At 71.7% G+C, this 57,671-nt stretch carries 47 protein-coding genes (2 of these 47 cut by a window edge); 25 read left to right on the forward strand and 22 right to left on the reverse strand.

What is annotated here, in order from left to right; all coding sequences use genetic code 11:
- The 4 genes from WH85_RS17375 to fxsT all read left to right on the forward strand — a co-directional run.
- Nucleotides 1-801, forward strand: partial view of an FxsB family cyclophane-forming radical SAM/SPASM peptide maturase gene (locus WH85_RS17375; protein WP_045742923.1) — the 3' portion only. Its footprint begins 1,410 nt before the window's first position; 801 of the gene's 2,211 nt are visible here — the last part of the coding sequence; the start codon falls outside the window, past its left edge; the stop codon is at nucleotides 799-801.
- Nucleotides 802-958: 157 nt separating this feature from the next.
- Nucleotides 959-1,627, forward strand: a complete 669-nt coding sequence (locus WH85_RS17380) for a hypothetical protein (RefSeq protein ID WP_045742924.1) — start codon at nucleotides 959-961, stop codon at nucleotides 1,625-1,627.
- Nucleotides 1,624-2,751 carry a TIR-like protein FxsC gene (locus WH85_RS17385; protein WP_045742925.1) on the forward strand — a complete coding sequence of 376 codons (1,128 nt, stop codon included), beginning with the start codon at nucleotides 1,624-1,626 and terminating at the stop codon, nucleotides 2,749-2,751. Before WH85_RS17380 ends, WH85_RS17385 begins: the two co-directional genes overlap by 4 nt.
- Nucleotides 2,744-6,622 (forward strand): FxSxx-COOH system tetratricopeptide repeat protein, encoded by a 3,879-nt coding sequence (gene fxsT / locus WH85_RS17390; RefSeq protein ID WP_045742926.1) that lies wholly within the window; start codon nucleotides 2,744-2,746, stop codon nucleotides 6,620-6,622. The genes WH85_RS17385 and fxsT overlap by 8 nt, the downstream gene beginning before the upstream one ends.
- Nucleotides 6,623-7,507: 885 nt before the next feature.
- Here fxsT and WH85_RS47035 read toward each other — a convergent pair.
- The 5 genes from WH85_RS47035 to WH85_RS47040 all read right to left on the reverse strand — a co-directional run bounded on the left by WH85_RS47035 (nucleotide 7,508) and on the right by WH85_RS47040 (nucleotide 14,869).
- Nucleotides 7,508-8,482: a peptidase associated/transthyretin-like domain-containing protein gene (locus WH85_RS47035; RefSeq protein ID WP_052720512.1), complete on the reverse strand. Its 975-nt coding sequence runs from the start codon at nucleotides 8,480-8,482 to the stop codon at nucleotides 7,508-7,510.
- Nucleotides 8,483-8,942: 460 nt separating this feature from the next.
- Nucleotides 8,943-9,698, reverse strand: coding sequence for an ABC transporter permease (locus WH85_RS17400; protein WP_045742985.1), 756 nt, complete (start codon nucleotides 9,696-9,698; stop codon nucleotides 8,943-8,945).
- A 95-nt stretch (nucleotides 9,699-9,793) separates the two neighbouring features.
- Complete coding sequence (locus WH85_RS17405; protein WP_045742927.1) at nucleotides 9,794-10,759, reverse strand: daunorubicin resistance protein DrrA family ABC transporter ATP-binding protein; 966 nt, start codon at nucleotides 10,757-10,759, stop codon at nucleotides 9,794-9,796.
- A gap of 162 nt (nucleotides 10,760-10,921) precedes the next feature.
- Nucleotides 10,922-14,212 carry an AfsR/SARP family transcriptional regulator gene (locus WH85_RS17410; protein WP_063775518.1) on the reverse strand — a complete coding sequence of 1,097 codons (3,291 nt, stop codon included), beginning with the start codon at nucleotides 14,210-14,212 and terminating at the stop codon, nucleotides 10,922-10,924.
- Nucleotides 14,213-14,245: 33 nt separating this feature from the next.
- Nucleotides 14,246-14,869 (reverse strand): TetR/AcrR family transcriptional regulator, encoded by a 624-nt coding sequence (locus tag WH85_RS47040; RefSeq protein ID WP_052720513.1) that lies wholly within the window; start codon nucleotides 14,867-14,869, stop codon nucleotides 14,246-14,248.
- A 203-nt stretch (nucleotides 14,870-15,072) separates the two neighbouring features.
- Here WH85_RS47040 and WH85_RS17420 point away from each other — a divergent pair, with 203 nt between their 5' ends.
- Entirely contained in the window at nucleotides 15,073-16,512 is a 1,440-nt protein-coding gene (locus tag WH85_RS17420) for an MFS transporter (RefSeq protein WP_045742928.1), read from the forward strand.
- Nucleotides 16,513-16,759: 247 nt separating this feature from the next.
- The gene (locus WH85_RS17425; protein ID WP_045742988.1) at nucleotides 16,760-17,662 is read left to right on the forward strand and encodes an alpha/beta fold hydrolase; all 903 of its coding nucleotides are present in this window, start codon (nucleotides 16,760-16,762) and stop codon (nucleotides 17,660-17,662) included.
- A 229-nt stretch (nucleotides 17,663-17,891) separates the two neighbouring features.
- On the opposite strand, the gene WH85_RS17430 is transcribed toward WH85_RS17425, so the two are convergent.
- On the reverse strand, nucleotides 17,892-18,533 hold the full coding sequence (locus WH85_RS17430) for a response regulator (RefSeq protein ID WP_083449060.1): 642 nt from the start codon (nucleotides 18,531-18,533) through the stop codon (nucleotides 17,892-17,894).
- Entirely contained in the window at nucleotides 18,530-19,777 is a 1,248-nt protein-coding gene (locus WH85_RS17435) for a sensor histidine kinase (protein ID WP_045742929.1), read from the reverse strand. Before WH85_RS17435 ends, WH85_RS17430 begins: the two co-directional genes overlap by 4 nt.
- A 274-nt stretch (nucleotides 19,778-20,051) precedes the next feature.
- On the opposite strand from WH85_RS17435, the gene WH85_RS53730 reads away from it, so the two are divergent.
- Together WH85_RS53730 and WH85_RS17440 are read left to right on the forward strand one after the other, a co-directional pair.
- Nucleotides 20,052-20,177 carry a hypothetical protein gene (locus WH85_RS53730; RefSeq protein WP_281179066.1) on the forward strand — a complete coding sequence of 42 codons (126 nt, stop codon included), beginning with the start codon at nucleotides 20,052-20,054 and terminating at the stop codon, nucleotides 20,175-20,177.
- 169 nt (nucleotides 20,178-20,346) lie between these two features.
- Nucleotides 20,347-20,745, forward strand: coding sequence for a hypothetical protein (locus tag WH85_RS17440; RefSeq protein WP_157411063.1), 399 nt, complete (start codon nucleotides 20,347-20,349; stop codon nucleotides 20,743-20,745).
- Between the two features lie 70 nt (nucleotides 20,746-20,815).
- Here WH85_RS17440 and WH85_RS17445 read toward each other — a convergent pair whose 3' ends face one another.
- The gene (locus WH85_RS17445; RefSeq protein ID WP_245673978.1) at nucleotides 20,816-22,036 is read right to left on the reverse strand and encodes an EAL and HDOD domain-containing protein; all 1,221 of its coding nucleotides are present in this window, start codon (nucleotides 22,034-22,036) and stop codon (nucleotides 20,816-20,818) included.
- 173 nt (nucleotides 22,037-22,209) lie between these two features.
- Between WH85_RS17445 and WH85_RS17450 the strand changes: the two genes are divergently transcribed.
- The 8 genes from WH85_RS17450 to WH85_RS17490 all read left to right on the forward strand — a co-directional run bounded on the left by WH85_RS17450 (nucleotide 22,210) and on the right by WH85_RS17490 (nucleotide 33,948).
- Nucleotides 22,210-23,730, forward strand: a complete 1,521-nt coding sequence (locus tag WH85_RS17450; protein ID WP_045742932.1) for a long-chain-fatty-acid--CoA ligase — start codon at nucleotides 22,210-22,212, stop codon at nucleotides 23,728-23,730.
- Between the two features lie 171 nt (nucleotides 23,731-23,901).
- Entirely contained in the window at nucleotides 23,902-25,209 is a 1,308-nt protein-coding gene (locus WH85_RS17455) for an MCP four helix bundle domain-containing protein (protein ID WP_045742933.1), read from the forward strand.
- Nucleotides 25,206-26,144: a glutamate ABC transporter substrate-binding protein gene (locus tag WH85_RS17460; RefSeq protein WP_045742934.1), complete on the forward strand. Its 939-nt coding sequence runs from the start codon at nucleotides 25,206-25,208 to the stop codon at nucleotides 26,142-26,144. Before WH85_RS17455 ends, WH85_RS17460 begins: the two co-directional genes overlap by 4 nt.
- Nucleotides 26,141-27,322, forward strand: a complete 1,182-nt coding sequence (locus tag WH85_RS17465; protein ID WP_045742935.1) for a hypothetical protein — start codon at nucleotides 26,141-26,143, stop codon at nucleotides 27,320-27,322. The genes WH85_RS17460 and WH85_RS17465 overlap by 4 nt, the downstream gene beginning before the upstream one ends.
- Nucleotides 27,319-29,850 (forward strand): serine/threonine-protein kinase, encoded by a 2,532-nt coding sequence (locus WH85_RS17470; RefSeq protein WP_045742936.1) that lies wholly within the window; start codon nucleotides 27,319-27,321, stop codon nucleotides 29,848-29,850. Before WH85_RS17465 ends, WH85_RS17470 begins: the two co-directional genes overlap by 4 nt.
- Before the next feature lie 19 nt (nucleotides 29,851-29,869).
- Entirely contained in the window at nucleotides 29,870-31,987 is a 2,118-nt protein-coding gene (locus tag WH85_RS52960) for a PP2C family protein-serine/threonine phosphatase (protein WP_052720514.1), read from the forward strand.
- A gap of 9 nt (nucleotides 31,988-31,996) precedes the next feature.
- Complete coding sequence (locus WH85_RS17485) at nucleotides 31,997-33,262, forward strand: vWA domain-containing protein (protein WP_045742937.1); 1,266 nt, start codon at nucleotides 31,997-31,999, stop codon at nucleotides 33,260-33,262.
- On the forward strand, nucleotides 33,259-33,948 hold the full coding sequence (locus tag WH85_RS17490; protein WP_045742938.1) for an FHA domain-containing protein: 690 nt from the start codon (nucleotides 33,259-33,261) through the stop codon (nucleotides 33,946-33,948). Before WH85_RS17485 ends, WH85_RS17490 begins: the two co-directional genes overlap by 4 nt.
- 45 nt (nucleotides 33,949-33,993) lie before the next feature.
- On the opposite strand, the gene WH85_RS17495 is transcribed toward WH85_RS17490, so the two are convergent.
- Both WH85_RS17495 and WH85_RS17500 read right to left on the reverse strand, forming a co-directional pair.
- Nucleotides 33,994-34,533: a snapalysin family zinc-dependent metalloprotease gene (locus tag WH85_RS17495; protein WP_045742939.1), complete on the reverse strand. Its 540-nt coding sequence runs from the start codon at nucleotides 34,531-34,533 to the stop codon at nucleotides 33,994-33,996.
- 69 nt (nucleotides 34,534-34,602) lie between these two features.
- Nucleotides 34,603-35,148 (reverse strand): phospholipase, encoded by a 546-nt coding sequence (locus WH85_RS17500; RefSeq protein ID WP_045742940.1) that lies wholly within the window; start codon nucleotides 35,146-35,148, stop codon nucleotides 34,603-34,605.
- A gap of 260 nt (nucleotides 35,149-35,408) precedes the next feature.
- Between WH85_RS17500 and WH85_RS17505 the strand changes: the two genes are divergently transcribed.
- Complete coding sequence (locus WH85_RS17505; protein WP_245673979.1) at nucleotides 35,409-37,661, forward strand: ATP-binding protein; 2,253 nt, start codon at nucleotides 35,409-35,411, stop codon at nucleotides 37,659-37,661.
- Between the two features lie 99 nt (nucleotides 37,662-37,760).
- Nucleotides 37,761-38,594, forward strand: a complete 834-nt coding sequence (locus WH85_RS17510; RefSeq protein ID WP_045742941.1) for an alpha/beta fold hydrolase — start codon at nucleotides 37,761-37,763, stop codon at nucleotides 38,592-38,594.
- A gap of 52 nt (nucleotides 38,595-38,646) precedes the next feature.
- Here WH85_RS17510 and WH85_RS17515 read toward each other — a convergent pair whose 3' ends face one another.
- Together WH85_RS17515 and WH85_RS17520 are read right to left on the reverse strand one after the other, a co-directional pair.
- Nucleotides 38,647-39,906: a DUF3500 domain-containing protein gene (locus WH85_RS17515; RefSeq protein WP_245673980.1), complete on the reverse strand. Its 1,260-nt coding sequence runs from the start codon at nucleotides 39,904-39,906 to the stop codon at nucleotides 38,647-38,649.
- Between the two features lie 18 nt (nucleotides 39,907-39,924).
- Nucleotides 39,925-40,728 carry an inositol monophosphatase family protein gene (locus tag WH85_RS17520; RefSeq protein WP_245673981.1) on the reverse strand — a complete coding sequence of 268 codons (804 nt, stop codon included), beginning with the start codon at nucleotides 40,726-40,728 and terminating at the stop codon, nucleotides 39,925-39,927.
- An 88-nt stretch (nucleotides 40,729-40,816) separates the two neighbouring features.
- Between WH85_RS17520 and WH85_RS17525 the strand changes: the two genes are divergently transcribed.
- Genes WH85_RS17525 through WH85_RS17540 form a run of 4 tightly spaced genes read left to right on the forward strand, consistent with a single transcriptional unit; the run spans nucleotide 40,817 to nucleotide 44,261 of the window.
- Nucleotides 40,817-41,485 (forward strand): TetR/AcrR family transcriptional regulator, encoded by a 669-nt coding sequence (locus tag WH85_RS17525; protein WP_045742944.1) that lies wholly within the window; start codon nucleotides 40,817-40,819, stop codon nucleotides 41,483-41,485.
- Between the two features lie 2 nt (nucleotides 41,486-41,487).
- Entirely contained in the window at nucleotides 41,488-43,212 is a 1,725-nt protein-coding gene (locus WH85_RS17530) for an AMP-dependent synthetase/ligase (protein WP_045742945.1), read from the forward strand.
- 4 nt (nucleotides 43,213-43,216) lie between these two features.
- Nucleotides 43,217-43,597, forward strand: a complete 381-nt coding sequence (locus tag WH85_RS17535) for a VOC family protein (protein WP_045742946.1) — start codon at nucleotides 43,217-43,219, stop codon at nucleotides 43,595-43,597.
- A gap of 10 nt (nucleotides 43,598-43,607) precedes the next feature.
- Complete coding sequence (locus WH85_RS17540) at nucleotides 43,608-44,261, forward strand: hypothetical protein (protein WP_157411064.1); 654 nt, start codon at nucleotides 43,608-43,610, stop codon at nucleotides 44,259-44,261.
- Here the strand turns inward: WH85_RS17540 and WH85_RS17545 are convergent.
- From WH85_RS17545 to WH85_RS17560, 4 genes are all read right to left on the reverse strand, one after another.
- Nucleotides 44,233-46,176: an alpha amylase C-terminal domain-containing protein gene (locus tag WH85_RS17545; RefSeq protein WP_045742948.1), complete on the reverse strand. Its 1,944-nt coding sequence runs from the start codon at nucleotides 46,174-46,176 to the stop codon at nucleotides 44,233-44,235. The two genes, WH85_RS17540 and WH85_RS17545, sit on opposite strands and share 29 nt — an antisense overlap.
- A gap of 36 nt (nucleotides 46,177-46,212) precedes the next feature.
- The gene (locus tag WH85_RS17550; protein WP_045742949.1) at nucleotides 46,213-46,557 is read right to left on the reverse strand and encodes an STAS domain-containing protein; all 345 of its coding nucleotides are present in this window, start codon (nucleotides 46,555-46,557) and stop codon (nucleotides 46,213-46,215) included.
- Between the two features lie 64 nt (nucleotides 46,558-46,621).
- Nucleotides 46,622-47,452 (reverse strand): ATP-binding protein, encoded by an 831-nt coding sequence (locus WH85_RS17555; protein WP_045742950.1) that lies wholly within the window; start codon nucleotides 47,450-47,452, stop codon nucleotides 46,622-46,624.
- A 315-nt stretch (nucleotides 47,453-47,767) separates the two neighbouring features.
- Entirely contained in the window at nucleotides 47,768-50,530 is a 2,763-nt protein-coding gene (locus WH85_RS17560) for a DEAD/DEAH box helicase (protein WP_045742951.1), read from the reverse strand.
- Nucleotides 50,531-50,609: 79 nt separating this feature from the next.
- Here WH85_RS17560 and WH85_RS17565 point away from each other — a divergent pair, with 79 nt between their 5' ends.
- Nucleotides 50,610-51,359 carry an HAD family hydrolase gene (locus WH85_RS17565; RefSeq protein ID WP_045742993.1) on the forward strand — a complete coding sequence of 250 codons (750 nt, stop codon included), beginning with the start codon at nucleotides 50,610-50,612 and terminating at the stop codon, nucleotides 51,357-51,359.
- 435 nt (nucleotides 51,360-51,794) lie between these two features.
- On the opposite strand, the gene WH85_RS17570 is transcribed toward WH85_RS17565, so the two are convergent.
- The 6 genes from WH85_RS17570 to WH85_RS17595 form a co-directional block, all read right to left on the reverse strand.
- On the reverse strand, nucleotides 51,795-52,001 hold the full coding sequence (locus WH85_RS17570) for a hypothetical protein (RefSeq protein WP_045742952.1): 207 nt from the start codon (nucleotides 51,999-52,001) through the stop codon (nucleotides 51,795-51,797).
- Between the two features lie 165 nt (nucleotides 52,002-52,166).
- Nucleotides 52,167-53,135 carry a twin-arginine translocase subunit TatC gene (gene tatC / locus WH85_RS17575; RefSeq protein ID WP_045742953.1) on the reverse strand — a complete coding sequence of 323 codons (969 nt, stop codon included), beginning with the start codon at nucleotides 53,133-53,135 and terminating at the stop codon, nucleotides 52,167-52,169.
- A gap of 9 nt (nucleotides 53,136-53,144) precedes the next feature.
- Entirely contained in the window at nucleotides 53,145-53,528 is a 384-nt protein-coding gene (gene tatA, locus WH85_RS17580) for a Sec-independent protein translocase subunit TatA (RefSeq protein WP_045742954.1), read from the reverse strand.
- 135 nt (nucleotides 53,529-53,663) lie between these two features.
- The gene (locus WH85_RS17585) at nucleotides 53,664-53,906 is read right to left on the reverse strand and encodes a hypothetical protein (protein WP_045742994.1); all 243 of its coding nucleotides are present in this window, start codon (nucleotides 53,904-53,906) and stop codon (nucleotides 53,664-53,666) included.
- A gap of 68 nt (nucleotides 53,907-53,974) precedes the next feature.
- On the reverse strand, nucleotides 53,975-54,946 hold the full coding sequence (locus WH85_RS17590; protein ID WP_045742955.1) for a helix-turn-helix transcriptional regulator: 972 nt from the start codon (nucleotides 54,944-54,946) through the stop codon (nucleotides 53,975-53,977).
- Complete coding sequence (locus WH85_RS17595; protein WP_045742956.1) at nucleotides 54,943-55,932, reverse strand: helix-turn-helix transcriptional regulator; 990 nt, start codon at nucleotides 55,930-55,932, stop codon at nucleotides 54,943-54,945. Before WH85_RS17595 ends, WH85_RS17590 begins: the two co-directional genes overlap by 4 nt.
- 59 nt (nucleotides 55,933-55,991) lie before the next feature.
- Here WH85_RS17595 and WH85_RS17600 point away from each other — a divergent pair, with 59 nt between their 5' ends.
- Entirely contained in the window at nucleotides 55,992-56,981 is a 990-nt protein-coding gene (locus WH85_RS17600) for a cation diffusion facilitator family transporter (protein ID WP_045742995.1), read from the forward strand.
- Nucleotides 56,982-57,000: 19 nt separating this feature from the next.
- On the forward strand, nucleotides 57,001-57,671 hold the 5' portion of the coding sequence (locus WH85_RS17605) for a DUF3866 family protein (protein WP_045742957.1). The gene runs 409 nt beyond the window's last position; 671 of the gene's 1,080 nt are visible here — the first part of the coding sequence; it begins with the start codon at nucleotides 57,001-57,003; its stop codon lies off the right edge, out of view.

Here is a 57,671-nt window from a genome sequence, read left to right on the forward strand (position 1 = left end):
GAGGTGGTGGTGACGCCCCGGGACGGCCGGGTGCACCTGCCGGCGCTCGGGACGGTGACGTTGCCGGGTGCCCCGGACCGGGCGGTGATATCCGGTGCCGGGACGGTCCGGTGGGACGGCGGGACCGCCCGCCTCGAGGACGGCGATCCGCGGTGGCGGCCGGCGCCGGTGGTCGACCTCGGTGACCTCGTGGTCCGGCTCGAGGACGCCGACCCGTACCGGGACTGTCACGACTGGCCGGCCGCGCCCCCGCTGAGCGCCGAGGACGTCAGGTCGTGGACGCGGGCGCTGACCGGCGCCTGGCAGGTGATCAAACGCGACGCCCCCGGGCAGGTCGAGGGCCTGGTCCGCGGGTTGCGGGCGATCGTCCCGCTGGTCCCCGCCGCGGACGCGACACTACGCAGCGCAACGTCGCGGCACGCGTTCGGCGCGGTGGGGATCGCGGCCACCGACGACCCGGAGGCACTCGCCGTGTTGCTGGTGCACGAGTTCCAGCACAGCAAACTGGCCGCCGTGCTGGACGAGCACGACCTTCTCGACCCCAGGATCGAAGCGACGGTACGCGTCGCGTGGCGCTCCGATCCGCGGCCGCCCGAGGGGGTGCTGCAGGGGATCTACGCGCACCTGGCGGTGGCGGACATGTGGCGCCACCGGCCGGGAGCAGCAGCCGCGGAGATTTATGCCAGTTATCGAAATCGGACAACGGCAGCGATCGACGCGCTCCGCGGGACGGGCGCGCTGGCCCCGCTCGGACAGTCCTTCGTCGACGGTATAGCCGCCGAGATCGCCTCCTGGCGCTGATCCGCCCGGCCGGGCGGAGAGCCGGGTCGAAAGGGTGGACACGAAGCGTTACCATGGCTTCACCGCGGAGGCAGAGCCCCTCGACATTCGCCCCTGACGCACCGTGATCATCGGGCGATCCACTGTGTCTTGCGGCTGACACGGAGAGGAGCGCGAGGTGGCCGCAGCGATCGCCGACGACCCGAGCGCCCCCGTCTTCGCCGTCAGCTACGGCCGGCCCGCACACCCGCAGCCGGTCGCCGCGCCCCGCGAGCCGGCCACCCACGTGATGCGGTTCTTCGACGACCTCACCGCCAACGTCAGCGAGCTGATCGGCTCCCCGGTCGGCCAGCACCCGGGCTTCCTGGACATCCACCACGGCGGCGGCGAGCTGTGGGAGCCGACGGTCCTGCGGGCCGTGGGGACCTGCCAGGTCCTGATCTCCCTGCTCTCCCAGCGCTATCTCTTCCAGAGCGCCTGGTGCGCCCGCGAGTTCGACCTCTTCACCCGGCGCCGGGTGGTGCCGCGGGCCGGCAGCGGGCCGGTGATGGAGAGCGCCGTCGTCCCGGTGCTGTGGACGCCGTTCCGGGACCAGCTGCCCCCGCTGATCGCCAAGGTGAACGTCTTCTCCCCGACCGGGCTGCCCGACCCGGACTACGGCGAGAGATACCGCACCGACGGCCTGTTCGGGCTGATCGAAACCAGGCAGTCCGATGTCTACAAGATGATCGTCTGGAGATTGGCCCTCCACATTCAACGCCTGCACAGTCTTTACTGGGTGGAGCCGGCCGTCCCGGGCGGTGTCGAGGGACTGCGCACCAGTTTCGCCGAGGAGGCCACGTCATGACACGGGCCGTCTCCTTCTTCCTGAGCTACGCGCATTCCGTGCCGCTCAGCGACAGACGGGGCACCGATGACACCGACATCTGGGTGCGGCGCTGCTTCGACGACCTGAAACGTGAGGTCACCGCCCTGACCGGGGCGCCCTCCGCGGACACCGGGTTCGTCGACTACCAGGCCGGGCCGGGCGCCGACTGGAAGGCGATGCTCGACGAGCAGCTGGGCCGCGCCGACGTCTTCGTCCCGCTCTACTCCCCCGGCTACTTCAACAAGTCCTGGCCCCAGCAGGAACGCGCCGCGTTCCTGGACCGGGTCGAGCGGGCGTTCCCCGGCGAGCCGGAGCGGGGGCAGGAACACATCGTCCCGGTGCTGTGGATCCCCCTGCTCGGCCCGGGTGCGACACCGGTCCCCCGCGATCTGGCCCGGGCCGTCTCCCTGGGCACCGCCATTCCGGAGTACGCGGAGAACGGCCTCCGGGCGCTGCTGATGCTCACCTCCTACGCCACGCAGTACCACCGGATCCTGGTCCGGCTGGCGCGGCGGATCGTCGAGGTCGCCGAGGCCTCCGTCCTGCCGCCGGGGCACAGTGTCTCGATCGGTGACATCCCGCGGCTGGAACCGGCACCGGGCACCACACCGTTCGTCGTCGGCGTCCTGGGACCGGCCGGCCCGTGGAAGCCGTTCGGCAAGGCCCTCGACCTGCCGATCGCGGAGTACGCGGCGAACGTCGCCGAGCGCCTCGGCCTGCCCGCCCAGATCGCCGAGCGACCGGCCGACCTCAAGGCGATGGACACCGCCCCGGCGGTCCTGCTGGTCGACCACCGGGTCAGCCAGGGACGGCTCGCCACCCTCCGCGGGCGCATCCACCCCTGGGTCCGGCCGGTCGTGGTGGGTGATCGGGCCGACCGGGCGGGTCCGGTTGTCCACCTGCTGAAGGAACTCGGCGCGACGCGGGTCAAGTCCGCACACGACGTGACACAGTTCGCCCAGATGATGCCCTCGGTCGTCAGCGAGGCGCGCCGGCAGTACCTGCGACAGGCTTCCGTCCAGGCCCTGGACGGGTACCCCCGGCCCCGCCTGGACGGCGACGGATCCGCACCACCCGCATCGGAGAGAAGCAGCGATGGCTGAGCACCGTAACGGCAAAGTGGTCACGTTCTACTCGTTCAAGGGCGGAACCGGTCGCACCATGGCCCTGGCGAACGTCGCCTGGATCCTCGCCGCCAACGGCAAACGGGTGCTCGCCGTCGACTGGGACCTGGAGTCGCCCGGCCTGCACCGGTTCTTCGAGCCGTTCCTGGACGCCGGGGCGATCGAGACCAGCGGCGGGGTCATCGACATGATCCGGGCGTACGAGTGGGCCACCACCCGCCCCGGCGAACGCGAACCGGACTGGCACGAGGACTTCGCCCGGGTGCACAAGCACGCGTTCTCGCTGAACTGGAAGGCGTTCCCGGCCGGCGGGCAGCTCGACTTCCTCTCCGCCGGCCTGCAGAACCAGGACTACGCGGCCAACCTGACCGGCATGAACTGGGACGACTTCTACGAGCGGCGTGGCGGCGGCCGGTTCTTCGCGGCACTGCGGGCCGACATGCAGGCCAACTACGACTACACGCTGATCGACAGCCGGACCGGTCTCAGCGACGTCGCCGACATCTGCACGATCGACCTGCCGAGCGTGCTCGTCGACTGCTTCACCCTGAGCGAACAGGGCATCACCGGCGCGGCCAGGGTCGCCACCAAGATCACGCAGGAGCACGCCAAACGCAACATCCGGATCCTGCCGGTCCCGATGCGGGTCGACCCGGCGGAGAAGGAACGGGCCGACGCCGGGCTCCGCATCGCCATGCAGCGTTTCCCCGAACTGCCCGCCGACATGACCCCGTCCGGCCGCAGCCAGTACTGGAACGAGGTGGAGGTGCCCTACCGGGCCTTCTACGCCTACGAGGAGATCCTGGCGACCTTCGGCGACCGGCCCGGACAGTCCGGCTCCATGCTCGCCGCGTACGAGAAACTGGCCCAGCACATCACCGACGGTGCGGTGACCGCGCTGCCGCCGATGGACGACGCCGTCCGCACCCGGGTGGTGTCCCGCTTCGTACGCCGGGTCGAATTCGCCGAAGAGGAGGTGGTCCTGCACTACTCGCCGGAGGACCAGCTCTGGGCGGAATGGATCCGCGGGCTGCTGGTCGCCGCCGGCATCCGGGTGCGCGGCCCACAGAACCCGGTGCCGGAGAGCCGGGTCGACACCGCCCGGCACCTGACCATCCTGTCGCACGCCAACGCGGGCGCCCAGGACGGCATCGTGCAGCGCGACCTCAGCGATCCGCGGCCACCGCTCGCCGTCTACGTCGAGGACATGACGCCCCTGTCGTCGTTCCCGATGAACTGCTCGGCCTTCATCGGCGGCAAATCCTTCGCGACCGCGATCGAACGGGTGCTGCGCCTGGTCGGGCGCACCGCGCCGGAGGACATCGACCAGTTCGTCACCGGGGTACGGTTCCCCGGCGAACAACCCGCCATCTTCAACCCGCTGGCCCGCAACGCCCGGTTCACCGGCCGCGAGGACGACCTGCTCGACCTGCGGTCGCAGCTCAGCGGCGGCACCGCGGTGGTGCTCTCCGGACCCACCCCGGTGCCCCAGATGCCGGTCGCGCTGCAGGGCATGGGCGGCATCGGCAAGACCCAGGTGGCCCTCGAGTACGCGCACCGGTTCCGCAGCGCGTACGACGTGGTCTGGTGGGTGGACGCCGAACAGGCCCAGTTCATCGACAGCATCCTGGCCGACCTGGGCCGGCGGCTGAACCTGTCGCTGCCGCAGTCCGGCGTCCAGGAGGAGGCCAAGGCGGTGATCGCCGCCCTGGAACAGGGCGACCCGCACGCCCGCTGGCTGCTCGTCTTCGACAACGCCGAGGACGTCCCGAAAGTCCTGAGCTTCGTGCCGAAGGGACCCGGCCACGTCCTGATCACCTCCCGGAACAGCCAGTGGGGCGACCGGGCACAGACCATGCAGATCGACGTCTTCAAACGCCGCGAGAGTGTCGCCCACCTCCGGCAGCGCATCAACACCATCCGCCCGGAGGAGGCCGACCGGGTCGCCGACGTCCTCGGCGACCTGCCCATCGCCGTCGCGGCCGCGGGCGCCATGCTCGCCGAGACCGGCCTGTCGGTGCAGGAGTACCTCCAGACCATCGAACGCCAGGGTCCGGGCAGCACCGTCGACGAGGTGTGGAACCTGTCGCTCGACCTGCTGCGGGAACGGTCCCGGGGCGCGTACCGGCTGCTCCAGCTCTGCTCGGTGCTGGCACCGGAGATCTCCCTGGACCTGATCTACAGCGATGAACTGGCGCAGGAACTGCGGGAGTACGACCCGCTGGTCACCGAACGGGCGTACCGCGGTTCGCTGGTCCAGCACATCAACCGGCTGGCCCTGCTCAAACTGGACGTCGGCCGCAAGCAGATCCAGGTGCACCGGCTGCTGCAGCACGTGGTCCGCTCCCGGATGAGCGAACAGGAACTGCGCGTCACCCGGCACCAGATCCACCTGGTCCTCGCCAAACTGCGCCCCGAACACGAGATCGACGACCCGCGCTCCTGGCCCCGGTTCCGGGTCCTCTGGCCGCACCTGGAGATCTCCAACGCGACCGACTGCGACGACACCTCGGTCCGCCAGCTGATGATCGACCGGATCCGCTACATCTGGGTCACCGGCGGCTCGGTCGAGGGCCGGCAGCTCGGCGAACAGATCGCCGACCGCTGGCAGACGATGCTGACCGCGATGACGAACCCCGCCGACGTGGTCGCCCTGCGCACGCAACTGCTGCACCTGCGCTTCAACATCGCGATCATCATGCGGTCGACGGCCCAGTTCGACGAGGCCCTGGAACTGAACGAGGCGGTGCTCGCCGCACAGACCGAACTGCTCGGCGAGAACCACCCGCACACCCTGATGACCGCCGGCAGCCTCGGCGGCGACCTGCGTGCCCTCGGGCGCTACCGGGAGGCGCTGGAACGCGACCAGAAGACCTACGCCGCCTGGGTCGAACACTTCGGCGACGACTACACCCGGACCCACACCGCCCTGAGCAACCTGGCGACCACCCACCGCCTGGCCGGCAACTTCCGGGAGGCCCGCGCCCTCGACCAGGGCCTGTGGGACCGGCGCCGCGACATCATCGGGCCCACCCACCCGAACACCCTGGGCACCGGCACCAACCTGGGCCGGGACCTGCGCGAGGCCGGCGACTACAAGACCTCCAGCGAACTGCTGGAACAGATCGCCCGGCAGTACGAGGAGGTCTTCGGGTCGAACAACTACCGCACCCTCGCGGCCCGGGCCAACCTGGCGGTGTCGGTCGGCAGCCACGGCCAGACCGACCGCGCGGCACGAATGCTGGAGGATGCGTACGAGCAACTCAACGAAGTGGTCGGACCGGACAACCCGGACACCCTCGCCTGCCGTCTCAGCCGCGCCCTCAGCCTGCTCGCCATCGGGGAGGTCCGCAGCGCAACGACCGAACTGGCCGAGGTCCACGAGGCGTACAGCAAACAACTCGGCCACCGCCACCCGCACTCGCTGCTCTGCCTCACCAACCGGGCGATGACGGCCCGGGTGGGCGGCGACCTGGCCGTGGCGAAGGAATACGCGAAGCGGGCCGCGACCGACCTGGAAAAGATCCTCGGACCGGATCACCCGTACTCGTTGGCCGCCGCGCTGAACCTGGCGATCGTGCACGCTGAGGAGGGAGACCTCCGCGAAGGGCTCCGGCTGATCGACGCCTCACTCAACCGGCACCTGACGGTGTTGGGCACCGACCACCCGGACTACCTGCGGTGCACGGCGAACCAGGTGCTGATGATCGCGGCGAACGGCGAGCGGCCGACCGGGGCCGACGAGGTGCTGGAGCGGTTGACGGCGACGCTGGGCGACAAGCATCCCGCGGTGACGACCTTCCTGGACGGCCATTACCTGCACCGGGTGCTCGACCCGCACCCGTTCTAGGGGTGAGGTTCAGGGACGTCGGCCAGGTGACACGCCAGCCGTCATCCCCGGCCGTCGCCCCGGGCCTCGCCCCAGCCGTCGCCCACAGTTGTCGCCCCCGGCCGTCGCCCACAGTTGTCGCCCCCGGCCGTCGCCCACAGTTGTCGTCCCCGGCCGTCGCCCACAGTTGTCGTCCCCGGCCGTCGCCCACAGTTGTCGTCCCCGGCCGTCGCCCACAGTTGTCGCCCCCGGCCGTCGTCGATCCGCGGATGGACCAGGCCTGACGGCTGAGGTGGCTGAGCCGTCGACCACGGCTGTCCGAGAAGGCGGAAATCAGCCATCGGCGACGGCTCGGGGCACCCGGCCGTCGCCCGCGGTCGTTCTCGGCTCGCGGGCGAACCGTGACCGACGGCCCGGACGACTCAGCCGTCACCCACGGTCGCTCCCAACCCGCCGGCGAACCATGACCGACGGCCCGGACAACTCAGCCGTCACCCACGGTCGCTCCCAACCCGCCGGCGAACCATGACCGACGGCCCGGACAACTCAGCCGTCGCCCACGGCACTCCGGGAGGCGAAACTCAGCCCTCACCCACGGCCGAGACCTGCCATCCGTCGCCCACGGCTGCATCCGGCTCGCGGATCGACCATGGATGACGGCCCGGTGGGCTGAGCCGTGGTCCATGGATGTTCAGAAGACATGACTCAGCCATCAGCGACGGCTGAACCGGCACGGCCGCCGTCCACGGCTGGACCCGCACGGCCGCCGTCCACGGCTGAACCGGCACGGCCGCCGTCCACGGCTGCCGGCCTATGCCATGCGGCTGACGAACGACTGCCCTACCGGCCGGGCACAAGGAGGTTGGAGGTGACGGCGGCCCGGCATCACGGCCGGCCGCGCCCGGGTCAGCGGCCCGGCTTGGCGTCGACGGCGACCGTGATGGCGGCCAGCAGGCCGGACATCAGGTCGAACCGGTCGCGGGGCACCACGTGCAGCACCCCGCCCGTAGCCCGGCTGATGTCCTCGTCGTAGCGGGTGCGGGCCGTCGCGATGTGCCGGTACGGCGGGAGCGCCGCCACCTCGGTAGTCAGCATGTCCGGGAAGTACAGCCGCCCGGTGTGCGAGATCGCCCGCCCGCCGGCCAGGTATCCGCTGCCCACGTGCACGTCGGAGCGCACGTGCACGGCCCGTCCCGGGTGCCAGCCGGGGTGCACGGTACGGAATTCCGCGTACCCTTCGCCGTCGGTGACCTGGGCGCCTCGCAGGTACGTCTCCTCGTCCAGGGTGCCTGCCGGGTCGCAGTGCCGGACTTCCAGGACCACGCCGGTGACCGGCCGGCAGTCCGCGGAGTCGACCACCCGGATCCGCAGCATCAGTGGCACTCCGGTGCGGGTGCCGGCGATGTCGCGGCGGACCAGTTCGAGGGGGAGCGGCTCCGACGGTCCGGGCGGGACCGGGGTGAGGCGGCAGGCGTACCGGCGGATCGGTCCGGGCAGGTGGGCGGGCCGTCCCGCTCGGATCGCCGCGCGGCGGGCCTCGCCCGGGCTGACGGCCAGCCCGGCGAAGGCGGTGGCGACGCGGGCGCTGGTCGCCTCGTGGTCGGCGGCGTCCGGGTCGGCGGCTCGGCTCGCGCGCGCGTCGGCGACGGCGTCCAGCGCGATGTCGATCTCCGGGTCGGTCTCCTGGATGGTGTCCGGTGCCGGGTCGGCGGTCAGGCCGGGGTCGGGGTCGATCTCCAGGTCGGGTTCCAGGTCCGGGTCGAGGGCGGTGCCCAGACCCGCGGTGGAGGAGGGCGGCGCCGGGGGCCACCGTTTAGCCGGCAGGCCTGTCGCCTGGTCCCGGCTGATGACCGGCGTCGTGCCGGTCTCGTCGTCCCGCATGGTGCCTCACCCCCGATGTTGATCACTTCACCGAAGTCGATCTTCGCAGGAAAACGGCCATAAAAAGCGGTTTTGCGAGATTTGTCCAAACCAGTCTCGGGACGCCGACGATGAACGCTGCGCCGATGCATTGAATACCGATAGTCACCGATGTTCGGCCGATCGGGGATCGACGTGGACAGTCCCGGCGTGGAGACTGACTGGCGGGCTTCCTCCCGGTCGCGGCACCTCCCCTCCGCGCCGCGGCCGGCATCGGACCGCACCGGCCGGAGCGCGGTCCCGGCCAGGCCGCTTCGCCCGGAGCGTCCCGGCCCCGGTGCTGCGGGTGGGCGCTGTCGTTGCCGCGACCGCCTTCCCGCAGCACCGTCCGCCGGGTTCAGCCATGCCCGCGCAACCGGAACGCAACCGTCCGCCGGATTCAGCCATGCCCGCCCGACCGGAACGCGACCCTCCGCCGGATTCAGCCGCCCAGCCGGCGGTACCTCCACACCCCGAGCGGCGCGAACACCGCGATCAGCAGCACCGGCCACACCACCGCGAGCAGCAGCGCGTGCTCCGTCGGCCACGATCCGCTGATCGGCCCGGGATTGCCGAACAGGTCCCGGAGCGCCGTCACCGTCGCCGACACCGGATTCCACTCGGCCACCACCCGGAGCCACTGCGGCATCGACTCCGGCGCCACGAACACGTTGGAGACCGCACTCAACGGGAACGCCAGCGGGAAGACGATCGTCGCCACAGTGTCCGGATTGGGTGCGGCCAGCCCCAGCACCACGCCGATCGCGCTCAACGCCAGCCGCAGCAGCAGGAGCAGGCCGATGCCGAGCAGCGCGTTGCCGATCCCTCGATGCGCCGACCAGCCGACCAGCAGGCCACAGACCACCAGCGCGGAGATCTCCAGCAGCGCACGGACCTGGTCAGCGGCGATCCGGCCTACCAGCAGTGCCGAGCGCGCCATCGGCAACGACCGGAAACGATCCACCACACCACGGTTCACGTCGACCGCAATGGCCGTCCCGGTGGCGCCCACCCCGTACAACATGGTCATCACGAAGACGCCGGGCAGCAAGAACTCGCGGTACCCACCTCCGCCCGGCAACGACACCCCGCTGCCGAAGACATAGCCGAACACCAGCACGAACATGATCGGCAGGCTGAAATAGATCACCAGCTCCTCGGGCGCGCGGAGCACATGCCGCAGATAGCGGCCGGTCATCACCAGGCCGTCCGGGACAGCGCGGCCTCGGTGGGCGGTCCTTGCAGGCGCTTTTCCGGTACGTGTGGAAGCACCCGTACCGTGACTCGCAGTGATCATCGGGTCTCCTCCCCGGTCGTCGCACGGTGTCCGGTGAGCTGCAGGAACACCTCGTCGAGGGTGGGCTGCGAGACTCCGACGTCATCCACGGCGATCCCCGCGTCCCGCAGTGCCCGCACCGTCGTGACCAGCGCGTCGACCCGGTCGGTCACCGGCGCGCGGAGTCGCCGCCGGTCCGGGTCGACATCCGGTTCAGTGCCGGTGACCCGCTGCACGACGGCGACCGCGTCGGCCAGCCGCGCGGCGTCCCGGACGGCCACCTCCAGCCGATCGGCACCGATCGTGGCCTTCAACTCCGCGGGGGTTCCCTCGGCCACCACCCGTCCGCTGTCCACCACCGCGATCCGGGCGGCGAGCTGGTCGGCCTCGTCGAGATACTGGGTGGTGAGCAGCACGGTCGTGCCGTCCGCGACCAGCCCGCGGACGGCGTCCCAGACCTGATTGCGGCTGCGCGGGTCCAGTCCCGTCGTCGGCTCGTCGAGGAAGAGCACGTCCGGCCGGCGGATCATGCTGGCCGCCAGGTCGAGCCGGCGGCGCATCCCGCCGGAGTACTCGCCGGCCGACCGCCCGGCAGCCTCGACCAGAGCGAACCGGTCCAGCAGCTCGTCGGCGCGGCGCTGGGCTTCCCGCGGCCCCATCCGGTGCAGACGGGCGAAGAGGATCAGGTTCTGCCGCCCGCTGAGGATCTCGTCGACGGCGGCGTACTGGCCGGTCAGCGCGATCCGCTCGCGAACCGTGCCCGGCTGGCGGACGACGTCGGCGCCGGCCACCTCGGCCCGGCCGGAGTCGAAGCGCAGCAGCGTGGAGAGCACCCGGACGGCGGTGGTCTTGCCGGCACCGTTCGGGCCGAGCAGCCCGTAGACGGTCCCCTCCGGAACACGCAGGTCGAAGTCGTCGAGGCCGGTCGTCCCGCCCCGGTAACGTTGGCGCAGCCCTTCGGCTGCGACGGCGTATGCAGTCATGCCGTGATGGTCACGGGGGCCGCTGACGGTGCTCGCACCGCGCGCTGACGGCCACCGTCAGCCCCGTCAGCCCGTCAGCTTGTCGGCCGTTCTGCAGTCCGGCGTCGGGCCGTCAACCGGTTCCATCAACGCCGTCAGTCCGCTCAGCGCTGTCGAACGCCGTCAGCCCATGTCGGAACGGGTCGGGGCGGCGTTGCGGGCGAGCCGGGCCAGGCCGGCGCTCGCCTCCGACCGCAGCGGGATGCCCTGCAGACTCGACCGGACGGTGAAGACCTCACGGAACCGGTCAGCGGCCGTCGTGGTGTCGCCCTCCTCCTCGGCCAGCCGGCCCAGGGTGAGAAGGATCGACATCCGGGTGCCGTCGGCGCCGTACCAGCCCTCCGGACAGGCGGCGAGCGCCTCGTGACAGCACCGGGCAGCCTCCGCCCGGTCGCCACGGCGCACCGCGATAGTGCCGTGCCCGAGCAGGGCCGCCGCGACCAGTTCGAGCGCGCCGCACTCGCGGGCCAGTGCCGCCACCTGCGCCAGGTCGGCGGTGGCGCCGCTCAGATCCCCGGCGGCGATCCGCCCCTCGGCCCGCCCGCGCAGCAGGTCCGCCACATCCACCGTGGAACCGAGTTCGGTGGCGAGACGCAATGCCTCGTCCAGGATCTCCGTCCCGGCGGCCGGCTCGCCACGCCAGACGGCCAGATCAGCGGTCGCGGACAGGGCGATCATGGTGCCCCAGCGTTCGCCGAGCGCCCGGAACCCGGCCAGGGCCGCGGCGAAGTCGGGCGCGGCCGTCTCCGGACCGGCGCCGGAGAAGAGCCGGATGTACCCGTTGCCGACCGCGCCCAGCGCGTGACTCCACGGGTCCTCGCGCAGCGGCAGGAGCAGCCGTTCGTTGAGGAGCATCTCGTCCGGGTCGGACTGCGGCGGGCCGACCGCCAGCGCGGACAGGTACAGCGCAAACGGCTGCTCCGGCGGGGCGGTCAACGCGGTGAGATACCGCGTCCACCGTTCGTCCGGGCGTTCCGCGCCACCCAGGGCGGCATGAAGAGCGCAGAGGGCGTACGCCTCGAAGTGTCCCGCAGGCGGCTCCGGCCCGATGTCCCGCAGTACCTGCCCGGCCAGCACGGTGGCCTCGGCCCGCAGCCCCCGCAGCCACCAGTAGAACGAGAGTGCCGAGACCAGGCGCAACGCGGTACCGGCATCACCCGCGGCGGACGAGTTCCGCAACGCGGCGTGCAGGTTGTCCCGGTCGGCGTCCAGCCGGTCCAGCCAGACGAGCTGCTCAGCGGTCCGCAGCCACGGGCCGGCGGTCTCGGCGAGCTCGACGAAGTACGCCACGTGCGCCCGCCGCATCCGCTCCCGTTCCCCGGACGAATCCAGGCGCGCCGCACAGTACGCCCGGATGGTCGCCGACATCCGGTAGCGGCCACCGTCCCGCTCCACCAGCGACTTCCCCACCAGCCCGGTGAGACTCTCCAGCACCCCGTCGTCCGGCGCGCCATGACGCCGTGCACTGTAGCCCCGGGTGTCGCCGTTCTCTTCGTGCTCCGGGGTTTCGTGGAGCCGGGTGTTGCCGCAGACCTGTTCGAGGGCTTCCAGGCTCGCGCCACCGGCGAAGACGGTGAACCGCCGGGCGAGGACCCGTTCCTCGTCGGTGAGCAGGTCCCAGCTCCAGGAGACCACCGCCTCCAGGGTGCGGTGCCGGCTCTGCGCCGACCGGCTGCCCCGGGACAGCAACCGGAACCGGTCGTCGAGGCGCGCGGCCACCTCCTCGACCGGCAGCGCATGCAGGCGGGCAGCGGCCAACTCGACGGCGAGCGGCAGCCCGTCGAGCATCCGGCAGATCCGGCCCACCACCTCGACGTTCCCAGCCGTGAGCACGAAGCCCGGGGAGACGTCGGCAGCCCGGTCCGCGAACAACCGAACCGCCGCCCCCGGAGAAGCCGGCCCGCCGTCGGAGAGAAGAAGAGCGGTGCCGGGAATCGCGGTTTCGAGGTGAGTGACGGCTGGGACCCTGGCGCGGGGAACGGGAGCGTCCGGGGTGGCGGTGAGAGGCAGACCGGAGACGGGGCAGAGCGTCTCGCCGGTGATGCCGAGCGGTTCCCGGCTCGTGGCCAGCACTCGCAGACCGGGCGCGGCGGCGAGCAGCGCGGCGACCAGGTCGGCGGCCGCGTCGATCACGTGTTCGCAGTTGTCCAGCACCAGGAGCAGATCGCGGCTGCTCAGCGCGGCCACCAGACGTTCCCGGGCGCTGGGCGGGTGCGGCGGACCTCCGGCCGGCGGTGGGGTGTCGTGCAGGCGGGAGTCGCGTAGGCCGAGGGCGGCGAGCAGAACACCGGGCAGGTCGGCCGGGCCGGCTGGGGCCAGTTCGGCGAAGCAGACCGGACCGGGGTGCCGGGTGGCGGCCTCGCCGGCGAGCCGTGTCTTGCCCGCGCCGCCCGGACCGTGCAACGTCACCAGGCGGCCGGTTCGCAGTGCCGCCGCGATCCGGCTCAGTTCGTCGTCGCGTCCGACGAAACTGGTCACCGGGCTCGGCGGCCGGTTCATCGCCGGACTCATGACATCAGCCTCGACGCCACCCACAGAACCGGCACCCACGGAACCACCGCCGCCGCCCACGGAACCGCTGCCGTCCACGGAACCGGTGTGGCCGGTGGAATCGGCGCGGCCCGCGGAACCGGTGTGGCCGGTGGAACCGGCGACGGCATGACGGCGTGGGACATCGGCACTCCGGGGCGCCGGGATGGACGGGCGCAACAGGGCGGCGTGTGCCTCGGCCAGGGCGGGTCCGGGGTCCACCCCGAGTTCGTCTGCCAGGACGCGACGGCTTTCCGCGTACACCCGAAAAGCCTCCGAAGAGAGGCCCGCGGCGACCAGCGCGCGCATCAGCAGAGCCCGCGGCCGCTCCCGCAGCGGATGCGCGGCGACAACCGTGCGCAACTCGGTGATCGCGGCACCCGGATCGGTGTGCAGCAGGGCCGCGCCGAGGTCCTCCGCGGCGTCCAGACGCAGGTCGGTGAGGCGGGCGACCTGGGCGGCCGCGAACGGCGCGGACCGCACGTCGGCCAGGGCCTCGCCGCGCCAGAGCCCCGCCGCCGCGCGCAGCAGACGGGCCGCCCGGACCTGATCGCCGGCGCCGAGAGCCGTGCGGCCCTCCGCGGCCAGCGCGGCGAAGCGATGGGCGTCGACCTCGTCGGGGGCGATCGCCAGCCGGTAGCCGGCTGGATCACGGTGGATCGGCAGATTCTGCCGCAGGCGGGAGACCTGTGACTGGAGGGCGTTGCCCGCACCGGCCGGCGGTTGCTCGCCCCAGACGCCGTCGATCAGCCGGTCGGCGGTGAGGGGGCGGCCCGCGCCGAGCAGGAGCATCGCCAGCAGCGCCCGCAGTCGTGGCCCGGCGAGCGGGATCGGCCCGCCGCCGGGGTGTTCGGCCCGCACCGGACCCAGGACACCGAACCGCATGTCCCCGATTCTGCACCAACCGCCGGCGGCCGTTCAGGCGCGTTCGACGGCTCTGTCCAGGATGGTCAACAGGCGGGCGATCGCGTCGTCGCCGTCCGGGTCCACGCCGTCCGGTGCCGCTGCGGTCGTGCCCGGTCCGCTCCGGTCCGCTCCGGCCCGGTCCGCTCCGGCCCGGTCCGCTCCGGCCCGGTCCGCGAAATAGCCGGTGTACCAGACACGGAAGGCCGCGGTGGCGCAGGCGACCAGCAGATGCCGCTGCCAGTCGCTCGGGTCGGCGTCCGGGTGCCGGGCGGCGAGCAGGGCCGCCACCTCCTGTTCGTGCTCGTGCGGCACGGCGACCTGGGAGACCTTGAGGTGGCTGGAGCGACGGGCGACCGTGCGCAGCGCGGCCAGCCAGTTGCGGTGGGCGACGACGAAGCCGCCGAGTTCGAGCATCGCGCCGCGGATCACGGCGGTGTCGGTGAGCCCGGCCGGGGCGGCCGCGACGTGGTCGATGACCATGCGGGCCATGGTGCGGACCGGCTCGACGGCGACGTCCTCCTTACCGGCGAAGTAGCGGTGGAACGTCCGGGGCGCGATGTCGGCGGCCACGCAGATGTCGGCGACGGTCACGTTGTCGTAGCCCTTGTCGATGAACAGCCGCCAGGCGGCTTCCACGGCACCGCGACGGCTCTGCTCGCGTTTGCGTTCCCTGAGCGTGGTGATCGTCGGCTCCTTACGCCCTCTGTACTCCCGATGGTAGGGCCGTCCGCCCTGTGAACCCGGTCTCAGGGCCGTGCGGCGACATGCTCCGGCAACCTTGAAGTGGCAGGCTCTGCCTCGTGGCACATTCTGCCACGACATCTTTGAGGAGTTCTCCCATGCCCCAAGCCGCCGACCTCGCCGAGTCAACGGAGGAACGCAAACATTCCTGGACCGGCCGGCAGCTGATCGTGCTGCTGGTGATCGGCACCGCCGCGCTGATGGTGTCGCTGACCCAGTCCCTGCTGGTCCCGGTGCTCAACGAACTCGGCACCGACCTCGACGCCGGCAGTGACGGCGTCGCGTGGCTGCTCACCTCGACCCTGCTCGTCGGCGCGGTCGCGGTCCCCGCCTTCGGCCGCCTCGGCGACCTCTACGGCACCAAGCTGATGGTGCTGATCTCACTCGGTGCCCTGGTCACCGGTTCCCTGATCTGCGCCCTGTCCGACTCGCTGGCCCCGATGATCGTCGGCCGGGCCGTCGTCGGGCTCTCCGTCGCCACCGTCCCGCTCAGCATCAGCCTGGTCGGCGTGGTCCTGCCCCGTGAGCACTCCGGTGCCGGCATCGCCCTGATCAGCGCCATGCTCGGTGTCGGTGGCGCGCTCGGCCTGCCGCTCTCCGGCGTGGTCGCCGAGTACGCCGACTACCACGTGCTGTTCTGGATCTGCGTGGTCGGCGGCCTGCTGGTCATCCCGGCCATCGCCCGGCTCGTCCCGCAGCCCCCGCGCGCGGGCGAGGGCACGATGGACATCCCCGGCATGATCCTGCTGGGCGCGGCGATGCTGGCCCTGCTGCTCCCACTCGCCCAGGGTGACACCTGGGGCTGGACCGACCCGCTGACCATCGGCCTGCTGGTTTCCTCGGTCGTGCTCATCGTGGTGTTCGTGCTGGTCGAGCTGCGCCGCCGGTCGCCGCTGGTGGACGTGCGGACCACGGCCCGTCCGGCGCTGCTGCTCACCAACCTGGCGTCGCTGTTCGTGGGGTTCGCCCTGTTCGCCACGCTGATCGGCACCGCGACCTACGTGCAGATGCCCGAGGCCACCGGGTACGGGTTCGGCACGTCGATCCTGGTCGGCGGCCTGTGCATGCTGCCCGGCGGTCTGATCATGCTCCTGCTGTCGCCGCTCTCCGCCCGGCTGGCCCCGCGGACCGCGCTGATCGGCGGTTCATTGATCATCGCGCTGGGATTCGCCTCCCGGATCTTCCTGACCGGCAGTCTGACCCAGGTGGTGGTGGGGGCCACGATCGCCGGAGCGGGAACAGGCATCGCGTACGCGGCGATGCCCGGACTGATCGCCCACGCGACGCCGCTGTCCGAGCTGGCCGCGGCCAACGGTCTCAACGCGCTGTTCCGCAGCATCGGCAGTTCGCTGGCGAGCGCGATCGGCGGGGCGCTGCTGGCCGCCAAGACGATGGATCTCGGCGGGCACGAGCTGCCGTCGCTGGGGGCGTACCAGTGGCTGTTCGGCCTGTGCGCCGGGGCCGCCGTGCTGGCGGCGCTGCTGGCCCTCTTCATCCCGAAGCACGCGGCGACGGCGGACGCCGCGATCCCGGAGTGAACAACTCCCGGGGGTGACGATTCAACCCGTGGGGTCCGGCGTCCGTATCACCGGTCACCGGACTTCACGGGCGGTACACCTTTATAACGGGATTGAGCGGGTATCAGCAGTAGGTCAGATTACTGTCGGTTACACACGGGTGCCCTTATGTGAAGGGCGTCAATGAAATAGCCTATCCTCGTCGCCGTCTGCAGCGATGATCGGATCATGGAGGACGCGCGTGGTGGAGGAGCGAGCCGGCCGGCGCATGGCTTCGGCTCGTGACGGACGCCTTCTCTCCTACGAGATCACCGGAGACCCGGACGGCTCCCCGGTCTTCCTGCTGCACGGCACCCCCGGCAGTCGCCTCGGGCCGAAACCCCGCAGCAGCGTGCTCTACCGCCTCGGCGTCCAGCTGATCTGCTACGACCGGCCCGGTTACGGCTGGTCCGACCGGTCGGACCAGCGCACCGTGGCGGACGCCGCCGCCGACATCGAAGACCTGGCCGACCATCTGGGCCTGGAGTCGTACGCGGTGGTCGGCCGCTCCGGCGGCGGCCCGCACGCACTGGCGGCAGCCGCCTGCACGCCGAAACGGGTGAGCCGGATCGCCGTGCTCGTCGGGATCGCGCCCTCGGACGCCGACGGCCTCGACTGGCTGGGCGGGATGACCGACGCCAACGTCCAGGAATACGAAACCGCCGACACCGACTGGCGCAAACACGTCGAACGCCTGCGGCTGAAAGCAGACCGGGCCCGCCGCGACCCGGAGAGCATGGTCGACGTGCTCCGGACCCAGATGACCGACCCTGACCTCAAGGTCGTCGACGACATCGTGATCCGGCGCCTGCTGGCGGAGACCTACCGTGAGGCGCTGCGGCAGGGCCCGTTCGGGTGGATCGACGACGTGGCCGCGTTCCGGCGCGGCTGGGAGTTCGAACTCAAGGACATCACCGTGCCGGTGCTGCTGTGGCACGGCGCGGACGACAACTTCTCGCCGGTCAGCCACGCCCGCTGGCTGGCCCGGGAGATCCCGCACGCCGAGGTACGCATCCAGGCGTCCACCGCCCATTTCGGTGCGGTCGAGGTGCTGCCCGAGATCCTCGGCTGGCTGGTCGCCGACGAGCCGGCGCTGGCCGGCCACCCCCCGATGCCGCTCAGCTTGAGTTGATCAACGCCGTCGCCGGTGACCATGCGATCCCCTTCGCCGCGGCGGCTCGTCGGCCGTTGACGGTGGCAGTCACATCAGCACAGCTCAGCCGTCTGTCGCAGCGAAAACGGCAACCGCTACCGAAATGCGGGCCACGGGGCCGCCACGGCGATGCGGTGCGGCGCAGGCTTGGGAGTCGTCACCGGTCAGCGCGCCGGCCGGCACCGGGCGGCGGTGTGTGGCGGCCCGGTCACGCTCTCAGGTAGGCCAGGACGGCTCGGACTCGGCGATGGTCGTCGATGGCGGGTGGGAGGTCGAGTTTGAGCAGGAGGTTGCCGATGTGTTTGGCGACGGCGGCCTCCGTGACGACCAGGGCCCGGGCGACGGCGGCGTTGGAGCGGCCCTCGGCCATCAGGGTGAGCACCTCGCGTTCGCGGGCGGTGAGGCGGTGCAGCGGGTCCCGGCGGCGGCCGACCAGCTGGCGGACGACCTCGGGATCGACGACGGTGCGGCCGGCGGCGACCGACTCGAGTGCCTCCACGAAGTCGGCGACCTCGCCGATCCGGTCCTTGAGAAGGTAGCCGACACCGGCACCGGGACCGGCGTCGAGCAGTTCGGACGCGTAGGTCTGCTCGACGTATTGGCTGAGCACCAGCACGGGCAGTGTGGGGTCGGCGGCGCGCAGGGCGATCGCCGCCTGCAGGCCCTCGTCGCTGAAGCCGGGCGGCATCCGCACATCCGTGACGACCACGTCGGGGCGGTGCTCGACGACGGCGGCGCGCAGGGCGTCCGCGTCGCCGACGGCCGCGACCACGTCATGGCCGAAGCGGCGCAGCATGCCGGCGACACCCTCGCGCACGATCAGGCCGTCCTCGGCGATCACCACTCTCATGACGGCTCCGGGAGGACGGGGATCTCGGCTCGGATCAGGGTTGGGCCGCCGGGTGGGCTGGAGACCGAGACGGTGCCGTCGAGCACGGCCAGTCGGTCGGCGAGGCCCACCAGCCCGGAACCCGCGTCCGCGTCTGCGCCGCCGCGGCCGTCATCACGTACGCAAAGGAGGAGACGACGGCCGGTGGGCGCCTCACGCACCGTGACCAGCGCCTGGCCGGCGCCGCTGTGCTTGGCCACGTTGGTCAGTGCCTCGGCGACCACGAAGTAGGCGGTCATCTCGACCGCCGGGGGCAGTCGCTCGGGCAGCGTGATGTCGAGGGTGATCGGGATCGGGGCGATCGAGGCCAGCTCACCGACGGCCGCGGCCAGGCCCCGGTCGGTGAGCACTTTCGGGTGGACGCCGCGGATCAGCTCCCGCAGGTCGGTGAGCGCCTGTTTGGCCAGGTCGTGCGCGTCGGTGACCGCGGCGGCGGCGGGCGACCCGGCGGGCAGTTCGAGGCGGGCCATGCCCAGCTGGATGCTCAGTGCGACGAGCCGCTGCTGGGCGCCGTCGTGCAGGTCACGTTCGATGCGGCGGCGTTCCACCTCGAACGCGTCGACCAGCCGGGCCCGCGACCGGGTGACCTCGATGAGGCGCTCGTCGCTGCGGGGTACCAGCATCGCCCGGGCCATCGCCGCCCGTGCTCCGGCCCAGGCGATGACCGGGTAGGCCAGGATCACCGAGAGTGGACCGGCGATCAGCATGACCGGCACGGTGGTGGTGGCCGGCTCGTCGTTGATCGCCCACGGCGCGCCGAGCGAGATCGCCACGAGGTAGGCGACGCCGCCGAGCACGATCGCGTCCATCCAGCAGAGCAGGGAGGCGGACAGCGCCGCGTAGGCCAGCTCGCGCCAGGTCGCCTCCTCCCGCAACCGGATCCGCAGCCAGGCACGCCACCCGGCGCCGGCGGGCACCGGCCGGTGCGTGTCGGGCATCTCCGCGTCGTCGACCAGGCGCAGGCGGCGGCGTTCGAGCCGGGCCACCACGGTGCCGGAGAGTAGGACGGCGACGAAGCCGCCGACGCCCACCACGACCGCCGTGAGCAGCGCACCGACGATCAGGAGGGCGAGGACGGCCGCGGTCGTGGCCCAGCCGAGCAGCGCCCCGGTGACCAGGTATGCCAGGGAGCGCCACGGCCAGGCCGACCGGATCAGATCGACCGGTGGCAGGGAGAGCGCGTCGAGCGCGTTGCGAACCGGCATGCCCGCACGGTACCGAGGCCGGGCCGGGTTGTCGGTAGTGCTGGATATACCTCAGGGCTGTTCCTGGCCGTACTGTGCCGGGCTGCGGGAGCCGGTTGGCTGGACCGCATGACAGACGACGCGGTACAGCTGCGGGCGGTGAGCCGCCGATACGGCACGGGTGAGCGGGCCGTGACCGCCCTCGATCAGGTCAGCGCGGACTCGGGCGGGGCACGTTCACGGCGGTGGTGGGACCGTCCGGGCCGGAATCTCCCTGCTCGGGGTCCGTTCGGCCGTGGAGTCCGAGATCGGGGCGGCGGTGCCACTGGTGATCCCGTGGACGGCGGCCGTCGCGGTCACCGGATGGCGTGCCGTGGTCGCGGTCGTGGCGGCGATCGCGCCGGCGGTACGTCGCCGCTGATCAGCGGCCCCTCGTCACGCGGATGTGGCGTCCGCAGGTCCGAATGGGACAGCGGTCGATGTCATCCGGCCGATGATCAGGGCACGGTCCGGGGGATCCGGTGGGAGGGGAACTGTTCTAGGCTGACGCGAATCGCTCTCAGCAAGGTCTCAGCCAGGGGGGACGGGAAATGCAGCATGGCACGCGCCGGAGGGTGCTCTGGGCACTGGTGGCCGCGCAGGCGGTGCTGACCCTGCCCGCGGTCGGGCTCTGGCTGCTCACCAGTCCGTCGGTGGTCGGCCCCGGACCGGGCGCCGGGGTCGGGGCCGGGCTGCTCGGCCTCTACCTGATGGCGATCGGCCTGCCCTGGTCGGTTTTCGTCTGTCTGTTCGACAACCAGTGGGCGCTGTTCGACAGCCCGGTGCGTGACCTGGTCGTCACCGGGCCGGCCCTGCTCAACCTGGTCCTGACCACGATCGGCGTGTGGTGGAGCGGGCGGCACCCCGCGGTCGAACGCGACTGGGAGATCATCGAGGTCGACGGGGACGAGGAAGCGGACACCGAGGCCGAGGCCGAGGCGCGCGGCTGACCGGCCCCGCCCGCCGCCGGTGAAGCCGCCGGCCGGCGCCCGGCGCCCGGGGACGAACGCCACCGCCCGGTCAGCGGCCTGCGGGGGTGGCCGGGGTCGCCGGCGTCAACTGGCCCGCGGCCGTCAACGTTCGCGTCGACCAGCGCATCGCGTCCAGCGTCGCGCCGGCCAGGTCGGCCGCGCCGAACTCGCCCTCGTCGTAGGCCCGGACCGCCGCCAGGAGCCGGCCCAGCGGGCCGCGGCCCTCGGTCAGCGCCTCCGCCACCTCCGTCGACAGCGGCAGTTGTTCGGCCACCGCCGCCGGCGTCGACGCCATCAGGTTCGCCATGCCGCTGATCAGGCCCGTGATGAAGGCCGCTCCCGGGTCCGCCTTGTACCGGGGCGCCAGGTTCTCGCACAGGCGCGCCCGGGTCAGCGCCGTCAGGAGTTGCTCCTCCGGGGCCTCCGCCACATCGTCCACCACCATCAGCGTGGCCCAGCGCCGGATCCGGGTCAGGCCGACGAGGGTCACCGCCTGGCGCACCGACGAGATCCGGCTCACCACGCCCGACGCCACCGAGTTGCTCACTCGCAGGACGCGCAGGGCCAGTGCCGGGTCGCTCGCGATGATCGCGGTGACCTTGTCCATCGGCACGTCCGGGGACATCAGCGCCGCCACCAGTTCCAGGCGGCGCAGCCGGGACGGGGAGAGGCTCGGGGCGCTCAGCGTCTGTGGGCGGCTCAGGGCGTACCCCTGGCGAAGTTCCATGCCGAATTTGTCGGCTATCGCCACCTGCTCGTCGGTTTCCAGGCGTTCGGCGACGAGTTGGATGCCCGGGAAGCGGCGGCATTCGGTGACGATGTCGTCGAGGCGGCTCAGGTCGCCGTCGAGCAGGTCCAGCTTGACGTACGACGCCAGGCCCAGGAGCCGTTCGTGGCCGGATCCCCAGACGAAGTCGTCGAGGGCGATCCGGTAGCCCGCCTCGGCGAGCGCGGTCAGCCCGCCGATCACCTCGTCGTCGACGTCGACCGTCTCCAGCACCTCGAGCACCACCTGTTCGGGGCCGAACGGCAACGGCAGCCGGCCGGTCACGAACTCGCGGGTCAGGTTGATGAAGCAGGGCCGGTTGCCGGCCACTTCGGCGATGCCGAACTCGGTGAACACGTTCACCATGACGGCGCTGGTCGCATACGTGTCCTGCCGCCCGGACGCGACCGCGTCCATACGACCCCGGAACAACAGCTCGTAGGCCACCACGACACCCTTGGCATCGAAGATGGGCTGACGGCCCACATGTACCGCGTCCAACACCGGATTCCCCACGTCGAGGCCATCGGCATCAGCGGCCGGGACTTAACGAAACAACCGGACCGGTCCCACACCGCGCTCCGGGAAACACTGCCGGGACGAAGACTTCCCCGTCACCGGCCCGACGTGCTGGGATGAGACCGCCGTCACATGTTATCTCTGAAGGGGACCGCCGGATGCTCAACCTCGCCGTTCTGCTGGAGGACAGCGCCCGTCACCACCCGGACCGGGCCGCTGTCGTGCTCGGGCCCCAGCGGCTGACCTATGCCCAGGTGGACGCGGCCGCCAACCAGGTGGCGAACCTGCTCGTGGACCACGGGATCCGGCCCGGCGACAAGGTCGCCCTCACCTGCCCCAATCTGCCGTACTTCCCGGTCGTCTACTACGGCATCCTCAAGGCCGGCGCGGTGGTCGTCCCGCTGAACGTGCTGCTCAAGGGGCGTGAGATCGCCTATCACCTGAAGGATTCCGAGGCGCGGGCGTATTTCTGCTTCGCGGGCACCCCGGAGTTGCCGATGGGCGCGGCCGGCCGGGCCGGGTTCGACGAGGCACCCGGCTGCGAGCACTTCTTCCTCATCGATGCCGAGATCAACGCCGACCGGGGCAAGGCATCCGACCGGCCCACGACCTTCGCCACCGTGCAGCGTGACGAGACCGACCCGGCGGTGATCCTGTACACCTCCGGCACGACCGGTCAGGCCAAGGGCGCCGAACTGTCGCACTCGAACCTGGTGATGAACGCGCTCACCTGCAACCGGCTGTTCGGCAGCAAGCCGGCCGAGGACACCCACCTGGTGGTGCTGCCGTTGTTCCACTCGTTCGGTTCGACGGTCAACATGAACGCCGGTTTCGCCAGCGTGTCCACCCTGGTGCTGCTGCCGCGGTTCGACGCGGCCGCCGCGGTCGCGGTGCTGCAGAGCGAGGACGTGACGTTCTTCGCCGGCGTCCCCACCATGTACTGGGGGTTGCTGAACGCGCTGACCGACGGCGTGGACGTCGACCGGATCGCCCGGAACATGCGGGTTGCCGTGTCCGGCGGTTCCAGCCTCCCGGTCGAGATCATCAAGGAGGTCCGGGAGCGCCTCGGGGTTTCCATCCTGGAGGGGTACGGGCTGTCCGAGACGTCGCCGGTCGCGACGTTCAGTGATCCGCACAGCGAGCCGCGGCCCGGTTCGATCGGGATCCCGGTCTGGGGTGTCGAGGTGAAGCTGATCGACCCGGAGTGGAACACGGTCGACGGCGTGGACGAGATCGGTGAGGTGGCGATCCGCGGCCACAACATCATGCGGGGCTACTACAACCGGCCGGAGGCGACCGCCGAGGTGATGCGGGACGGCTGGTTCCGCAGCGGTGACCTGGCCCGGCGGGACGCCGACGGCTTCTACTACATCGTCGACCGCGCCAAGGACATGATCATCCGCGGGGGCTTCAACGTGTACCCGCGGGAGGTCGAGGAGGTCCTGATCACCCACGAGGCGGTGTCCCTCGCGGCGGTGATCGGGGTGCCGCACCCGAGTCACGGCGAGGAGGTCAAGGCGTTCGTCATCCTCAAGCCCGGCGCCTCGGTCACCGAGGACGAGCTGGTGGCCTGGGGCAGGGAGCAGATGGCGGGTTACAAGTACCCGCGGGTGGTCAGCATCGTGCCGTCCCTGCCCATGACCGCCACCGGTAAGCTGCTCAAACGCGAACTCAGCTGACCCGCTGACGGGTCGTTCGAGGCGTTCGGCGGATCCCGCCGGACGCCTCGTTCTCATAACATCCCGTCACGAAACCGCCATAGAAACCGCGTAGAAATACCCCGGCAAGATCACTTGCATCGGTGAAGCACAGTGGAACGGGCAGAACAGCCGGGCACACGGAGGCACAGCGTGACCACAGCTCTGGCGGAACGGCCCACCTCGGCCGCCACGCCCCCGCGCAGCACGGCCGTGCTGCGCCGCATCGCGGAGATGCGGCGCACCTCCCCCGGCCGGCTGCGCCTGATGCTCGCCGTGCTCCTCGTGCTCGCCGCCCTGACCGGGACGGTCGCCGGGCTGACCGCCCGGGCCGCCGCCACCGGCACCGCCGACCTGGGCGGACGGGCGCAGCCGCTGCTCACCGAGGCGGAGACGATCTACTCCCGGCTGGCCGACGCGGACACCACGGCGGCGCAGGCGTTCCTCTCCGGCGGCCAGGAGCCGGTCGTGCTGACCGCCCGCTACGAGGAGGACCTGTCGGTCGCCGCGACGGCGCTGACGTCCGCCGCGCGGCGTACCCCGGAGAAAGGCCCGGCGGCAGACGCGATCCGCGCCCTCTCGGCCGGCCTGGCACGCTACAACGCGCTGGTCGCCACCGCGCGCGCCGACAACCGGCAGGGCCTGCCGGTCGGCGCCTCCTACCTGGCCACCGCCTCCGAGCTCAACCGGGAGACGCTGCAGCCGCAGGCGCAGGTCCTGTTCCAGATCGCCGAGCAGGAGGTGGACGCCGGCTACGACGACGCGCGCAGCTCCTGGTGGCTGTCGCTGCTGCTGGCACTGCTCCTGATCCTGGTCACCGCCCTGCTCTGGGTGCAGGGCCGTCTCAGCTCGGCGACCCGGCGCACCTTCAACGTGCCGCTGGTCGCGGCCACCGCGGTCACCGTCGTGCTGGCGCTGGCCGCCGGGGTGGTGTTCGCGACGCAGCGGGACGCGCTCGACGACGCGGACCGCAACGGCTCCACCCCGGTCACCACGCTCGCCGAGCTGCGGATCATGGCGTTGCGCGAGCGGGCGGCCGAGGCGCTGACCCTGGCCGGGCGGGCCGGCAGCGGCGCCGACGAGGAGCGGTTCACCGCCATCAGTGATCAACTCGTCTTCGACGACCCGTCGCTCGACGGACTCGAGGCGTACACCGATGAGGCGCGGTCTCAGCACGAGGCTTACGTCGCTCTGCATGAGAAGGTCCGCGAACTGGATGACACCGGGCGTTACGACGAGGCCGTCGCGCTGGCCCTGGGCACCGAGACCACCGGCGCCTTCGAGGCGCTCACCGGCACGCTCGACCAGGCCCTGACCGAGCGCAAGGCGGTCTTCGACGACGACATCCACCGAGCCGGGCGGGGTCTGGGTGTGCTCACCGTCCTCGGCCCGCTGCTCGCCCTGCTGATCTGCCTACTCGTCGGCGCCGGCATTCGGGCCCGTCTGGAGGAGTACCGATGAGGCGCGCCGCCGGTGTTCTCACCGCCCTGCTGCTGCTCACCGGCTGCACGACCGTCGAGGAGCCGGTGACGGAGAAGCCCTCAGCCGCCCCGGAGGCGGCGGAGGAGACGACCACCGCGGCGCCGGACTGCGACGCCCGTGCCAGCCTGCGGCCCACCGGTTCGCTGCCGGCCGCCGGGAGGATGCCGGCCGGCAGCTACATGGAGGAGATCCGCAAGCGCGGCCGGCTGATCCTCGGCACCAGCCAGGACAGCCTGCTGTTCAGCTCCCGCAACCCGTTCACCGGTGCGGTCGAGGGCTTCGACGTCGACATGGGCCGGCAGATCGCCGCGGCCATCTTCGGGGACCCGGACAAGCTGCAGATCAAGGTGATCCCGCACGGCGACCGCACCAAGGTCGTCGCCGACGGCCAGGTCGACCTGGTGATCAACACGATGACCGCGAACTGCGCCCGCTGGCAGGAGGTCGACTTCTCCACGGTCTACCTCGAGGCCGGGCAGAAACTGCTGGTCGCCAAGGACTCCACCGTCCGGGGCATCGACGAGCTGGGCGGCAGGAAGGTGTGTGCGGCGGTCGGCTCGACCTCCCTGCGCAACATCGCCGCCGTCTCCACCGGGCCGATCGCGGTCGCCCGTCCCGGCTGGGGCCAGTGCCTGGTCGCCTTCCAGCTCGGCGAGGTCGACGCCGTCTCCACCGACGACACCGTCCTGGCCGGGCTGGTCGCCCAGGACCCGTACACCAAGGTGGTCGGGGATCGTTTCACCGAGGAGCCCTACGGCATCGCGATCTCCAAGAACCACCCCGATCTGACCCGGTTCGTCAACGCGGTCCTCGAACGCGACCGTGAGAACGGCACCTGGACGAGGATCTACGAGAAGTGGCTCGGCGAGGACCTCGGCGCGGCACCACAGCCACCCGCGGCACGGTACCGATGAGCACCACGGCCGCCGCGGACGCCGAACTCGCCCGGCTGGAGAGCGCCGTCGCCGCGATAGCCACCAACCTCGTCGAGCTCGACGAGAACCCGGACCGCAAGGAACTGGGCGTCACCGCGCTGACCGGCCGGACCGCGCAGGCCTGGTCCGGCGCCGAGGACGCGCTGGGCCGCCTCTGGCAGGGCCACCGGCAGCTCACCGACGTGATCACCCAGGCCCGCGCGCTGCGGGACCGGCGTCGGCCGAGCGAGGAGGAACGCGCGGCCTACACCCACCAGGTTCTGGGGCCGTCGATCACGCTCTCCACCAGCACCGTCCCGCTGGCGCAGCGCGGTCTGCTCGGCACCGGCCAGGTCAGCACGGTCTGCTCCCCCGCCGAGCTGCTGGCGGCGATGGAGACCGCGTTCATGACGGCGGTCGACGTGGTGACCCGCGCCGGTGAGGCGTGGCGCCGGATGCTTCCGGTCGCCGCCGACGCCGCGGCGTCACTGGCGCACGCCCGTTCGCTCACTCCCGGCGCGCCCGGGCCCCTGCTGCGGGAGGCCGACCGGCTGCTCGGCATCGTCACCCGGACCCTGGCCACCGATCCGCTGAGCGCCGACGTGTCCGGTCTTGATCAGGTGCGGGACCTGCTCGCGCGGGCCGACGCCGAGCGCACCTCCGCCGACGAGCTGCGGGCCTCCCTGACACGGCGGCTTCGCGACGCACGGGCGCTGCTGTCCGAGATCGACGCGGCGTTCCGGTCCGCCGAGGCAGCCCACGCGGCGGCAGCCGGGCGTTTCCACGATCAGACACCTTCTCTCGTACGCGAGAAAGACCTCGTTCCGGACCTCGCGGCGATCGAGGCGCTGGCCGCCGCCGGACAGTGGGCGATGATCAGCCCGCGGATCTCGGCGTGGACCCGGCAGGCGAAGGACCACCTGGCCGCCCTACGCCGGGCGGCCGACCGCGACACCACGCTGCTCGCCGGCCGGGGCGAACTCCGCGGCCGGCTCGACGCCTACCGGGCCAAGGCGCTGAGCCGTGGACTCGGTGAGGACACCACCCTGACGCCGCTCGCCGAGGCGGCCCGGGAGGCGCTCTACCAGGCGCCGTGCGACCTCGCGGCCGCCCGGGCGGCCGTGGACGCCTACCAGGACGCCCTGTCCGCCACGATCGCAGCGAGGAACCCGCGATGAACTGCCAGCGCAACTGTCCCGGCACGATCGAGGACGGCTACTGCGACGAGTGCGGCATGGCCCCGGCCCCGCCGGTGTCCGCGTTGTCCCGTGCCTCCACCCCGGTGTCCCGTGCCTCCATCCCCGTGTCCCGTGCCTCCACCCCGGTGTCAGACGGCTCGCCGTGCGGCCGGGGCGGCTGTCCCGGTGTCATCGAGGACGGCTACTGCAACGAGTGCGGTCTCGCCCCGGCCACCACCGTCGTTCCCGCTCCCCGGAGCGCCTCGGTGGCGTCGCGGCCCGGCTCCTCGCGCAGCGGGGCGCTGTCCACCCGGGGCAGCCGCGGCAGCACCCGCACCGGCAGCAGCGGCTCCCGCCGGCGCTTCGGCGGCGGACTCGTCGACATCGCCCCGGTCGCCCAGGCCGACCCGGCCTCCGCCGTGATGGCCGTCGCCGAAGTACCGGAGTCCAAGCGGTACTGCGCCAAGTGCAACGAACCGGTCGGCCGTGCCCGGGGCGACCGTCCCGGCCGTGGCACCGGCTTCTGCCCGTCGTGCGGTGAGGCCTTCGACTTCACCCCCAAACTGGCCAAGGGCGACCTGGTCGGCGGGCAATATGAGGTGGTCGGGCCCCTCGCGCACGGCGGCCTCGGCTGGATCTACCTGGCCGTGGACAAGAACGTCTCGGACCGCTGGGTCGTCCTCAAGGGCCTGCTCAACTCCGGTGACGAGGACGCCCTGGCCGCCGCGGTGGCCGAACGACGGTTCCTCGCCGAGGTCGAACACCCCAACATCGTCAAGATCTACAACTTCGTGGAGCACACCGCGGCGTCCGGCGACACCGCCGGCTACATCGTGATGGAGTACGTCGGCGGCAAGTCCCTCAAAGACCTGCTCAAGCAACACGGCGGGCCGCTGCCGGTGGACCGCGCCCTGGCGTACCTGCTGGAGATCATGCCGGCGTTCGGTTACCTGCACGACCGGGGACTGATCTACTGCGACTTCAAGCCGGACAACGTGATCCAGGCCGGCGACCAGATGCGCCTGATCGACCTCGGTGGCGTCGTCCACGAGGAGGACGAGGACTCGGCGATCTACGGCACGATCGGATACCAGGCGCCGGAGATCGCGGTCGACGGGCCGTCGATCGCGTCCGACCTGTACACCATCGGGCGCACCCTGGCCGTACTCACCACGGACTTCCGCGGATACCAGAGCACCTTCCGGGACAGCCTGCCGGACCGGGGGTCGTTCGACGCGTACAAGCAGCACGAATCGTTCTACCGCCTGATCGTGCGGGCCACCCGCCCCGACCCGGCCGACCGGTTCGTCGACGCCGCCGAGATGTCCGAACAGATGCTCGGCGTGCTCCGGCAGGTCCTCGCCGCCGGCGGCGAACCCCGGCCCGCGCCGTCCCGGCTGTTCACCGCCGAACTGCGCACCGACCCGGACAGCGACGCACCCCGCTGGCAGGACCTGCCCACGCCACTGACCGACCTGACCGACCCGTCCGCCGCGTTCCTCGCCTCGGTCACCGTCAGCGAGCCGTCCGAAGTGCTCACCCTGCTCACCAAGGCACCGCACCACACCCTTGAGGTACGCCTGCGTGAGCTCCGTGCCTACATCGACCTGGGCGCCCACGACGGCTCCTTCGACGACGCCCGCGCCGCCCGTGCGCTGCTCGCCGAATCCGCCGGCGACGACTGGCGGGTCGCCTGGTACGACGGCCTGCTCGCCCTCGCCGCCGGCGACGCCACCCACGCCCGCGAACGCTTCGAAGCGGTCTGGGCGGCGCTGCCCGGCGAACTCGCCCCCCAACTCGCCCTCGGCCTCGCGGCGGAACTCGCCGGCGACGCGGCCGGGGCCTGCCGGCACTACGACGTGGTCAGCCGCACCGACCCGGCGTACACGACAGCCGCCGCCGGACTGGCCCGCTGCCGGCTCGCCGACGGAGACCGGTCCGGGGCGGTGGAGGCGTACAACCGGGTGCCCGGGACGTCGTCGGCGTACCGCAGCTCCCAGGTCGGCGCGGTCCGCGCCCTGATCGGCCGGCAGCCGGCGGACCGGGTGGACGTGCTCTCCCTGTCCACGGCGGCCGACCTGATCGACCGACTCGAGATCGGGAGCGCGCAGCTCGCGGCGCTCCGCGCGGAACTCCTGGAACAGGCGCTGACGATCCTGGGGCGCGGCAGCAGGGTGCCACGGGCGGTGCTCGGGACGACCGGTTCCCCCGGGACCACCAGTTCACTTGCCGGAGCCGGAGCCGGAGCCGGAGCCGGAGCTGGAGCTGGAGCTGGACCTGGAACCGGAGTCGGAGTCGGAGCCGGAGCCGGAGCCGGAGCCGGAGCCGGACCTGGAACCGGAGTCGGAGCCGCGTCCGCGACCACGCCTGCGGGAGCGGCGGGCACCCCGGCGGGAGACGCCGCGGAGCGCGACGTACGGTTCGCGCTCGAAGCCGCGTACCGGGAGATGGCCCGGGCGGCTCACGGGCCGGAGAAGATCCGCCTGGTGGACCTGGCGAACGCGGCGCGGCCGCGGACGCGTACGTAGAAGGGCGGTAACCGCGCCGATGATCCTGACCGAGTGCGTCGCATGCGCCGACGAGCGCGCCGCGGGCGCGGCGTTCTGCGAGGAGTGCGGACGCCCGCTGCGCCCCGCCGAGCCGTCCACCGACGGGCCGGCCGTTCAGGCTGCCCCCGACACGCCCGTCGTAACGCCCCCGGCCCCCGAAGCCTCCGAGGTCGGCCCGGTCGCCCCGGTCGCCCCGGTCGCCCCGGTCGCCCCGGTCGCCCCGGTCGCCGAGCCCACCACCGCCCGGTCGGCAGCTGCCGATCCTGCCGCCAGGTCAGCCACCGCTGAGTCCACAGCCGCTGACGCCGCAGCCGCTGAGTCCACAGCCGCTGACGCCACAGCGGTTGGGTCCACAGCGGTTGGGTCCACAGCCGCGGATACCGCCATCACCGTTGATACCGCTGAAGCCACCGCGACCACCGAGTCCGGCGCCGCCGCGCCCAAGGAGACCCCGCCCGAGTCGGAGCCTGACACAGACGCCGAACCGGAGGCGAGCGCCGAGGCCGACGTGGACGCCGAGGCCGACGTGGATGGTGACGAAGCGATCGGGGCCGAGACCGGCACCGAGGCCGAGGCTGAGGCCGTGAGTTCGACCGGGCCGGGCGGGGATGTCGAGGAGACGGAGCAGCGGGAGCCGAGCGGGACGAGCGGATCTGCAGAGTCCGGGAAGCCTGCGGGAACGGTGGGGAATCCCGGGCGGCCACGCACCGGCCGGAGCTGCCCGCACTGCGGGGCGGCGGGAAGCGTGGGCTCGGACCGGTACTGCGAGGAATGCGGCATGCTGGCCGGCCGTCCCCGCGACCACATCGAGGCGGACGGCGGGCCGGTGGCCGCGGCGGTGAGCGACCGGGGACGCCGCCACCACCGCAACGAGGACGCGATGTGGCTCGCCGTCGGACAGGCCGCCGCCGACGTGGTGGTCTGCGACGGTGTCTCGGCCTCCTACGACCCGGATGCCGCTTCGGACGCGGCCGCCCGCGCCGCCGGCGAACTCCTCTCCGCCGCTCCGCACCCGGCCCCGCCCGCCCGATCCGCTGAGCCGGCTCTGTCCGGATCAGCGGGCGCGGCGGCAGCGGACGCCGTGGCAGCGGACGCCGTGGCAGCGGACGCCGTGACTCCTGCCGCGGTGGAGGAGACCGCCGCGGGTTCCGGCGGGAAGGCTGCCGGGCCGGCGGTGGTGGTAGCTGAGGTGGTCGGTGCTGCCGGCAACGGTTCTGCCGCGGACGCGGACGCGGACGCGGACGCGGACACGGGCACGGGCACGGACACGGGCACGGGCACGGACACGGACACGGACACGGACACGGCCGGGAAGGCTGCCGAGCCGGCGGTGGTGATCGCCGAGGTGGTCGCGGCGGCTATCGGGGCTGCCGCGGACGCGGTGGCGGCGCTGGTGAACAACGGGGATCCCCGGCGGGCCGCCTCCAACCCGGCCTGCACGATCGTGGCCGCCGCGGTGCGCGGGCCGCATGTCGGGTTCGGGTGGGTCGGGGACAGCCGGGCCTACTGGATCGGACCGTACGGGCCGGCCGAGCAGCTCACCGAGGACGACTCGTGGGCGCAGCACGTCATCTCGATGGGCGTGGACCCCCGGGTGGCGATGAACGATCCGAAGGCGCATGCGATCACCGCCTGGCTGGGTGCGGACGCCGGGCCGGTCCGGCCCCGGATGGGTGCGTTCACCGCCACCGCCCCGGGAATGCTGGTCCTGTGCAGCGACGGTCTGTGGAACTACCTGCCGGACGCGGAGGACTTCGCCGACGTGGTGCGGGACTGTCTGGACATCGCATCCGGGCCGTCGCCGCTGCTCGACGCCGCCCGTGAGCTGGTCGCGTTCGCGAACGCGGCGGGCGGGTCCGACAACATCACGGTCGCGCTCGTCCCGGTCGCCCCCGCCGCGGCTGCCGCCGAGCAGACCGGATCAGATCAGAGCAAGATCGATGATCGGGGTACGCACGAGACCGCCCCCGATCAGACCGCGAAAGACCCGGCCGCGAACACGCCGGAAGCCGGCGAACCGGCCCTGAACGAGCCGGCCGCCAACGATGAGACCGCAGCCGAGACCGCCGGACCCGAGCCCTCAGCGGGGCGGGCCGGCGCTGTTCCCACCGCGTAAGGAGTCCGAGTGACGTACACCGCCGAGGCGTTCCAGAACGAGTTCCTGCCGCTGGGCGCCACCGAGGTCAACGCGATCGTGACGGTCACGTCGACCGGCGCCGAGGGTGGTCGCCGCACCTGGGGGGCGACCGAGATCATCATTGTCGACGCGTCCGGGTCGATGCAGGCCGACGGCCGGATCGGCGCGGCCCGGCAGGCTGCGAAGGCCGCCGTGGACTGCATCGACGACGGCGTCCACTTCGCGATCATCGCCGGGGTGGGCACCGCGCAGCAGCTGTTCCCGGATCCGGGGCAGCTCGCGGTGGCGTCGCCCGCCACCCGGGCCGCCGCCTCCGCGGCCGTCGACCGGCTGCAGGCCAGCGGCGGCACCGCGATGGGCGCCTGGCTGCTGCTCGCCGCGCAGCTGTTCGCGCAGCGTCCGGGCGACATCGCGCATGCCATCCTGCTGACCGACGGCGACAACGGGGAGCGCCAGGGTTACCTGGAGAGCGTGCTGACGTCGATCGCCGGCAAGTTCACCTGCGACTGCCGGGGTGTCGGCACCGACTGGAAGGTCTCCGAACTCCGCAAGATCGCCTCGGCGATGCTGGGTACCGTCGACATCGTGGCCCGGCCCGCTGACCTGGCTGCCGCGTTCCAGCGGATGATGACCGCCGCGATGGGCAAGACCAGCGCGGACGTGCAGCTCAAGGTGTGGACGCCGGTGAACAGCACGGTCCGGTTCGTCAAGCAGGTCGAGCCGGAGGTGACCGACCTGACCGGCAGGCGGGTGGCCGACGGCGCCCGCGCGGCCCGGTACCCGCTCGGCGCCTGGGGTTCGGAGAGCCGGGACTATCACATCTGCGTCGACGTGCCCGCGGGTGCGGCCGGCGACGAGATGCTGGCCGCCCGGATCTCGATCGTCGAGGGTGACACCGTGCACGCGCAGTCCCTGGTCCGGGCGGTGTGGACGGAGGACACCGCGCTCTCCACGCGGATCAACCGGCAGGTGGCCCACTACACCGGGCAGGCCGAGCTGGCCGACGTGATCCAGGCCGGTCTGGCCGCCCGGGACTCCGGTGACGAGCGGACCGCGACGATGAAGTTCGGCCGGGCCGCGCAGCTCGCGCACAGCAGCGGCAACACCGCCACCGAGGAGTTGCTGGCCAAGGTGGTGGAGATCGACGACGCGGTGACCGGTACGGTCCGCCTGCGCCGCAAGGTCGCCGCCGAGGACGAGATGGCGCTGGACACCCGTTCCACCAAGACGGTACGTGTCGGGCGGGCGCAGTGACCTCGTACGTCTGCCCGAAGGGTCACCCGTCGCGGGAGGGCGACTTCTGCGACACCTGCGGGACGCGGATCTCCGGTTCCGCGCCGACGACGGTGGTGCTGCCCAGCACCCCGTCGGCGCAGGTGACCGGTCAGCCGTCGATGCAGGTGACCGGTCCGCCGACGATCGTGCCGTGCCCGAACTGCGGCACGCCGCGGACGGCGATGTGGCGGTTCTGCGAGGAGTGCGGGTACGACCACAACACCGGCCGTGTCCCGGAGTTCGCCGCGCCGCCGCCGGTCACCGCCGGGCCGCCCGGTCAGTGGACCGCGACGGTGTTCGCCGACCGCACCTATTTCGACGCGAACGTGGCCGAGGGCGTGGTGTTCCCGGCGGACGCCCCGGAGCGGACGGTCGTGCTGCCCGCCCCGCAGGTGCGGATCGGCCGGAGCAGCAGTTCCGCTCCGGGACCGGCCCCGGATCTGGATCTGTCCACGGCCCCGGCCGATCCGGGTGTCTCGCACAACCACGCGCTGCTCACGCTGAGCGTGGACGGGGTGTGGCTGGTGTCCGACCTGAATTCGACGAACGGCACCTACGTCAACGACGAGGAACGTCCGCTGACGGCCGGCCAGTCGCGGGCCCTGAAGGACGGCGACCAGGTGCACGTGGGCGTATGGACCACGATCGCCCTGCACGCGCCCTGACCCCACCCCGCCGTCGACGACTCTGCCGATCGATCGTCCGCGGGATCACCCCTGCCGGCCGGCCCACACGTACGTCCGGGGCGCCACCGTGACCGAACCGGCGAAGTTGGCCTGCACGGTGGCCGCCTCGCGGCTGCTCGGGTCGGCGTTGGTGCAGCTGACCGGCGCACTGCTGCCGGACATCAGGTCGCTGCACAGTCCGGTGCGGTTGTCCGGCAGCCCGAGGATGTGGCCGAACTCGTGGGCGGCGATCCGCGGCGGGGAGTATCCGTCGACGACCGCCTCACGGCCCATGTACCAGCGCCCGTTGCCGAGTGAGGTGCTGTACGTCCGGGGCCAGCCGTTGTCGGCGTACACCCGGATGTTGGGGGTCTGGCCGGAGGCCACGGGTTGGAGGCGGACGTTGGTGACACTGGCGTTCCAGATCGCGGCGCCCTGGTTGACCACGGACACGAATTCCTGGGCCTGGCTCGCGTCGTAGTAGAGGATGCGGGTCGCGGCCCGGGCCGGTTGCGCCGAGGCCACCTGCACCCCGGTGAGGGCTGCGGCGAGGGCGAGCAGACCGGCCAGACGTCTCGAGATCATGGCTGTCTCCTTGGGGGATTTCCGGGAACGGTCCCTTCCACCCTAGGAAAAGCATTGATGTACGTCGATCTAACGCGTCATACCGTTTACCGCCTCATGTCCGGCTGATGACAGTTCGGCAGCCTCCTTGAGTTCGGCGGCGGTCACCCCGGCCGGCGTTCCGAAGTACTTCACCGCCTGGTAATACGTCCACGCGAGACTGAGGCAGGCCGGGCGTTCCAGCCGCTCGTAGCCGGCACACGTGCGTTTCAGATCGGCGTACATGGCCGTGTCGAGACGGTCCTTCGCCTCGGCGAACAGCCCGGCGTCCCGGTAGTTGCGGTACCCGAAGTCGTGCCGCCAGCAGGCCAGGGAGAAGTCGAAACCGAGCGGCCGGTCCGGGCTGAGCGAGCAGTGGTCGGTCCGCCAGTCGAAGTCGTACGACGACCACTTGCCGCGATCCTTGCGGGCGGCGTTCCAGTCCGCGAAACTCGCGGCGCCGGCCTGCGTGAACGATGCCAGGACCTCGAGCTTCGGCGGCCGGGTGGCGGCCGTGGCGGGCACCGCCGCACCGAGGACGAGAACGCCGGCGAGGAACCCGGTGATCAGGGGACGGCGGGACGCGGCACGGGTCATCCTGACTCCTGAGACAAGAAGAGGGAGGAAACCGACGATAAGGGACGCGTGACGCCGCATCCGGCAGAAGAGCCGGACCGGCCACCCAGTCTGGGCATCCCCCGGGGAGCCCCCGCCGGTCCGGGCACATGATTTGCCGGTACGCGCCGAATCGGGCCGCAGCCCCGGACCGGGTGACGGTCACCACGTCCCGCCACAAGTGCCGGAAGTCCCGGATGTGATTTCATGACAGGCCGATCGGGTTCCAGGAGGTTGGCAAGGTGGGGTTCGGTTCCCGCCTGCGCGCGGTGCGTCAGGCGGCCGGGATGACGATGGAGCAGCTGGCCGAGGTCTCCGGCGTCAGCGCCCGGGCGATCAGCGACATGGAACGCGGTCACAGCAGGGCGCCGCAGGCGCGTACCCTCGCTGCCCTCGCCGAAGCACTCGGCCTGGACGCGCGGCAGCGGGATGAGCTCGGTGAGGCCGCGCGGGAGAGCCGGTCGCCGACCGGCGCCGGACGCCCCCGATGGTGTGAACTCCCCCGCGGCGTCGGTGACTTCGTCGGACGGGCCGGTGAGCTGGCGGCCGCCGCCCGGCACGCGGACCAGGACCGGGCCGACGCACCCGCCCCGGTCGTGGTGGTGCACGGGCAGGCCGGCCTGGGCAAGACCGCGTTCGCCGTGCGGCTCGCCGACGAGCTGCGCGACCGCTGTCCCGACGGCCGGTTCTACCTGGACCTGCGCGGCACCGGCGACGATCCGGTACCGGCCGGTGAGGCGCTGACCCGGTTGCTGCGCGCGCTGGAGATCAGTCCCCGGCAGATCGCCGAGAGTGTCGAGGACCGGTCCAGCCAGTTGCGGGCGGTGCTGCGGGAGCGACGCTGCCTGCTGATCCTGGACAACGCGGCGAACGAGGCCCAGGTCCGGCCGCTGCTGCCCGGCGACGGCCCGGGCCTGGTCGTGGTGACCAGCCGCCGCGTCCTCGGTGGCCTGGAGGGCGTGCTGCGGCTCGCCCTGGACCCGCTCGAACCGGCCGAGTCGGCCGGGCTGCTGCGGGCCATCGCCGCGCAGGCCGCCGGACCGGACGCGGACGACGCGGTGGCCTCGGTGTCGCGCCTGTGCGGGCATCTGCCGCTGGCCCTGCGGATCGCCGGCACCCGGCTCGCCACCCGCCCGGCCTGGACCGTCGAGCACCTCGCCGACCGGCTCGCCGACGCCGACCGCCGCCTGGCCGCCCTCACCGTCGGCGACACCGGGGTGGCCGCCGCCTTCGCGCTCTCGCACGCCCAGCTCTCCGAACCGGCCCGGGCCCTGTTCCGCCGGCTCGCACACGTGCCCGGACCGAGCTTCTCGCCGGAGATCGCCGCGGTGCTCGCCGAGATCGACCCGGCCGAGGCCGCGGACGGCCTCGACGACCTCGTCGATCTGGGGTTGCTGCAACTCGAGCCGGCGGGCAGCGCCCGCTACCGATTCCACGACCTGATCCGGTTGTACGCGACGGAGCGCCTGCGCATCGAGGAGCCGCCCGGCAGTCGCGCCGAGACCGAACGGCGACTGGCCCGGTGGCTGCTGGACACGACGATCGTGGCCGGGCGGTGGTTCGAACCCGCCTACGGCTGTCTCGCCGACGGCTGGGCCGGGCTGATCCCGCTGGCCACCGCCGAGGAGTCCGGTGACTGGCTGCAGGCCGAGGCGGACAACTGGCTCGGTGCGCTGCGCGCCGCCGCCGGCTGGGGCGAGGACCAGCTGGTGGTGGACGTCGCCGAGGCGCTGCACTGGTTCTCCGACACGATGATCTTCTGGGAGGGCTGGTACGAGGTGTACGGCCTGTCCCGCGCCGCGGCGGCCCGGCTGCCCGACCGGCATCAGGAGGTCGCCCACATCAACTACTTCTCCTGGGCGGCCACCCACGCCGCGCACCGGGTCAGCGAGGGCGGCGCGATCGCCAGGGACGCCTACCGGCTCGCCGCCGAGATCGGCGACCGCAAGGAGCAGGCGTGGGCGCTGCACTACATCGGCACCGCCCACCGGTACGCCGGCGAGGTGGAACGGGCGCTGGAGGCCTACTCCGAGGCCCAGCGGCTGGCCGCGGAGATCGGCGAGTACGACAACTACATCCAGCAGTTCCAGGGCATCGGCCTGTTGCTCGCCTCCCTGGGCCGGCATGAGGAGGCCCTGGAGATGTACCGGTCGACGATCCGGGAGCTGGCGGTCCACCCGGTGGCACCGCGGCCCGCGCTGGGCGCCCGCACCGGGTCGCACGCCTTCGCCGCCGAGGCGCTGCTCGACCTGGGCCGCTGGGAGGAGGCGCTGGCCGAGGCGGATCGGGCCCTGCCCCTGGCCCGGCAGTTCGGCGACCCGAGCATGCTCGGTCAGGTGTACCTGACGTTCGGCCGGATCCGGGCCGCCATGGGTGCGGCGGCCCAGGCCCGCGCCGACCTGGCCCGCGCGGAGCAACTGCTGTCCGAGACCCCGCACATGCACAGCAGCCGTCTCGAACTGGCCCGCTCCGGTCTGGCCGCGCTCGAGGGCTGACGGGTTCTGCATATTTTTCTGCATGGTCCCGTCACCCTCCCGCTGGTTCCATGAAGGGGAAGGCGGCGCACCCCTGCGCCGCCCCTCGAAGGGATCACCATGGGCTTCGTCACCACCTCCGACGGCACGCAGATCTACTTCAAGGACTGGGGTGCGGGCCGTCCGGTCGTGCTCAGCCACGGCTGGCCGCTCAACTCGGACAGCTGGGAGGCGCAGCAGCTGTTCCTGGCGAGCAACGGCTACCGTGTGATCGCCCACGACCGTCGCGGCCACGGCAAGTCCGAGCAGACCTGGCACGGCAACGAGATGGACACGTACGCCGCCGATCTGGCCGCCGTGATCGAGCACCTCGACCTGCGCGACGTCACCCTGGTCGGCTTCTCCACCGGTGGCGGCGAGATCTCCCGCTACATCGGCAACCACGGCACGGCCCGGGTCGCGCAGGCCGTACTGGTCTCCGCCGTCCCGCCGCTGATGCTGAAGACCGACGACAACCCGGGCGGCGTGCCGATCGACGTCTTCGACGGCCTGCGGGCGGGTTCGCTGGCCGACCGCGCGCAGCTGTACAAGGATCTCGCGTCCGGCCCGTTCTTCGGCGCCAACCGCCCCGGCGCGCAGGTGTCGCAGGGCTGGCAGGACACGTTCTGGCTGCAGGGCATGGCGGCCGGCGCCCGCAACGCCTACGAGTCGATCGCCGCGTTCTCGGCCACCGACTTCCGGGGTGACCTGGCCAAGTTCGACGTGCCCACGCTGGTCGTCCACGGTGACGACGACCAGGTCGTGCCGTTCGAGGTGGGCGGTCAGGCGTCGGCCGCGTTGATCAAGGACGCCGAGCTGAAGGTGTACGCGGGTGCGCCGCACGGCATCACCGACACCCACAAGGAGCAGCTCAACAACGACCTGCTGGCGTTCCTGAACTCGTACAACGCCTGATCGCGTCCCTCGCCGGACCCGGCGTCTCAGGGGAGCCGGGCCCGGCGGGGGCTCAGGAGAAGGTGAACTCGCCGCCGTAGTCGCGGGTGTGGTCGCGGTAGACCGTGTGGTAGTGGATCTGGTCCTGGATGACGATGCCGTTCTGGCAGACGAACTCCACCCACACACTGGGCCCGTCGATCCGCACGTAATCGGCGTGCGCTGTCAGGCCGGTGGTGCCGGACCAGCCGATGTAGGTCTTGTCCAGCTCGGACTCGTACGTGCTCATCAGGGTCGCCGCGGTCGCGTCGTCGGCGCCCGCCACCCACGGCTCCACCGCGGCCAGGACCAGTTTCTTCTGCTCGTCGGTGAGGGAGCCGGCCGCCAGACCCTGCTTGGTGGCCGGGAACCGGCCGTCCTCTCCCGGGCCGACCAGCACGTCGGTGAAGGTCTGCGACAGCTTCGCCTTCTTCTGTTCGGCTTCGCTGAGGCTGCCGGTCATCGCCAGCAGCGCGGTCTTCATGTCCTCGAGCGGCGCGTGCTCGGTGGAGTCGGCGGTCCAGCTGGTGGGTTCGACGCCGACGAAGAACGGCGACGCCCCGGCGACCTGGCCCGCCTTGTAGGTCATGTCGACGGCGAGGTGGTGGCCGCCGAAGTGCAGCTGCCAGGTGCCGTCGGCGCTGGGGGTGCCGAGGAACGCCATGAAGTAGGTGTCGCTGGAGTAGCCGCTGTCCGCGCTGCCCATGCCGCCACCGGACGGCATGGCACCGCCGCCCGGCCCTCCCGACATCCCGCCGCCGGGGCCACCGGACATGCCACCGCCGGGCCCGCCGGACATGCCGCCGTCCGGGCCGCCGGACGGCATGTCCCCGCCACCGCCCGGGCCGCCGCTCGCGCCGCTGGATCCCTGGATGCTCCCCAGGTAGTCGTCGGCGAGCAGGATCTGGGTGACCCGGTTGTAGCCGCTGGAGGCCCCGGTGCCGAGTGCCGTCATCAGTACGCTCTTGGCCGCGGCGAGTTCCTCGTCGTCGAGCGACCCGAACCGGATGCCGGGCCGGCACGACGACCCGCACGGCAGGTTCGACCAGGCCACCGCGTTGGCCTGGGTGAACTCCAGGTTCACCGCGGCCTTCTCGGTGTCGTCGAGGGTGGCCAGGAACGCGTTGGCCGCCTCCACCACCCCCGCGACCGACTTGTCGTAGGACTTCACCGTCGCGGAGGTGGCGCTGGTGCTGGTGTCCTTGTCGTCGTCGCTGCTCCCGCAGGCCGCCGCGGTGAGAAGGACGACGCCGGTCAGCATCCCGGCGGCCAGACGATTTTTCCGATTGCGCACGCTCTGGACTTTAGTGACTTATCCGGGTTTTCGGACCAGAACCAGCGCTTCGTCGCGCAACGCCGCGTTACGGGCGTACAGCCCCGGTCCCGCCGCGGGGTTCTCCCGCCCGTCGAACCCCCGGTAGTGGCCACCGGCCTCGGTCACGATCAGTGAGATCGCCGCGAAGTCCCAGATCGACCCGCACGTCTGCACCGCCAGGTCCAGTTCACCGCGGGCCACGAGCAGCGGCGGATGCAGCGGCCAGGGCCGCTCGTCGGCGACCGCGATCAGCCGGTCGGCCACCTCACGGTCCCATTGGGGTACGACTCCGAGCCGGCTCCCCGCCACCTCCCGTGGCCCGTCGTCCGCGCCGCCGAGACGTACCTGCTCCTCGATCCGGCCGTCCCGGACCGTCGCCTCGTAGGCTCCGGCCCCCCGCGACGCCCACCAGATCCGCCCCTGCGCCGGCACCACGGCCACGCCCGCGGTGATCTCGCCCTGTTCCTCGAGGGCGACCAGCACCAGCCAGCGGTCGTCGCCCTCGACGAACAGCGCCGTCCCGTCGATCGGGTCGAGGATCCAGCGACGGCTACCGGTCCCGGTCTCGCCCTCCTCCTCGCCGAGGATCGCGTCGTCCGGGCGGGCCGCGGTCAGCACCTCGCGGATCCGGGCCTCGACCGCCCGGTCGGCCCGGGTGACCACGCTGCCGTCGGCCTTGACCTCGCGCGGCAGGCCGTCGAGGGCCGCGAAGTGCCGTATCGCCTCGTCCGCCCCGGCCAGCGCGGCGTCCCGGGCGAGTGTCAGGTCGGGGTGTGTCTGCAGTGTTCGGTTCGCTGTCACGTCACCCATCCTTGCCCCGGGGTTGTCCCGTGACGGTGGAACAGCGTGGGAAAGTTGGAGTAACACCGCGTACTTCGATAGGAACCCTGTGGACCGGATCGCGAGCGGCATCGTCTTCACCACGCCGCCGACCCTGCCCCGGGGCCGCCACGTGCTCAGCCGCGACCAGGTCACCGCCGCCCAGCGCGAGCGGATCCTGATCGCCGCGACCGAGCTGCTCGCCGGGGCCGGCCACCGCGGGTTCGGGGTGCGCGAGATCTGCTCCGAGGCGGCGGTGTCGCGGGCCGCGTTCTACGAGTTCTTCGCCGACAAGGACGCCTGCGTCAACGAGGCGTACGACCGGTTCATCGCGGTGTTCCTCGAACACCTGGCCGCCAGCGGCGCGGCCGCCGTCGACTGGGCCGGCTGCATCCACGACTTCGTCGGGTCCTACCTGCGGACACTGCAGCGGGACCTGGTCGCGGCCCGGGCCTTCCAGGTCGAGATGGACGGGCTCGGCCGGCCCGCCCGCGAACGCCGCCGCGCCGCCATCACCCAGCTCGCCACGTTCATCCGCGACCTGCGGGAGCAGCGTTTCCCCGGCACCGGCGCCGGGGTACCGCTGAGCGCCTACATCGGGGCGATCTACGCGCTGCGCCAGATCGCCTCGGACGCCCTGGACGCGGATCCCGCGCCCGATCTGCCGGCCCTGACCGGCGAACTGTCCGGCTGGCTCTGCCGCCTGGTGGACGCCGGACCGCACCACGAAGGGAATTGACCATGGTGACCTGCGCGGCCCCGGACGCCGAGGAGACCCTGCTCGCCGACCTCCAGCGGAACGCCCCGGCGTCCTTCGGCGCGATGTTCCTGGAACGCGCACGGCGTACCCCCGAGGGATTCTCCTATCGGCGGCCCGCAGCCGACGGCACCTGGCGTGCCCAGACGTGGGCCGAGACCGCGCAGGCGGTCCGGGAGATCGCCGCGGGACTCCTCGGACTGGGGTTGCGCCCGCAGGACCGGGTGGCGATCGCCGCGCCGACCCGGGTCGAGTGGATCGAGGCCGACTTCGGGGTGATGTGCGCGGGCGGCGCCACCACCACGGTCTACCCGTCCTCGTCGGCGGAGGAGATCGCCCACATCCTGACCGATTCCGGCAGCCGGATCGCGATCGTCGAGGACGCCGCGCTGGCCGAGAAGGTTCGGCCGCACGTCGAACACGTGATCGTCATCGACGGTGACGGCGACACCCTCGCGCGGCTGCGCGAGCGCGGGCGGGAGGCGCTCGCCGCCGATCCGGAGCTGGTCGACCGCAGCACCGCGGCGATCGCGCCGGACCACCTGGCGACGCTGATCTACACCTCCGGGACGACCGGCACACCGAAGGGCGTGTGCATCCCGCACTCCGCGTGGGTCTATCAGGGGCTGGCCATCGAGGCGATGGGGATCGTCGGCCCCGGCGACGTGGCCTACCTGTGGCTGCCGCTGTCACACGCGTTCGGCAAGGCGCTGCTCTCCTGCCAGCTGTCGGTCGGTTTCGAGTTCGCGGTGGACGGCGACGTGAGCGCGATCGTGAAGCGTCTCGGCGAGGTCCGTCCGACGATCATGCCGGCCGTGCCACGGATCTTCGAGAAGGTGTACGCGGCGGTGACCGCGACCGGCGGCATCCGGGGCCGGCTCCTCACCTGGGCGATCAAGGCCGGGCACACGAACGTGATCGCGGACCGGCTGGTGCTGTCCAAGGTGCGGGACCGGTTCGGCGGCCGGATGCGGTATTTCATCTGCGGGGCGTCCGCCCTGTCGCCGGACATCGCGGCGTGGTTCGACGCGGTCGGGCTCCCGGTCGCGGAGGGTTACGGGCTGACCGAGTCGTGCGCGACGACGGTGTTCAACCGGCCGCGGGCGGTGGAGTACGGCACGGTGGGACGACCGCTGCCGGGAACCCGGGTGACGATCGCCGAGGACGGGGAGATCCTGCTCAAAGGGCCGGGGCTGATGAGCGGCTATCACGGGCTGCCGTCGGACGACACTCTGCGGGACGGGTGGCTGCGGACCGGGGACATCGGGGAGATCACCGAACGTGGGTCGCTGCGCGTCACCGACCGCAAGAAGGACCTGATCAAGACGTCGAACGGGAAATACGTGGCGCCGGGGGCGGTGGAGGCGCGGATCAAGGCGCTGTGCCCGCTGGTCGGTCAGGTGATCGTGCACGGCGACAATCGGAAGTTCGTCACCGCGTTGATCGATCTCGATCCGGACGAGGCGGCGAAGCGAGGCCTCGGTTCCGACTTCTCCGCGATTTCGCAGTCCGATGAGATACGACACGAGATCTCGGCTTGTATCGACCGGCTGAACGCCGACCTCAACCCCTGGGAGACGATCAAGAAGTTCACCGTGCTCGATCACCACCTCGCGATCGACCAGGGCGAACTCACCCCGTCGCTGAAACTGCGCCGCCGTGTCGTCGAGCAGCGCTACCGCGAACAGCTCGACAGCATGTACACATAGGACCATGCATCGCAGCCGCCTCTTCGGCATCTTCATCGACACCCCGACGGGCGAGGCGGCCGGAGCCGCCGACTTCTGGGCCGGGGCGTTCGGCACGAGCGCGAAACCCGTCCCCGGCGAGGAGGAGTTCATCGCCCTGCACGCGGCGTTCCCCGGCCTGGCCGTCGACGTGCAGGCGATCGGCGGCGAACCCCGGTACCACCTCGACCTGGAGACCGACGACGTGCCGGCCGAGACGGCCCGGCTGCTCGCCCTGGGCGCCACGATGGTCGCCGACCACGGCGGTCACAAGACGCTGCGGGCGCCGGGCGGCCACCTGTTCTGCGTCGTCCCGGTGCAGAGTGCGCAGGAGCTGTTCGACGCGCAGGCGCGCACCTGGCCCTAAGATCATCGATGTGCTGCGCCGCTCCGCATTGATCCTCGCTGTTCTGCTGTCCACCGCCGCCTGCGGCCCGCCGAGGCCACAGGCCAGTCCGGAGCCGTCCTATCCGGTGGTCACCGGCGGGTTCGTCGCGCTGTTGACGCGGCTCCGGGACGCGCCCTTCGCGTACGCGGTCGAGTTCGACGGGATCGATCTGACGATCGCCGCTTCCGGCACCTACGACGCCACGACCCGGCGGTGCGACGAGACATCCTCGATCGGCAACGGCCAAACCGCGCACACCACGCGGCAGATCATCGTCGAAGACGACATATGGACCCGCAGCGCCGGTTCCCCCCGGTGGGGACACCGCACCACCGCCGGGACCGAGGCGACCGACCCGACCGGACTGTCCCGGCTCATCGAGCACGTGACGGACGTTCGCACCGACGGCCCGCACTCCTACCTCGTCCGCCTGCGTTCCGACAACGAGTCGTACCTGCCGGTGGGCGCTGCCGGCGCGCTGGGCGCCGTCACGGGCACGGCGCCGGTGACGTTCGTGGCGGCCACCGACGACGCCGGCCGGCTGACCTCGCTGACCATGGAGACCGTCGGCGGCACGACGGTGGTCACCACGTTCAGCCGGCACGGCGAGCCGGTCACCGTCGCAGCACCAGCAGCCCGTTAGCCGGCACGGTCAGCTCCGCCGACTGTCCGAAACCGTGCATCGCCGGGCCGTCCGCGGGCACCGCCCCGGCGTTCCCGGCACCGATCGGATTCGGACAGTGGTCGTAGTAGTCGCTGTTGAACACCTCGTGCCAGCGTCCCGCCAGCGGCAGCCCGAGACGGTACCCGCGCAGCGTCGACTCACTCAGCGTCAGCACCACCACGACGTCCTGCCCCCGGCCGGGCACCCAACGGTGGAACGCCAGCACCCGGTTGCGCTCGTCGACGGAGAAGACGTTCAGCCCCTCGCCACGCAGGGCGGGCAGCGCACGGCGTACCCCGATGAGGTCCCGGGTGAACCGCAGGAAGTCCGCCATGTGCCGGTCCGCGCCGAACGCGCCGTCCCACCAGATCAGCCGGTCGGTGCGGCCGGGACTGTCCGACCACAGTTTGTCCTCGAGGAACTCCTGGCCCATGAAGATCATCGGCACGCCGGGAGCGGTCAGCAGCAGGGCGGTGGCCACCCGGGAACGGCTTCGCGCGTACCACGACCGGGGGTCGGTGGCGTCAGCCAGCCGGGCGATCCGCGGCGCACGGTGATCGTCCATGTCCAGGACCAGGTCGTGGTTCTCCACGCAGTGATAGGCCTGCCACGATGCCTCCAGGTGGTCCGGCCGCCGCAGGCCCTCCGCCAGACGGAAGATCTTCGCGTACGCGTGAGCACCGCCGGCAACCGCACCCAGCACGTCCCGCACGGCCGTGCGCAACCGGTCGGAATACCCGATGGTGAAGCCCATCCCGGCCGGGGGCCGCTGCACCGCCAGCCACGGATGCTCCGCCCAATACTCGGCGATCAGCGCCGCCGACGGCACCCGATCCCGCAGCGTGCCCGTCATCTCCTGGCAGAACGACCAGCCGCCCATCGCGTCGATCACCGACACCTCGTCGAAGCGCAGACCGTCCGCGTGGTGCTCGGTGAGGAACATCAGCGCGTTGTCGGTGAGGAACTCCCGCACCTGCGGCCGGCCGAACGCGAACACCCGCCCGCCGGCCCAGCCCGCCCCCGAGAAGTAGGCGTTGTTGTGCCCGCCCGGATCGGCCGGGAAATCCACGTAGTCCAGGCTCTGCGGATCGAGGCCGCCGCCCGCGTGGTTGTAGACGACGTCCAGGATCACCGCGATGCCGTACAGGTGGCAGACGTCGACGAACGCCTTCAACTGGTTGGCCTGCCCGGCCAGCTCCTCGTGCTTGAGCGGGCCGGCACCCCGGGCGGCCAGCAGGTCGTTCACCGCCTCCAGGTAGGGCGGCAGCGCCTGCGGGTCGACGCAGTAGTCCATCTCCGGACTGAACAGGTCGGTCCCGTTGTAGCCCAGACTCCACTCCCCCTGGAACTCCACCACCGGCAGCGGCTGCACGGCGGTCACGCCCAGATCGGCGAGGTACGGCACCCGCTGCACGGCATCCAGCAACTTCGCCGTCCGGTGCGCCCGCCGGTCCCGCCCGTGCGCGTCGGTCGCCGAGAACACCCCGACGTGGAACTGGTACACGATCAGATCGGCGAAGTCCGGCGACGTCCAGCCGTGGTCGTGCCACGGATAGGCGCGATCGTCGACGACCAGGGCGTCACACTCCGGATAGCCGTACAGTTCCAGCTCCCGCGCGTAGGGGTCACGTTTGAAGCCCTCGCCGCCGTCGCCCACCACATAGAAGCGGTATTTCGTCCCCGCCGTGACGCCGGCGAAGAACCCGGTCCAGTCCCCGGTCTCCGGCCGGAACACCAGCTCCTCCTCCGGCACCGGGCGATGGTCGAAGACACCGTGGAACGAGATGTGGACACTGCGCGCGGCCGGCGCCCAGAACCGGAACGTCGCGCCGCCGTCCACCAGGACCGACCCGCGCGGGGTCGCCGCCGTGATGTGCTCCTGTGAGGCCGCCATACCCCGTACGGTAGAAGCGCCGGGAGATCGATGGGCTCAACCGTCGAGGTGGAACAGGCCGGCCGCGTTCGTGGCGAGCAGCAACCAGCGCAGATGCGGCTGCGGGTCGTGAAGGTGACAGGTCGCCTGCCGCGCCTCGGCCACCCGCCGGGCCGCCACGAGCATCCGCAGACCGGCGGCGTCGCAGAAGTCCACGCCGGCGACGTCGATGTGGATCTGCCGAACCGGGGCGCCCAGCCCGATCAGGTCCTGCACCTGGGTGAGATCGTAGAGCTGGGACTGCAGCGCCTCGGCGGACATCGCGTCCAGGCTGCCCTGCAGCGTGATCAGCAGCCGGTCCCCGTCACGGGCGCCGGCGATCCGGGTGGCGCCCGCGCTCACGCGCGGACCCCTTCTCCGCACCCACTCCCACTCGCGCCGGTGGCGGGTGTCGTCGCGTCGCCGGTCATGCTGGCACCTCCGGGCGGGACCGGACGATCGCCCAGACCAGTTTGCCGCTGCGGGCCGGCAGCGCGCCCCACGAGGAGGCCGCGGCGCCGACGATCCGCAGGCCGAGCCCCCGGTCCACCAGTGACGGGCCGAGCAGCCCGGGCACCGGCTCGCGCAGCCGGGGCAGGTCGGAGTCCCCGTCGTAGACGGCCAGGTGCACGGCGGAGGCCGTCCCCGCACCGCGCGGGGAGACCGTCACCTCGATGTCGGTGCCGGCGTGTTCGGCGGCGTTCACCACCAGTTCGGAGACGACGAGCCGGGAACGTTCCCCCAGGTGCCGCAGGTCCCAGCCGGAGCAGGCCTCGGTGACCAGTGCCCGGGCCTGCACCGCACTGGCCGGATCCGGCGGGAGCACCAGGTGCAGCCGGCCGGGCAGCGTCCGGCGCCCGGCGAGCGCGTCACGGGCCTGCGGGACGGTCGCGTACAGCACCAGCCAGTCGCGGCCCCCGAGCCTGCGCAGGCGACCCGCCAGCGGATCGTCCGGGGCGAGACAGACCGCCACGGCGACCGGCGGGTGCATGGCGGCACCCTGCGCGCAGGCGGTGAGCCAGAGCGGCGCGCTGACCGCGTGCGGGTCACTCAACTCGTGCAGGTCGATGATCAGGGCGGTGGGGTGTTCGGCGAGACACTTGTCGACGACGGTGCGCGCCTGGACGGAGAGCGTCCTGTCCCACACGCCCCAGACGGTGAACTCGATGACCGAGGTGTCCGCGTCGATGACCGCCAGCACCGACTCCGATCTCGTGTCACCGGACCATCCGATCAGATGCGGTGAGCCCGCGCTCATGTCCTTCCTCCGGCCGACGCAATCAGCGATATCAATCACTGCCGTCGCAATTCTTGATTTTTCCGGAAGATCTCGTCAACGGAGATTCACCATCCGCCACGATCACCGCCCCGGACCGGGGCCGTACCGAGACCTCACACCGGTTGACCACCTGGCCCGACAGTCCGAACCGAGGCCGTACCGAGACCTCACACCGGCGTCGCGACGCGACACGGATGGGCGGCGGGCCCGCGACGTCGTTGTCGCGAGCCCGAACACCACTCATGTTCCTTCCCCCGGCGACGGCCCGTAAACGCATGCCGCCGCGGAAGAGCCCTACTGGCCGCCCTGCAACGCCAGCACACCCCGGTTGACCGCGGTCACCGCCTTGCGGGCCGTCGCCTTGACGCTCGGCGACGCGGCCGACGCCTCCCGGATCTGGCCCAGCAGGTCGAGCACCTGCCGCGCCCAGCGCACGAAGTCACCGGCGGGCATGTCCGTGTCGTGCTGGTTGCCGCTGGCCAGCACCTTGGCCAGCGGTTCACCCCGGGCCCAGCGGAACATCGGCCACACGAAACCGGGGTCGGGTTCCCGGGTCAGCGACAGCCCGTGCTCCGCCTCGTCGGCGGCGATCTCCCCCCAGAGCTTGGCGCAGGAATCCACCGCAGCGGTGATCGGGCCCTTCGGCACGGAGGCCCGATCCTCCCCCTCGCGGCGCGACTCGTAGAGCACCATCGACACCGCGGCGGCCAACTCGTCCGGGGCCAGACCGTCCCAGACACCCTGCCGCAGGCACTCGGCGATCAGCAGGTCGGCCTCGGACCAGATCCGGCCGAGCATCCGGCCGTCCTCGGTGACCTCACCGTCGGAGGAGAGATAGCCCCGGGCGGTCAGCACCGCGCACACCTGGTCGAAGGTGCGGGCCAGCGAACCGGTGCGGCCGGCCACCTTGTCACGCAGCGCGTCGGTGTCCCGCGACAGGCGGTGCCGGCGCTCGGCGAAGCGGGCGTGGTCCTCCCGCTCCGGGCAGGCGTGGCACGGGTGCTGCCGCATCCGCACCTTGAGCAGGGCCACCTCGGCGTCCTCACCGGGGTTGCCCTTGCTGCGGCCGGACCGCCGGCGGTCCGGGTGCCGGTCCAGTCCGGTCGCGGACACCTGCGCGGCCAGGTCACGGCGGGACGCGGGCGAGCGGGGGTTGAAACTCTTCGGCACCCGCAGATGCGCCAGCACCTCGGCGGCACCCCCGAAGTCGCCCGGCCCGATCCGGCCGGCCCACCGATCCTGGGTCAGCACCAGCGGCCGCGGCTCACCGAACCCGCCGGTCGCCGGCTCGACCACCACGGCCAGGCCGGCCCGGCGGCCCTGCGGCACCCGGATCACGTCACCGGCACGCAGCCGTTCCAGCGACGAGACCGCCGCCGACCGGCGCTGCTGCACGCCCTGGCGGGACAGCGACTTCTCCCGGTCGGCGATGGCGACCCGGATCGCGAAATACTCGTCGAAGTCGCCGTGGTGGCAGGCGCCGTCCGACCCGTACGTCTCCATGGTCTCGACGTTGCGCTGCACCTGCCGCGCCAGACCGACCACCGACCGGTCCGCCTGGAACTGCGCGAAGCTGGACTCCAGCAGCTCCCGGGACTTGTCCGCACCGACCGTGCCGACCAGGTTCACCGCCATGTTGTACGACGGACGAAACGACGACCGCAGCGGGAACGTGCGCGTGGAGGCGAGGCCGGCCACCTGCCGCGGGTCGATGTCCGGGCTCCAGAGGACCACGGCGTGACCCTCGACGTCGATGCCGCGGCGCCCGGCCCGGCCGGTCAGCTGGGTGTACTCCCCCGGGGTCAGGTCGACGTGCGCCTCACCGTTGAACTTGACCAGCCGTTCGAGCACGACGCAGCGGGCCGGCATGTTGATGCCCAGCGCCAGGGTCTCGGTGGCGAAGACCGCCTTGACCAGGCCCCGCACGAAACACTCCTCGACCGCCTCCTTGAAGGCGGGAAGCATGCCGGCATGGTGGGCGGCGACCCCGCGCTCCAGCCCGTCGAGCCACTCCCAGTAGCCCAGCACGGAGAGGTCCTCAGCCGGGATGTTCGCCACCTTGGCCGACACGATGCGCCGGATCTCGGCCCGCTCGTCGGCATCGGTCAGCCGCAGGCCGGCCGCCAGGCACTGCTGCACCGCGGCGGCGCACCCCGCCCGGCTGAAGATGAACAGGATCGCCGGCAGCAGGCCGGCGCGTTCCAGCCGGTCGACGACCTCGGCCCGGGGTGGCGGCTGCCAGCGGCGGGTCCGGTTGCCGCCCCGCCCGTTCCACCCGCCGGACCGGTCGGTCAGCTCCAGCCGCCGGTCCATCTCCCGGGTGTAGCGCAGCAGCTCCGGGTGCACGTCGTGCTTCTTCGCCGCGTCGGCGTCGTGGAACAGGTCGAACATCCGGCGGCCGACCAGCATGTGCTGCCACAGCGGCACCGGCCGGTGCTCGCTGACCACCACCTCGGTCTCGCCGCGGACGGTGACCAGCCAGTCGGCGAACTCCTCGTAGTTGCTCACCGTCGCGGACAGTGAGACCAGCGTCACCGAGGAGGGCAGGTGGATGATCACCTCTTCCCAGACGGCGCCACGGAACCGGTCGGCGAGGTAGTGCACCTCGTCCATCACCACATACGCCAGGTTGCGCAGCTGCTCGGAACCGGAGTAGAGCATGTTGCGCAGCACCTCGGTGGTCATCACCACCACCGGGGCATCGCCGTTGATCGTGTTGTCGCCGGTCAGCAGACCGACCTTGTCCGCACCGTACCGAGCCACCAGATCGTGGTATTTCTGATTGGACAGCGCCTTGATCGGGGTGGTGTAGAAGCACTTGCGTGCCCCGTCGCGCAGCGCCAGATGCACCGCGAACTCACCCACCACGGTCTTGCCGGCGCCCGTCGGCGCACACACCAGGACCCCGTTGCCGCGCTCCAGGACCTCACAGGCCTCACGCTGGAAATCGTCCAGGTCGAAGCCCACGTCGAGCATGAAGTCCTCGAGGGCCGGGAAGGCCGCGACCCGCGCCGCCCGCCGCTGTGATTCCGCATATCGTTCGGCGGGACTAGTCATGACCACCAGGCTAGTTCGTGGATATGACAATTTGCGACACGGTATGTGGCCGTCGGGTCGCTCCGGCGGCCTCGGTAAGGTGCACGGCGTGCCGGATGTCAACGAGAAGACCGATCACCCACCACATACCGTACGACCGGTGGAGGCGGTGCTCTTCGACTTCCACGGCACGCTGGCCCAGGTGGAAGACCCGGTCAGCTGGGTTCTGGCGGCCGCCGCCACCTGCGGGACCACCCTCGACCGGGGCAAGGCGACGATCCTCGCCGACCGGCTGCTGACCGCCGGGCGCGCCGGCGGTCCCCTGCCGCACCGGGTGCCGCCGCACCTCGCCGAGGACTGGGCCGACCGCGATCTCTACGCGCACGCCCACCGCGCCGCCTACACCGGTCTGGCCGCGACCGTGCACACCGACGTGGCCGGTCTCGCCGACGCGCTCTACGACCGGCTGCTCGTTCCGGAGGGCTGGCTGCCCTACCCGGACACCGAGCCGACCCTGCGACGCCTGCACGCCGGTGGCGTCAAGGTCGGCGTGGTCAGCAACATCGGTTTCGACATCCGTCCCCTGTTCGCGGCGTGGGGGCTGGACGGGCTGGTCGACGCGTACGCCCTCAGTTACGAGGTGGGACGCACCAAACCCGATCCGGCGATCTTCCTGCGCGCCTGCGGCATGCTGGGCGCCGACCCGGAACGCACCCTGATGGTCGGCGACAGCCCGGCCGACGCGGGCGCGGTGGCGGCGGGCTGTGCCGCCCTGGTCCTGCCGGCTGCCGAGCCGGGCCGCACCAACGGCCTGGGCGCCACGCTGGCCCTGGCCGGCTTCGCCGACTGAACAAGCCGAGCGGCCTGACGGGCCCGGCTGGTGGGGCTGAACAAGCCGAGCAGGCTGACGGATGACGGGCCCGGTTCGTCGGCTGAACAGGGCCGGGTCAGCGGATTCGCCACTCCTCTAGGCACGTTTCGTGGTCAGGGTGCGAAGCCCATCCGCGTGGTGATTTCGGGCGCGCTGGACGCCCCAATTCACCACACCCCTGGTTGTGTGGTGAATACGGGCGCGCTGGGCGCCCGAAGTCACCACGCTGTTGTGGGCGTGGTGAATTCGGGCGCGCTGGACGCCCCAATTCACCACACCCCTGGTGGTGTGTTGAATTCGGGCGTGCTGGGCGCCCGAAAACACCACGCCCATCACAGGTGTGACGACTTCGGGCGCCCAGCGCGCCTGAAGTCACCACGCGGACGGGCTTCGCACCGTGACCACGGCGCGTGTCTAGATGTACTTGTCGACCATGGTGCCCTGACGGCCGGGCCGGCTCGTCCGAGGCGGGGCCAGTGGTTCCTTCGGTTCGGACTGGACCTCCGGTGCGGTCGTCGCGGCCGCCGCCATCGCCCTGAAGGCGTGACGGGCGTTGCCGAGGATCGACGACGCCATCGAGCTGAACGACGGCGTGCTGCTGTTGATCGGGCTCATCGACATGCCACCACGATCGGCCCGCGACGAAGAATCTGACCCCGCGCACCGCCCGGCAACCGTATTGCACCCGAACCGCAATTGACCTGCGGAAAGCACATCGCGGTGCCGGTCTCCCCCACAGGGGTTCGACCGGCACCGCGATGGGTGCCCTCGTCACCGACCATCAGGTCATGTCATGTCGTCGTAGCGGCGCTCCAGCGACTGCGGCTTGTCCACCGGGGCGGGTGCCTCGACCGCTGTCGGGGCCTCCACCGGGTCGGACGCGCCGACCGGCACGCGTTCCTCCGCGAGCGGCGAGATGGCGTCGTCGTCCAGGCCGGAGTAGATCTCCTTGCCGCGTCCGGTCCGCTTGTCGTTGAGGAACGACACCCCGACCGCGATGAAGTAGAGCAACGTCATGCAGCCGGCCAGCATGATCATGCCGAACGGTCCCGGGTCGGGGGTGGCGACCGCGGAGAACGCGAAGCACAGGAAGATCACCGCTCGCCACCAGCTGAGCAGCCGCTTCGCCGACACCACGCCGGTGAAGTTCAGCATCAGCAGGACCAGCGGGAACTCGAAGCCCACGCCGAACAGCAGGATCATCGTGGTGACGAACCCGATGTACGACGTGACCTCGAGCTGTTGGGAGTCCTGCAGGACGCCGGCCTCCATGATGAACGCCAGACCGTGCTGCACCACGAAGTAGGCGAGCACGGCGCCGCCGATGAACAGCGGCGCGGCGATCAGCACGAAGACGTAGGCCCACTTGCGCTCGTGACGGTGCAGGCCGGGCGCGATGAACGCCCACAGCTGGAACAACCAGATCGGGGCACCGACGATGAGGCCGATCCACAGCGCGATCTTCAGTTTGAGGATCAGGCCGTCGGTGGCGCCCAGCGTGAGGAACTTGCACTCCGCGACGCCTTTGGCGTTCAGCACCCAAGAGCTCTCCAGCGCGCAGTACGGCCCGCTGAGCATGTGGAAGGTCCAGTTGGCCAGGAAGAAGCCGACGATCAGGCCGCCGACGATGCCGAGCGAGGCCCAGAAGAGGCGGTTACGCAACTCCCGGACGTGCTCGATGAGCGTCATGGAGCCGTCGGCGGCCTGCTCGAACTTCGAGGGTCCCTTTGATTTGGGGCGCAGGCTCAGTGCCATCGACTCGGGTCAGCGGTCGTTGGTGCGCTGCACCGGGTCGACGAACGGCTGCGGGGCGGGCTGCGCCTGCTGGTAGCCGGCCGGCGGCGGGGTCTGCTGGTAGCCCTGCGGCTGCTGGTAGCCCGCGGGCGGCGTCTGCTGGTAGCCGGGCTGCTGCTGGTAGGGCTGGTGCACCTCACCCTGCAGCGGTGTGCGCCCGTGCTGCGCGTCCGCTTTCTCCGCGAGGTTGGGGTCGGCACTGTTGTTGTCGTCGACGAGACCCTTGGTCTCCGCCTTGATGATCCGCAGCGAGCGTCCGAGGGAACGCGCCGCGTCCGGCAGTCGCTTCGCGCCGAACAGCAGCACGAGCACGACGACGAGAACGATGATGTGCCATGGCTTGAGGGCGCCCATGGGATGACTCCAGTCGGTCGGATCAGGTGGCCGGTCCATCGTACGTGTGGATTCCGTCGATGATGCCCACCGGATGGCCCGGGTTTCTTACGATCTCGCTAAGTGTCTGCTGTCAAACGGGGTTTCTCCCACTGTTCATCGTCCCAGCCCCGCCTGGATCGTGGCGACCTTCTCCTGCATGCGTTCGGCCCGCTCCTGCACCTGCAGGACGGTCCGCTGCAGCTTCTCGGCGCCGGCCTGCAGCACCATCGCCTCTTCCTGGCGGCGCTGCAGCTTGACTGCGGCACGGCGCAACTCGGACAACCGGCCCAACAGGCGCAGACCGCACCAGACCAGGATGAACAGCGCGATCACTCCGACGGCGATCCAGACCCACATCAGCACCCGGTAACCCTAGCGCCTGTCCCGCCCGAGGGCCGGGAGCGAGGCGTGGTCCCGGTGCCCGGCTAACCCGCGGAGTACTGGTCCAGCGCGGTGGCGGCCTGCGCCCGGATGCGTTCCACCAGCTCCGGCGGTCCCAGCACGGTCACGTCCGGTCCGAGACCGGCCAGGAAACGCTGCGCCCAGCCCAGGTCGGTGACCCGCATGGTGACCCGCCACTCGCCGGTCTCCCGGGTGACCTCCTCCACCGGGTAGTACTCGGTGATCCAGCGCCCGCCGCGCCCCACCCGCAGGGTGACCAGCGGCAGGTCCGGGCCGGGCCGGAAGACGCCGCCGGTGACGTCGTGCGGCACCGCCTCGACCGGCGGGGCGGACGGTTCGGGCAACTCGGTGAACCCGTCGATCCGGTCGATCCGGAACAGCCGGGTCCCCTCGGCCCGCCGGCACCACGCCTCCAGGTAGGCGAACCCGCCGACCATCAGCATCCGCATCGGGTCGACCACCCGTTCGCTGGTCTCGTCCCGGGCGGCCGTGTAGTAGGTCAGGCGCAACGCGTTCCCGGAGTCGACCGCCGCACGGACCGCGGCCAGCTTCTTCTGGTTGGCCGGCAGCCGCACCGCGACCGGGGCGGTGGCCAGGTCACCGGCCGCGCTCTCGATCTTGGCGAGGGCGCGTTCGATCGCGTCCCGGGTGCCGATGCCGGGCGTCTCGGCGAGCATCCGCAACGCCACGATCAGCGCCAGCGCCTCGTCCGGGTTGAGCCGCAACGGCTTGTCCATGCCGGCGTCGTGACTGATCGTCACCCGGTCGCCGTCCAGTGCCATGTCGATCAGGTCACCCGGGCCGTATCCCGGCAGGCCGCAGACCCAGAGCAGCTCCAGGTCCTCGCGCAGCTGACGCTCGGTCACCCCGAGGTCGGCGGCCGCCTCGGACACCAGGATCCCCGGGCGGGCCAGCAGGTAGGGCACCAGGTTGAGCAGCCGGCCGAGACGGTCGGCCGAGGTGCGGGGCGTGGTCGCGCGCTGCTGCGGGGTCATCGGGACACCGCCGTGACCTCGTGCCGGGACACCAGTTCCTTGAGGTGCTGGATCACCGCGGTCCGCAACTCGGGCGGGCCCTCCGCGCGGGCGTCCGGGCCGTACCCGGCGATCCGTGAGGCCAGCCACTCGGCGTCGCCGTACAGGATGGTCAACCGGTCGCCGTCCGGGGTGGCCACCGACTCGGCCGCCAGGCGCCGCAGACCGGCCGCCCGGCCGGGCCGGACCGTCACCGTGGCACGGCCGGTGCGGGCGACCGGACCGGAGAGATGCGCGACGTGACTGATCAGATCGGTGTCCCCCGGCGGGGTGAACGCGTCCGGCTGCCCGGTGGCCCGGACGTCGCCGACGATGCGGGACAGCCGGAAGCAGCGGGTGGCGGCGCGGTCCTTGTCGTGACCCACCACATACCACCGGCCGCGCCAGCAGACCACGCCCCACGGCTCCAGGCGGCGGGTGGTCGGCTCGTCGACCTCGGGCACGCGGTACTTGAACGTGACGGCCCGGCGCTGGCGGGCCGCGGCGGTCAGCGGGCCGAACGACGGGTCGACGGTGACGACCGGCTCGACACCGAGCGTGGCCTGCGGGTCCACCTCGACCCCGGCGGCCCGCAGCTTGGCCAGACCCGACGAGGCGGCGGCGGCCAGGCCGGCGTGCTGCCAGAGACGTGCGGCGATGCCCACGGCGGCGGCCTCGTCCGGCTCCAGCAGGATGTCGGGCAGGGCATACTCCCGCGGGGCGATGCGGTAACCCGGCTCCTGGTCGAAGATGCTCGCCGTGCCGGTCTCCAGCGGCACCCCGAGCTCGCGGAGCTCCGCCTTGTCCCGCTCGAACTTGCGCTGGAACGCCTCGTGGTCCCGCGGGTCCTCAGGGTCGTGCTCGTAACCGGGCACGGTCAGCGCGATCTGCGCGGCGGTCAGGAACCGGCGCGTGGACAGCAGGCAGATCACCAGGTTAACCAGGCGCTCCGTACGAGTGCGCGACACCGCGCAACCCTAGCAACCCGCAAGTCGGGACGGTTATCCGTGATGGCCAGGGGGAAATGATGGCACCCGTGACCGACGCAGCCGCCCCCACCCCCTCGGGCCCCGAGTCGGAGAGCATGGGCACCGTCCTGCTCGCCGGCGCCGCCAACCTCGTGATCGCCGTGGCGAAGCTGGTGGCCGGGCTCGCCTCCGGATCGGCGGCGATGCTCTCCGAGGCGGCGCACTCGGTCGCCGACACGGTCACCGAGGTCTTCCTCTACGTCGCCCTGCGGCGCGGCGCCCGGCCCGCCGACGAGGAACATCCCTTCGGGTACGGCAAGGAGAGTTACGTCTGGGCGTTCATCGCCGCCCTGTTCACCTTCGTCGGCGGTGCCGGATTCTCGATCTATCACGGCGTCGACACCATCCTCGAGGGCGAGGCCAGCGGCGATTATCTCGCGTCGTACGTCGTGCTGGCCGTGGCGTTCGCGGCCGAGGGCGTCTCGTTCCTCAAGGCCCGCCGTCAGGTGCTCGGCGCGTCCCGGCGGTGGAACACCACGCCGCGGCGCTTCCTGCGGCTCACCTCGGACACCACCGTCAAAGCCGTCTACTTCGAGGACTCGGCCGCTCTGATCGGCCTGGTCCTGGCCGCCGGCGGGCTGGGCCTGGCGCAGCTCACCGGCTCCGAGCTGTGGGACGGCGTGGCGTCCATCCTGATCGGCCTGCTCCTGCTGGTGGTCGCCACCGTGCTGGCCCGCAGCAACATGTCCCTGCTGGTCGGCCGGGCGGTGCCGCGCCGCGTCCACCGGCAGATCGCCGCCGACCTGGCCGCCGTCGACGTCGTCACCGCCGTACCGACCCTGTTCACGATGCAGATCGGGCCCGGCGACATCCTGGTCGCGGCGAAGGTCGACTTCGCCGACGACGCGACCGGCGCGGCCATCGAGGAGGCCTCCGACGAGGCCGAACGCCGTCTTCGCGAACGCTTCCCGGAGATCCGGTACGTGTTCCTCGACCCGACCCGGGGACGGCCCGGACACACCCACACCGAGGGCGGCCTCCCGGTGTGACCCTGTGTAGGGTCGCCGCATGGTGCGATGGCGGGCCGGGACGGTCCTTGCGGTGCGGCGTTCCTGGCGCGGCGCGGTCGAACTCGACGTGGAGACCACCGGCGGGCCGCTGCGTGCGCTCGCCTACCCGTCGCTGACCGGCGCTCCGGAGGCCGGCGACCGGGTCCTGCTCAACGTCGGTGCGCTCGTCATGGGCCTCGGCACCGGCGGGTACGCCCTGGTCGTGGCCCTGCCCGACCGGTTGCCGGCGGACCCTGCCGACGACGGTGCGACCCGCGACCACGGCCACCTGGTCAAGGCCCGTTACACCCCGCTGCAGCCGATCCTGCTGGGCGTGGACGAGGAGGCCTCCCCGCACCGGGAGACGATGGCCACGGCCGACACGATCGACGGCATGCCGGTGGTCACCGCCGACCTGCACTCGGCGTTGCCGGCGATCCTGGCCGGGGTGCACGCCGACCGGCCGGACGCCCGGGTCGCCTACCTGATGACCGACGGCGGTGCCCTGCCGGCCTGGTTCTCCCGCACCCTCGACGGCCTGCGTGGCCATCTCGCCGGCACGGTCACCACCGGGCAGGCGTTCGGCGGTGACCTGGAGGCGAGCACGGTGCACACCGGTCTGCTCGCCGCTCGGCACGTGCTGCGGGCCGATGTCACGATCGTCGCGCAGGGGCCGGGGAATCTGGGGAC

This window comes from Actinoplanes rectilineatus (assembly GCF_000962825.1).
Lineage (GTDB): Bacteria > Actinomycetota > Actinomycetes > Mycobacteriales > Micromonosporaceae > Actinoplanes > Actinoplanes rectilineatus.

What these genes read in the sequence shown, in the direction of transcription:
- WH85_RS17385 (WP_045742925.1), top strand. Translation starts at nt 1,624, where the DNA reads ATGACACGGGCCGTCTCCTTCTTCCTGAGCTACGCGCATTCCGTGCCG.
- fxsT (WP_045742926.1), top strand. Translation starts at nt 2,744, where the DNA reads ATGGCTGAGCACCGTAACGGCAAAGTGGTCACGTTCTACTCGTTCAAG.
- WH85_RS47035 (WP_052720512.1), bottom strand. Translation starts at nt 8,482, where the DNA reads ATGCGGGACGACGAGACCGGCACGACGCCGGTCATCAGCCGGGACCAG.
- WH85_RS17400 (WP_045742985.1), bottom strand. Translation starts at nt 9,698, where the DNA reads ATGACCGGCCGCTATCTGCGGCATGTGCTCCGCGCGCCCGAGGAGCTG.
- WH85_RS17405 (WP_045742927.1), bottom strand. Translation starts at nt 10,759, where the DNA reads ATGACTGCATACGCCGTCGCAGCCGAAGGGCTGCGCCAACGTTACCGG.
- WH85_RS17410 (WP_063775518.1), bottom strand. Translation starts at nt 14,212, where the DNA reads ATGCGGTTCGGTGTCCTGGGTCCGGTGCGGGCCGAACACCCCGGCGGC.
- WH85_RS17420 (WP_045742928.1), top strand. Translation starts at nt 15,073, where the DNA reads ATGCCCCAAGCCGCCGACCTCGCCGAGTCAACGGAGGAACGCAAACAT.
- WH85_RS17425 (WP_045742988.1), top strand. Translation starts at nt 16,760, where the DNA reads ATGGCTTCGGCTCGTGACGGACGCCTTCTCTCCTACGAGATCACCGGA.
- WH85_RS17430 (WP_083449060.1), bottom strand. Translation starts at nt 18,533, where the DNA reads ATGAGAGTGGTGATCGCCGAGGACGGCCTGATCGTGCGCGAGGGTGTC.
- WH85_RS17435 (WP_045742929.1), bottom strand. Translation starts at nt 19,777, where the DNA reads ATGCCGGTTCGCAACGCGCTCGACGCGCTCTCCCTGCCACCGGTCGAT.
- WH85_RS17440 (WP_157411063.1), top strand. Translation starts at nt 20,347, where the DNA reads ATGCAGCATGGCACGCGCCGGAGGGTGCTCTGGGCACTGGTGGCCGCG.
- WH85_RS17450 (WP_045742932.1), top strand. Translation starts at nt 22,210, where the DNA reads ATGCTCAACCTCGCCGTTCTGCTGGAGGACAGCGCCCGTCACCACCCG.
- WH85_RS17460 (WP_045742934.1), top strand. Translation starts at nt 25,206, where the DNA reads ATGAGGCGCGCCGCCGGTGTTCTCACCGCCCTGCTGCTGCTCACCGGC.
- WH85_RS17465 (WP_045742935.1), top strand. Translation starts at nt 26,141, where the DNA reads ATGAGCACCACGGCCGCCGCGGACGCCGAACTCGCCCGGCTGGAGAGC.
- WH85_RS17470 (WP_045742936.1), top strand. Translation starts at nt 27,319, where the DNA reads ATGAACTGCCAGCGCAACTGTCCCGGCACGATCGAGGACGGCTACTGC.
- WH85_RS52960 (WP_052720514.1), top strand. Translation starts at nt 29,870, where the DNA reads ATGATCCTGACCGAGTGCGTCGCATGCGCCGACGAGCGCGCCGCGGGC.
- WH85_RS17495 (WP_045742939.1), bottom strand. Translation starts at nt 34,533, where the DNA reads ATGATCTCGAGACGTCTGGCCGGTCTGCTCGCCCTCGCCGCAGCCCTC.
- WH85_RS17500 (WP_045742940.1), bottom strand. Translation starts at nt 35,148, where the DNA reads ATGACCCGTGCCGCGTCCCGCCGTCCCCTGATCACCGGGTTCCTCGCC.
- WH85_RS17510 (WP_045742941.1), top strand. Translation starts at nt 37,761, where the DNA reads ATGGGCTTCGTCACCACCTCCGACGGCACGCAGATCTACTTCAAGGAC.
- WH85_RS17530 (WP_045742945.1), top strand. Translation starts at nt 41,488, where the DNA reads ATGGTGACCTGCGCGGCCCCGGACGCCGAGGAGACCCTGCTCGCCGAC.
- WH85_RS17535 (WP_045742946.1), top strand. Translation starts at nt 43,217, where the DNA reads ATGCATCGCAGCCGCCTCTTCGGCATCTTCATCGACACCCCGACGGGC.
- WH85_RS17545 (WP_045742948.1), bottom strand. Translation starts at nt 46,176, where the DNA reads ATGGCGGCCTCACAGGAGCACATCACGGCGGCGACCCCGCGCGGGTCG.
- WH85_RS17555 (WP_045742950.1), bottom strand. Translation starts at nt 47,452, where the DNA reads ATGAGCGCGGGCTCACCGCATCTGATCGGATGGTCCGGTGACACGAGA.
- WH85_RS17560 (WP_045742951.1), bottom strand. Translation starts at nt 50,530, where the DNA reads ATGACTAGTCCCGCCGAACGATATGCGGAATCACAGCGGCGGGCGGCG.
- WH85_RS17570 (WP_045742952.1), bottom strand. Translation starts at nt 52,001, where the DNA reads ATGTCGATGAGCCCGATCAACAGCAGCACGCCGTCGTTCAGCTCGATG.
- tatC (WP_045742953.1), bottom strand. Translation starts at nt 53,135, where the DNA reads ATGGCACTGAGCCTGCGCCCCAAATCAAAGGGACCCTCGAAGTTCGAG.
- tatA (WP_045742954.1), bottom strand. Translation starts at nt 53,528, where the DNA reads ATGGGCGCCCTCAAGCCATGGCACATCATCGTTCTCGTCGTCGTGCTC.
- WH85_RS17585 (WP_045742994.1), bottom strand. Translation starts at nt 53,906, where the DNA reads ATGTGGGTCTGGATCGCCGTCGGAGTGATCGCGCTGTTCATCCTGGTC.
- WH85_RS17590 (WP_045742955.1), bottom strand. Translation starts at nt 54,946, where the DNA reads ATGACCCCGCAGCAGCGCGCGACCACGCCCCGCACCTCGGCCGACCGT.
- WH85_RS17600 (WP_045742995.1), top strand. Translation starts at nt 55,992, where the DNA reads ATGGCACCCGTGACCGACGCAGCCGCCCCCACCCCCTCGGGCCCCGAG.